The sequence below is a fragment of the Streptomyces sp. NPDC048659 genome (genome assembly GCF_040650575.1).
Taxonomy (GTDB): domain Bacteria; phylum Actinomycetota; class Actinomycetes; order Streptomycetales; family Streptomycetaceae; genus Streptomyces.
In genome coordinates, this window is record NZ_JBEZHM010000022.1 from 55,287 (window position 1) to 112,957 (window position 57,671).

The 57,671-nt window shown below is 73.0% G+C and carries 43 protein-coding genes and 1 other RNA gene (2 of these 44 cut by a window edge); 11 read left to right on the forward strand and 33 right to left on the reverse strand.

Annotated features, from left to right (window positions below; translation table 11 throughout):
- The 9 genes from AB0C99_RS18840 to AB0C99_RS18880 form a co-directional block, all read right to left on the reverse strand.
- Positions 1 to 1,161, reverse strand: the 5' portion of a protein-coding gene (locus AB0C99_RS18840) for a molybdopterin cofactor-binding domain-containing protein (protein WP_362476197.1). 1,131 nt of this gene lie to the left of the window's left edge; only the first 1,161 of its 2,292 coding nucleotides appear in the window; it begins with the start codon at positions 1,159 to 1,161; the stop codon falls past the left edge of the window.
- Positions 1,158 to 2,333, reverse strand: coding sequence for a (2Fe-2S)-binding protein (locus AB0C99_RS18845; RefSeq protein ID WP_362476199.1), 1,176 nt, complete (start codon positions 2,331 to 2,333; stop codon positions 1,158 to 1,160). The genes AB0C99_RS18840 and AB0C99_RS18845 overlap by 4 nt, the downstream gene beginning before the upstream one ends.
- Positions 2,330 to 3,217 (reverse strand): FAD binding domain-containing protein, encoded by an 888-nt coding sequence (locus tag AB0C99_RS18850; RefSeq protein WP_362476201.1) that lies wholly within the window; start codon positions 3,215 to 3,217, stop codon positions 2,330 to 2,332. Before AB0C99_RS18850 ends, AB0C99_RS18845 begins: the two co-directional genes overlap by 4 nt.
- Positions 3,218 to 3,450: 233 nt before the next feature.
- A complete protein-coding gene (locus AB0C99_RS18855) occupies positions 3,451 to 5,139 on the reverse strand; it encodes a beta-N-acetylhexosaminidase (protein ID WP_362476203.1) in 1,689 nt (562 codons plus the stop codon).
- A 3-nt stretch (positions 5,140 to 5,142) separates the two neighbouring features.
- Positions 5,143 to 5,988 (reverse strand): carbohydrate ABC transporter permease, encoded by an 846-nt coding sequence (locus AB0C99_RS18860; protein ID WP_362476205.1) that lies wholly within the window; start codon positions 5,986 to 5,988, stop codon positions 5,143 to 5,145.
- The gene (locus AB0C99_RS18865; RefSeq protein ID WP_362476207.1) at positions 5,985 to 6,992 is read right to left on the reverse strand and encodes a sugar ABC transporter permease; all 1,008 of its coding nucleotides are present in this window, start codon (positions 6,990 to 6,992) and stop codon (positions 5,985 to 5,987) included. Before AB0C99_RS18865 ends, AB0C99_RS18860 begins: the two co-directional genes overlap by 4 nt.
- A gap of 17 nt (positions 6,993 to 7,009) precedes the next feature.
- Positions 7,010 to 8,323 carry an extracellular solute-binding protein gene (locus AB0C99_RS18870; RefSeq protein ID WP_362476209.1) on the reverse strand — a complete coding sequence of 438 codons (1,314 nt, stop codon included), beginning with the start codon at positions 8,321 to 8,323 and terminating at the stop codon, positions 7,010 to 7,012.
- 209 nt (positions 8,324 to 8,532) lie between these two features.
- Positions 8,533 to 8,817 (reverse strand): DUF3039 domain-containing protein, encoded by a 285-nt coding sequence (locus AB0C99_RS18875; protein ID WP_362476211.1) that lies wholly within the window; start codon positions 8,815 to 8,817, stop codon positions 8,533 to 8,535.
- A 54-nt stretch (positions 8,818 to 8,871) separates the two neighbouring features.
- A complete protein-coding gene (locus AB0C99_RS18880) occupies positions 8,872 to 9,432 on the reverse strand; it encodes a YqgE/AlgH family protein (protein ID WP_362476213.1) in 561 nt (186 codons plus the stop codon).
- 286 nt (positions 9,433 to 9,718) lie between these two features.
- Here AB0C99_RS18880 and murA point away from each other — a divergent pair, with 286 nt between their 5' ends.
- Positions 9,719 to 11,065: a UDP-N-acetylglucosamine 1-carboxyvinyltransferase gene (murA, locus tag AB0C99_RS18885; protein WP_046911450.1), complete on the forward strand. Its 1,347-nt coding sequence runs from the start codon at positions 9,719 to 9,721 to the stop codon at positions 11,063 to 11,065.
- Positions 11,066 to 11,190: 125 nt separating this feature from the next.
- On the opposite strand, the gene AB0C99_RS18890 is transcribed toward murA, so the two are convergent.
- The 3 genes from AB0C99_RS18890 to AB0C99_RS18900 all read right to left on the reverse strand — a co-directional run bounded on the left by AB0C99_RS18890 (position 11,191) and on the right by AB0C99_RS18900 (position 15,933).
- Positions 11,191 to 11,472, reverse strand: coding sequence for an HU family DNA-binding protein (locus tag AB0C99_RS18890; protein WP_017237029.1), 282 nt, complete (start codon positions 11,470 to 11,472; stop codon positions 11,191 to 11,193).
- Positions 11,473 to 11,785: 313 nt separating this feature from the next.
- Positions 11,786 to 13,201, reverse strand: coding sequence for an NAD-dependent malic enzyme (locus tag AB0C99_RS18895; protein ID WP_362476215.1), 1,416 nt, complete (start codon positions 13,199 to 13,201; stop codon positions 11,786 to 11,788).
- Between the two features lie 377 nt (positions 13,202 to 13,578).
- Positions 13,579 to 15,933, reverse strand: coding sequence for a UvrD-helicase domain-containing protein (locus tag AB0C99_RS18900; RefSeq protein WP_362476217.1), 2,355 nt, complete (start codon positions 15,931 to 15,933; stop codon positions 13,579 to 13,581).
- A gap of 283 nt (positions 15,934 to 16,216) precedes the next feature.
- Here AB0C99_RS18900 and AB0C99_RS18905 point away from each other — a divergent pair, with 283 nt between their 5' ends.
- Positions 16,217 to 17,053, forward strand: coding sequence for a helix-turn-helix domain-containing protein (locus tag AB0C99_RS18905; RefSeq protein ID WP_362476219.1), 837 nt, complete (start codon positions 16,217 to 16,219; stop codon positions 17,051 to 17,053).
- 155 nt (positions 17,054 to 17,208) lie between these two features.
- On the opposite strand, the gene AB0C99_RS18910 is transcribed toward AB0C99_RS18905, so the two are convergent.
- The 6 genes from AB0C99_RS18910 to ftsE all read right to left on the reverse strand — a co-directional run bounded on the left by AB0C99_RS18910 (position 17,209) and on the right by ftsE (position 22,547).
- Positions 17,209 to 18,399 carry a uroporphyrinogen-III synthase gene (locus AB0C99_RS18910; RefSeq protein WP_362476221.1) on the reverse strand — a complete coding sequence of 397 codons (1,191 nt, stop codon included), beginning with the start codon at positions 18,397 to 18,399 and terminating at the stop codon, positions 17,209 to 17,211.
- Positions 18,400 to 18,618: 219 nt separating this feature from the next.
- Positions 18,619 to 19,011: a transfer-messenger RNA gene (ssrA, locus tag AB0C99_RS18915) on the reverse strand.
- 95 nt (positions 19,012 to 19,106) lie between these two features.
- Positions 19,107 to 19,646, reverse strand: coding sequence for an SsrA-binding protein SmpB (gene smpB / locus AB0C99_RS18920; protein WP_362476223.1), 540 nt, complete (start codon positions 19,644 to 19,646; stop codon positions 19,107 to 19,109).
- A gap of 18 nt (positions 19,647 to 19,664) precedes the next feature.
- Complete coding sequence (locus AB0C99_RS18925; RefSeq protein WP_362476225.1) at positions 19,665 to 20,840, reverse strand: S41 family peptidase; 1,176 nt, start codon at positions 20,838 to 20,840, stop codon at positions 19,665 to 19,667.
- Positions 20,841 to 20,918: 78 nt separating this feature from the next.
- Complete coding sequence (gene ftsX / locus AB0C99_RS18930; RefSeq protein WP_362476227.1) at positions 20,919 to 21,836, reverse strand: permease-like cell division protein FtsX; 918 nt, start codon at positions 21,834 to 21,836, stop codon at positions 20,919 to 20,921.
- A gap of 21 nt (positions 21,837 to 21,857) precedes the next feature.
- Positions 21,858 to 22,547, reverse strand: coding sequence for a cell division ATP-binding protein FtsE (ftsE, locus tag AB0C99_RS18935; protein WP_046910798.1), 690 nt, complete (start codon positions 22,545 to 22,547; stop codon positions 21,858 to 21,860).
- 241 nt (positions 22,548 to 22,788) lie between these two features.
- Here ftsE and AB0C99_RS18940 point away from each other — a divergent pair, with 241 nt between their 5' ends.
- Positions 22,789 to 22,974: a hypothetical protein gene (locus AB0C99_RS18940; RefSeq protein ID WP_362476229.1), complete on the forward strand. Its 186-nt coding sequence runs from the start codon at positions 22,789 to 22,791 to the stop codon at positions 22,972 to 22,974.
- Positions 22,975 to 23,075: 101 nt separating this feature from the next.
- Here AB0C99_RS18940 and AB0C99_RS18945 read toward each other — a convergent pair whose 3' ends face one another.
- The 4 genes from AB0C99_RS18945 to AB0C99_RS18960 form a co-directional block, all read right to left on the reverse strand.
- Positions 23,076 to 24,008, reverse strand: a complete 933-nt coding sequence (locus AB0C99_RS18945) for a hypothetical protein (RefSeq protein ID WP_362476231.1) — start codon at positions 24,006 to 24,008, stop codon at positions 23,076 to 23,078.
- Between the two features lie 422 nt (positions 24,009 to 24,430).
- The gene (gene prfB, locus AB0C99_RS18950) at positions 24,431 to 25,540 is read right to left on the reverse strand and encodes a peptide chain release factor 2 (protein ID WP_362476233.1); all 1,110 of its coding nucleotides are present in this window, start codon (positions 25,538 to 25,540) and stop codon (positions 24,431 to 24,433) included.
- Between the two features lie 70 nt (positions 25,541 to 25,610).
- The gene (locus AB0C99_RS18955) at positions 25,611 to 26,849 is read right to left on the reverse strand and encodes a serine/threonine-protein kinase (RefSeq protein WP_362476235.1); all 1,239 of its coding nucleotides are present in this window, start codon (positions 26,847 to 26,849) and stop codon (positions 25,611 to 25,613) included.
- Positions 26,850 to 26,995: 146 nt separating this feature from the next.
- Positions 26,996 to 28,798 (reverse strand): serine/threonine-protein kinase, encoded by a 1,803-nt coding sequence (locus AB0C99_RS18960; protein ID WP_362476237.1) that lies wholly within the window; start codon positions 28,796 to 28,798, stop codon positions 26,996 to 26,998.
- 498 nt (positions 28,799 to 29,296) lie between these two features.
- On the opposite strand from AB0C99_RS18960, the gene AB0C99_RS18965 reads away from it, so the two are divergent.
- Positions 29,297 to 33,250 carry an FtsK/SpoIIIE domain-containing protein gene (locus AB0C99_RS18965; protein WP_362476281.1) on the forward strand — a complete coding sequence of 1,318 codons (3,954 nt, stop codon included), beginning with the start codon at positions 29,297 to 29,299 and terminating at the stop codon, positions 33,248 to 33,250.
- A gap of 140 nt (positions 33,251 to 33,390) precedes the next feature.
- Here AB0C99_RS18965 and AB0C99_RS18970 read toward each other — a convergent pair whose 3' ends face one another.
- Positions 33,391 to 33,996: a TetR/AcrR family transcriptional regulator gene (locus AB0C99_RS18970; protein WP_362476239.1), complete on the reverse strand. Its 606-nt coding sequence runs from the start codon at positions 33,994 to 33,996 to the stop codon at positions 33,391 to 33,393.
- Between the two features lie 159 nt (positions 33,997 to 34,155).
- On the opposite strand from AB0C99_RS18970, the gene AB0C99_RS18975 reads away from it, so the two are divergent.
- From AB0C99_RS18975 to AB0C99_RS18985, 3 genes are read left to right on the forward strand one after another with little or no spacing between them, the layout of a single operon-like run.
- Entirely contained in the window at positions 34,156 to 35,139 is a 984-nt protein-coding gene (locus tag AB0C99_RS18975; RefSeq protein ID WP_362476241.1) for an ABC transporter permease, read from the forward strand.
- A complete protein-coding gene (locus tag AB0C99_RS18980; RefSeq protein ID WP_362476243.1) occupies positions 35,126 to 35,953 on the forward strand; it encodes an ABC transporter ATP-binding protein in 828 nt (275 codons plus the stop codon). Before AB0C99_RS18975 ends, AB0C99_RS18980 begins: the two co-directional genes overlap by 14 nt.
- A 26-nt stretch (positions 35,954 to 35,979) precedes the next feature.
- Positions 35,980 to 37,284, forward strand: a complete 1,305-nt coding sequence (locus AB0C99_RS18985; RefSeq protein ID WP_362476245.1) for a glycosyltransferase 87 family protein — start codon at positions 35,980 to 35,982, stop codon at positions 37,282 to 37,284.
- A gap of 86 nt (positions 37,285 to 37,370) precedes the next feature.
- Here AB0C99_RS18985 and AB0C99_RS18990 read toward each other — a convergent pair whose 3' ends face one another.
- Positions 37,371 to 42,329 carry an NAD-glutamate dehydrogenase gene (locus AB0C99_RS18990; RefSeq protein ID WP_362476247.1) on the reverse strand — a complete coding sequence of 1,653 codons (4,959 nt, stop codon included), beginning with the start codon at positions 42,327 to 42,329 and terminating at the stop codon, positions 37,371 to 37,373.
- A 395-nt stretch (positions 42,330 to 42,724) separates the two neighbouring features.
- Between AB0C99_RS18990 and AB0C99_RS18995 the strand changes: the two genes are divergently transcribed.
- Complete coding sequence (locus AB0C99_RS18995; RefSeq protein WP_362476249.1) at positions 42,725 to 43,282, forward strand: DJ-1/PfpI family protein; 558 nt, start codon at positions 42,725 to 42,727, stop codon at positions 43,280 to 43,282.
- Between the two features lie 73 nt (positions 43,283 to 43,355).
- On the opposite strand, the gene AB0C99_RS19000 is transcribed toward AB0C99_RS18995, so the two are convergent.
- Together AB0C99_RS19000 and AB0C99_RS19005 are read right to left on the reverse strand one after the other, a co-directional pair.
- On the reverse strand, positions 43,356 to 44,024 hold the full coding sequence (locus AB0C99_RS19000) for an HAD hydrolase-like protein (protein ID WP_362476251.1): 669 nt from the start codon (positions 44,022 to 44,024) through the stop codon (positions 43,356 to 43,358).
- Positions 44,025 to 44,045: 21 nt separating this feature from the next.
- Positions 44,046 to 44,552, reverse strand: a complete 507-nt coding sequence (locus AB0C99_RS19005; protein WP_362476253.1) for a hypothetical protein — start codon at positions 44,550 to 44,552, stop codon at positions 44,046 to 44,048.
- Between the two features lie 281 nt (positions 44,553 to 44,833).
- Here AB0C99_RS19005 and AB0C99_RS19010 point away from each other — a divergent pair, with 281 nt between their 5' ends.
- Positions 44,834 to 45,367 (forward strand): Rv3235 family protein, encoded by a 534-nt coding sequence (locus AB0C99_RS19010; protein ID WP_362476255.1) that lies wholly within the window; start codon positions 44,834 to 44,836, stop codon positions 45,365 to 45,367.
- Between the two features lie 42 nt (positions 45,368 to 45,409).
- On the opposite strand, the gene secA is transcribed toward AB0C99_RS19010, so the two are convergent.
- Positions 45,410 to 48,211, reverse strand: a complete 2,802-nt coding sequence (gene secA / locus AB0C99_RS19015; protein ID WP_362476257.1) for a preprotein translocase subunit SecA — start codon at positions 48,209 to 48,211, stop codon at positions 45,410 to 45,412.
- A gap of 251 nt (positions 48,212 to 48,462) precedes the next feature.
- On the opposite strand from secA, the gene AB0C99_RS19020 reads away from it, so the two are divergent.
- Together AB0C99_RS19020 and AB0C99_RS19025 are read left to right on the forward strand one after the other, a co-directional pair.
- Positions 48,463 to 49,035, forward strand: coding sequence for a GNAT family protein (locus AB0C99_RS19020; RefSeq protein WP_362476258.1), 573 nt, complete (start codon positions 48,463 to 48,465; stop codon positions 49,033 to 49,035).
- A gap of 88 nt (positions 49,036 to 49,123) precedes the next feature.
- A complete protein-coding gene (locus tag AB0C99_RS19025) occupies positions 49,124 to 50,290 on the forward strand; it encodes a crosslink repair DNA glycosylase YcaQ family protein (protein ID WP_362476260.1) in 1,167 nt (388 codons plus the stop codon).
- Positions 50,291 to 50,303: 13 nt separating this feature from the next.
- Here the strand turns inward: AB0C99_RS19025 and AB0C99_RS19030 are convergent, their stop codons facing one another.
- From AB0C99_RS19030 to mtrA, 6 genes are all read right to left on the reverse strand, one after another.
- Positions 50,304 to 51,059: a response regulator transcription factor gene (locus AB0C99_RS19030; protein ID WP_362476262.1), complete on the reverse strand. Its 756-nt coding sequence runs from the start codon at positions 51,057 to 51,059 to the stop codon at positions 50,304 to 50,306.
- Positions 51,060 to 51,334: 275 nt separating this feature from the next.
- On the reverse strand, positions 51,335 to 52,075 hold the full coding sequence (raiA, locus tag AB0C99_RS19035; RefSeq protein WP_362476264.1) for a ribosome-associated translation inhibitor RaiA: 741 nt from the start codon (positions 52,073 to 52,075) through the stop codon (positions 51,335 to 51,337).
- A 277-nt stretch (positions 52,076 to 52,352) separates the two neighbouring features.
- On the reverse strand, positions 52,353 to 53,138 hold the full coding sequence (locus tag AB0C99_RS19040; RefSeq protein ID WP_362476266.1) for a ComF family protein: 786 nt from the start codon (positions 53,136 to 53,138) through the stop codon (positions 52,353 to 52,355).
- A 190-nt stretch (positions 53,139 to 53,328) separates the two neighbouring features.
- Positions 53,329 to 55,095 carry an LpqB family beta-propeller domain-containing protein gene (locus AB0C99_RS19045; protein ID WP_362476283.1) on the reverse strand — a complete coding sequence of 589 codons (1,767 nt, stop codon included), beginning with the start codon at positions 55,093 to 55,095 and terminating at the stop codon, positions 53,329 to 53,331.
- A gap of 97 nt (positions 55,096 to 55,192) precedes the next feature.
- A complete protein-coding gene (mtrB, locus tag AB0C99_RS19050; protein WP_362476267.1) occupies positions 55,193 to 57,196 on the reverse strand; it encodes an MtrAB system histidine kinase MtrB in 2,004 nt (667 codons plus the stop codon).
- Between the two features lies 1 nt (position 57,197).
- Positions 57,198 to 57,671, reverse strand: partial view of a two-component system response regulator MtrA gene (gene mtrA, locus AB0C99_RS19055; RefSeq protein ID WP_009333493.1) — the 3' portion only. It continues 204 nt past the right edge of the window; only the last 474 of its 678 coding nucleotides appear in the window; its start codon lies off the right edge, out of view; the stop codon is at positions 57,198 to 57,200.

The following is a 57,671-nucleotide window of genomic DNA, read 5'->3' on the forward strand; positions in this document are numbered from 1 at the left end:
GATCTCCGCGCCGTCCACGCCGACCCGCGCCGCCAGCTTGTCCATCTGCGCCTCGTACGCCGCGCACACCTGCATCGCGCCCTCGCCCCGCACATGGCCGGACGGGGGGTTGTTCGTGCGGACGGCCCAGCCCTCGACGAAGGCGTGCGGCACGACGTACGGGCCGCAGGCGAACGACACGGCCGCCGCCAGCGACTCCGACGAGGAGTCCGCGTACGCCCCCGCGTCCAGCAGGATCTGCGCCTCCACCTTCACCAGCCGGCCCTCCGCGTCCGCGTGGTGGCGGTACCGCAGCAGGGTCGGGTGGCGGTGGGCGTGGCCGAGGAACGACTCCTCGCGGGTGGCCGTCAGCTTGACCGGGCAGCCCGTGCGCAGCGCCAGCAGGCCCAGCGGGATCTGGAAGCCGGGGTCCTCGCGGTCGCCCGTCGCGCCCGGGACGCCCGTCACCACGAGTTTCACCTGCTCCGGCGGCAGCCCGAAGCACGCCGCCGCCAGGTCCCGGTCGGTGTGCGGGTCCGTCGACGCGGTGTACAGCTCCACGCCCCCGTCCGGGCGCGGCACCGCCAGCGCGGCCTCCGCCCCGATGGGCGCGGTGTCCTGACGCCCGATCCGGTACAGCCCCTCGACGACGATCTCGCCCGTCGCCCCCTGGTCGCCGAAGCTCAGCGGGATGTGCCGGATCAGGTTGCCGTCCGGGTGCAGCGGCGGCGCCTCGAACGCCTTCTCCGGGTCCGTGACCGGCTCCAGCACCTCGTACTCGACGGCGATCGCCGCCGCCGCGAGCCGCGCCGTGTCCGGGTGGTCGGCGGCCACCGCGGCGATCGCCTCGCCGTGGTGGCGCACCAGGTCGGCGGCGAACACCGGCCGGTCCGCGACGCGGCGCCCGTACGTGAGCGCGCCCGGCACGTCGGTGTGGGTCACCACGGCCCGTACCCCGGGCATCTCGGCCGCCGCCGTCGTGTCGATCGACACGATCCGCGCGTGCGGGTGCGGCGAGCGCAGGATCGCCGCCCACAGCAGGCCCTCGGCCCACAGATCGGAGGCGTACGGGAAGGTGCCCTCGGTCTTCGCCCGCGCGTCGGCCTGCGGGAGCGAGACGCCGATGCCGATCCCGGGCCCGGGGCCGGCCGGCTCCGTGGTCGCTTCGCTGCTCACGCTCACGCCGTGCCTCCGTCGAACGGATGGGGGATCTGGTGCGGGATGCGGGCCGCCCCCTCGCCCGCCTCCGCCTCGGCCTCGGCGGCCGCCTCGCGGCCGCTGACGACCTCCCGTACGGCGTCGAGCACGCCTCGGTAGCCCGAGCAGCGGCACAGGTTGCCGCAGAGCGCCTGCCGGGTCTCCAGCTCGTTCGGGGCGTGGTTGCCCTCAAGCAGGTCGTGCACGGTCATGGCCATGCCCGGGATGCAGAAGCCGCACTGGACCCCGCACTTCGCGAGCGCCCGCTGCACGTCGGACGGCTCGCCGTCGACGGCCAGGCCCTCGACCGTGCGCACCTCGCTGCCCGCCGCCGTCGCCGCGGGCACCAGGCAGGACGCGACCAGCCGGCCGTCCACCTGGACGTTGCACGCGCCGCACTCGCCCTGCGAGCAGCCGTCCTTCGCCCCGGCGAGGCCGAGGCGCTCGCGCAGCACGTACAGCAGCGACTCGCCGATCCACGAGTCCGTGACCGGGCGGTCGGCGCCGTTCACGCGGAGCGTGTACGAGGTGTGGGGGTGTTCGTCGCTGTCCGTGGACATGTCCGTGGGCGGCTCGGCCGGCACCGCCACCACGGGGGCCTCGGGGGCCTCGGCCGGGGTCGCCTCGGGGGTCGCGGGGGCCTCAAGGACCTCGGCTGGCTCAGGGACCCCAGCGGCCTCGACCTGCCCATGGACCTCAGGGATCTCAAGGACCTCAGCGACCTCGGCAAGCACAGCCGCCTCAGCCACCCCAGCAGCCTCAGCCACCGCAGGCGCCTCGGCCACCCCCGCCGCCTCCACCGCCCAAGGCGCCGCCGCGCCCCCCGGCAGCGTCGCCGGGGCGCCGTTCGCGTACGGGGCGAGGGTCGACGTCGTGTACTCCCCCGAGTCGTCCAGGACGTCCGAGCCGTCCTCGATGGTCGGGATCGTCCAGGAGACCGTCGGCTCCTGGGGGTAGTCCTCGGGCGGCGCGGGCGGCGCCGGGGGCAGCGGGGCGATGACCGGCGGCACGTAGCCGTGGCCGGGGGCCTCCAGCGGGACGCCCTCCAGCATGAAGTCCGGCGGGAGCTGGACGAACGCCGTGGCGTCGCCGTCGTAGCCCTCGCTCTGCGGGATCGGCTGCCAGCCGCTCCCGCGCTCCTCGTGTGCGTCGCTCACGACAGCGCCCTCCCCAGTGCCCGTCGGGCCAGCGCGGCGACGGTGCGCCGCAGGTGCAGTACGGCGGGGGGCAGCGGCTCGCCGCCCTGCGGGTCCGGGATGCACGCGGCGGCCACGTAGTCGCCGAACGCCGCCAGGGCCTCCGGCGCCAGCCCCCGGTCCCCGTCCCAGTCCACCAGCGAGGCGATCCACTGCTCCGCCTCCAGCGGGCGCAGCGGCATCGGGGCGACGGCGCCGACCGCGCAGCGCACGCCGCGGCGCGCCGGGTCGAGGACGACGGCGACGGAGGCGGTGGCGCGGGCCGGGCCGGTGCGGCCGGTGGCCTTCAGGAAGACCTGCGGGGCGTGCAGCAGCGGTACGCGCACGAAGGCGACCAGCTCGCCGGGGGCCAGCAGGTCCCGGCCGGCCAGCAGATGGCTGACGGGCAGTTCGCGGGTGCCCAGCGGGCCCACGACGACGAGTTCGGCCTCCAGGGCGGCCAGCACGGGCAGCGAGTCGCCGGTGGGCGCCGCGGTCACGATGTTGCCGCCGAGGGTGCCGGCGTTGCGGATCTGGGGCGGCCCGGCCACGCGCGCGGCGGCGGCCAGGGCCGGGATGAGGGCCGCGAAGTCGGGGCGGCCCATCCGGGCGTGGGTGAGGCCGGCGCCGAGGAGGGCGTGGCCGTCCTGGTACTGCCAGCCGCGGATCTCGTTGATCCGGCTGAGGCCGACCAGGCCCGCGGGCCGCAGCCGGCCGCGGTTGACGGCGGCCATCAGGTCGGTGCCGCCGGCCACGGGGACGGCGGCCGGCATGGCCGTGAGCGCCGCCACGGCCTCGTCCAGCGAGACGGGCAGCGTCACGGACCGCGCCGCCCGCGATGCCGTCTGTGGTGCGTGCGTGGTCAACCCGCTGCCCCTTCCCGGTGTCCCGGTGATCCCCGACCGTCCCCGGCTGTCACGCCTGTGTGGCCGTACCGTACGTGCTCACAGCCTGGACGTGGCAACTCTGGCACATCTTCCGAGCCGTACGTCGCGAGGGTCCGCGAAGGGGGGTTCCGTCCAGGACGCACCGGGATAACCCAAGAGCGGCGCCGAGTTCCGTTTTGCCGCTCTTGGGTGACGTCATGGGGATAGGCGCCTCACACGATCGGGGGTGCCCCCTCGATCGGGCGGCCCTGGACGCCGGGGCGGCGCTGCCAGGGGAGGGGGCCGGCGGGCGGGCGGTAGTCCACGCCGAGGGCGTCGAGGCGGCGGTAATGGCCCTCCATGCGGCGCTCGAAGTCGGCGAGATCACGTGCCTCGGGGGCGGGCAGCCGGGACCAGGCGACCTCGGCGAAGGCGGCGAGCCGGGGCTGGGTCTGGTAGTCGACGCGGGCCCGGTTCTCCATCACCTCGGTCCACACGTTGGCCTGGGTTCCCAGGATGTGGGCGGCGGCCTCGGGGGCGAGGCCCGGCGGAACGGGCTCGAAGCGGTAGACGTCGGCCAGGGTGCGCACGTATCCGATGGGCATCGGCTCGTCCTCGCCGGACGCCTGACGGTGGTCCAGGTACACCTGCTGCTCGGGGCACATGACCACGTCGTGGCCGGCCTCGGCAGCGGTGATCCCGCCCGCGTAGCCGCGCCAGGAGGAGACGGCGGCGCCGGGGGCGAGGCCGCCCTCCAGGATCTCGTCCCAGCCGATGAGGCGGCGGCCCCGGTCGGCGAGCCAGCGGTCGAAGTGCCGGATGAACCAGGACTGGAGGCCGTCCTCGTCGCCGACGCCGAGCTCCTTGATGCGGGCCTGGGCGGTGGCCGAGGCCCGCCACTGGTCCTTGGGGCACTCGTCGCCGCCGATGTGCACGAAGGGCGTGAGCGTGGCGGGGAACAGCTCCAGGACCTCTTCGAGGACCTCCTCGTAGAAGCGGAGCACGCTGTCGGTGGGGGCGAGTACGTTCGGACTGACCCCCCAGGTGTCCCAGACGGAGAGGGCGGTGGTGTCGATGACGTCGGTGTTGCCCAGTTCGGGGTACGCGGCGATGGCGGCCTGCGAGTGGCCGGGGACGTCGATCTCGGGGACGACCGCGATATGCCGGGCGGCGGCGTAGGCGACGATCTCCCGGATGTCGTCCTGGGTGTAGAAGCCGCCGTGCGGAGTCTCGTTCCACAGCGGCGAGGCCCGGTGGCCCCACTTGCTGCGCGCCCGCCAGGAGCCGGTCTCGGTGAGGCGCGGGTGCCGCCTGATCTCGACGCGCCAGCCCTGGTCGTCGGTGAGGTGCAGGTGGAGGACGTTCAGCTTGTGGGCGGCCATCAGGTCGAGCTGCCGCAGCACGTCGTCCTTGGGCATGAAGTGGCGGGCGACGTCGAGCATGAGGCCGCGCCAGCGGAAGCGGGGGGCGTCGGTGACGGTGAGCGCGGGCAGGGCCCAGGTGTGCCCGGCGGGCGCCACGGGGGCACGGCGGTGCGCCTCGGGGCCGAGGAGCTGCCGAAGGGTCTGCGCGCCCCAGAAGAGCCCGGCGGGACCGCCGCCCTCCAGGACGACGGCAGAGCCCTCGGTGGAGCCGTCGCCGAAGCCGCCGGTGGACAGCCGGTAGCCCTCGGCGCCGAGTTCGCGCTCGACGTCCGCGCTGATCCGCAGCCGGATCGCGTGCGGTCCGGTGCCGTCGGCGAGGGGCAGCCCGGTGGCGGCGCCGAGCGTCGCGCGCAGCCAGCGCGCGGTGTCGTGGGTGCCGGGCCCCGCGTCGAGGGTGGTGCGCTCGTCGAGGGCGGCGTACGCGGGCGCCTCGGCGCGGCTCTCGGCGCTCAGGGGCGCGGGGATCAGGTCCGTCTCGAAGGAGGTTTCGTGGGGCATCTGTCAGTCCTTCACCGCCCCGCCCAGTCCGGAGACCAGACGGCGCTGTACGAGTACGAAGAAGACGAGCACCGGGATCGTCATCACGGTCGACCCGGCCATGATCCCTCCCCAGTCGTTCTCGTCGGGCTTGAAGAAGACGAGCAGCGCCATCGGGAGGGTCGACTGCGAGGTGTCGCTGATCAGGAAGGACTTGGCGAAGAGGAAGTCGTTCCAGGTCGAGATGAAGGAGAAGACGCTGGTGGCGACGAGCCCGGGGAAGACCAGCGGGAAGAGGATCTGCCACAGGAAGCGGGTGCGGCTCGCGCCGTCGATCATCGCCTGCTCCTCCAGCGCCTCGGGGACCGCCTTGACGAAGCCGCGCAGCATCCAGATCGCGAAGGGCAGCGAGAAGGCGATGTGCGGCAGGATCAGCGAGCCGAGGGTGTTGAGCTGCCCGAAGTCCCGCATGAGGAAGAAGAGCGGGATGGTCAGGGCCTCGATGGGGACCATCTGCGCGACCAGGAACATGATCAGCAGCGTGGTCCGGAAGCGGAAGCGGAAGCGGGTGACGGCGGTCGCGGCGAGGAAGGCGATGACGGCGGAGGCCAGCACGACGGCGGTCGCGACGATCAGCGAGTTGAGGAAGTAGCGCCCGAACTCCTGCTGCTCGAAGACGCGCCGGAAGGAGTCGAGGGACGGGGCGAGCGTCCAGGGGCGGGGGCTGGTGGACTGGATCTCGCCGGCCGGCTTGAAGGCGGAGAGGACCATCCAGTACAGCGGGAAGGCGACGGCGACGGCCACGAGCAGCGCCGTGGCCTCGGCGGCGAGCCGCCCGGGGCGGCGGACGCGGAGGCCGGTGGAGCTCACAGTTCCTCTCCCTGTCGTCGGATCAGCCGCAGGTAGACCAGGGTCACCGTGAGCAGGATCAGCAGCATGACCACGCCGATGGCCGAGCCCAGGCTGTACTGGGAGGAGGCGAATGCCTTCTGGTAGGCGTAGACGTTGAGGACGAGGTTCTGTCCGGCGATGCCGCCGCCGCCCGTCATCACGTAGATCTGGGTGAAGACCTTGAAGTCCCAGATGATCGACTGGATCGTGACGACGACCAGGATCGGGCGCAGCATGGGCGCGGTGACGGAGCGCCAGATGCGCCACTGGGAGGCGCCGTCGAGGGCGGCGGCCTCCAGGACCTCGGACGGGATGGCCTTGATGCCGGCGTAGACGGTGACCATCACGAAGGGGAACGAGCACCACACGACCTCGAAGAGGACGAGCGCGAAGGCGCTGTAGCGCCCGTAGGTCCAGGAGAAGTCGCCGAGGCCGAGGAGCCGGTTGACCGGCCCGTAGTCGGGGTCGAAGAGGAAGACCCAGACGGTGGAGCCGGTGACGGCGGGGGTGGCCCAGGCGCCGAGCGCGGCCAGCATCAGGGCGAGCCGGGGCAGGGCGCGGATCCGGGTGAGCAGGACGGCGAGGGCGCAGCCGACGGCGAGGGTGGCGACGACGCAGGCGGCGGCGAACAGGACGGTGGCGAGCAGGACCTGCCAGAACTGGGGGTCGGCGAAGAGCGTCCGGTAGTTGCCGAGCCCCTGGAAGGTGGTGGGTTCGCCGCCGCTGACCTGGGCCTGGGTGTATTCCAGGAAGGAGATCAGGCCGAGCTGGTAGATGGGGTAGACGAGCAGGCCGCCGAGGACGACGAGGGCGGGGAGCAGGTAGAGCCAGGGGGTCCAGGCGGAGCCGGTGCGGCGGCTGCCGGTCCCCTTGCGGGGCGGGCGCGGGGCGCGCGGGCCGGGGAGCCGCGCGCCGGCGCGGCCGGGCGCGGGGCCGGGCCCGGGTCCGGCCGCGGCGGCCTCGGTGCGAGGTGCGGTGGTCATGGTGCGGTTCCCGGCTCTCAGCCGGTGGCCGGGGTGCCGGCGGCGGTGAACGCCTCGTCCATCTTCCTGGCGGCGTCGCCGGAGGCGGTGGCGACGTCCTTGCGGCCGCTGACGACCTCCTGGAAGAGGGTGGGGAGGACGAGCCCGGCGTCGATCTGGCCCCAGCCGGCGGAGGCGGGGACGAACTTGGCCCCGGCGCCGAGGGAGTCGATGAAGGGCTTCACGAAGGGTTCCCTGCCGGCCGCCTGCTGGCGTACGTCGGTGTACGTGGGGAGGAAGCCCATGGCGTCGAAGAGGCGGCCCTGGGTCTCCTTGCCGGTGAGCGACTTCATGAGGTCGACGGCGAGGGTGCGGTGGGAGGTGCTCTTGAGGACGCCGATGTTGTTGCCGCCGGCGAAGGCGGGCGCTATGGAGCCGGGGGTCGTGCCGGGGAGCGGCACGACGGCGTACTTGCCCTTGACGGTGCCGGCCTCGACGGCGGCGTGGCTGAAGTCGCCGCCGATGGCCATGGCGGCCTTGCCGGAGGCGAAGGCGGTGACGGTGGCGTTGCCGCCCATCTGGGCGCACTTGGCGGCGGGGCAGTTGTCGTCGCCGAAGAGCGAGGTGTACGAGGCGATGCCCTTGCGGGCGGCCTCGCTGCCGATGGCGGACTTGTACGGGTCGGCGGCGGTGCCGGTGCCGGTGGCGAGTTCGCCGCCGTTGGCCCAGATGAAGGGCATGGCGCCGTAGGTGTAGGCGCCGCCGACGGCGATGCCGTAGAGCTCGGGGCGGGCCTTGCGGATCTTCTTGGCGGTGCTGATGAGCTCGTCCTGGGTCTTCGGGGCGCTCAGGCCGAGCGAGGTGAAGACGTCGGTGCGGTAGTAGAGCGCGCGGACGCCGACGAAGAGCGGGGCGCCGTAGACCTTGCCGCCGACGGTGACGGAGGACTTGGCGGTGGGGTCGGTGTCCTTGGCCTCGTCCCAGGCGCCGAACTCGGCGGTGATGTCGGCGAGTCCGCCGTCCTTGACGTAGCCGGCGGTGTCGGTGTTGCCGTACTCGATGAGGTCGGGCGCGGACTTGGGGTCGTTGAAGGCGGCCTTGACGCGCTGGGCGCGGGTCTCGACGGGGATGTACTCGACCTCGACCTTGGCGCCCTTGTTCCGCTTCTCGAAGGCGGCGACGGCCTGCTGGACGACTTGTTCCTTGGGCTTGTTGGCGACCTCCTGGAAGAGCCAGACGCGCAGGGTGCCGCTCTTGTCGTCGGTGCCGGAGGCGCCGCCCGAGGTCTGGGGGGCGCATGCGGCCAGGGTCAGAACAGCGATGGGTACGGCGATCCGGGCAGGAAGCTTCATGGCGGTCCCCTCCACACAGCCGTTGCAGCATACGCAACGGACGTTTCGCACTGCACAACAGCCGTGAGGTTAGGGGCGGACCAACAGCGGGACAAGAGGTCTCCACCACTCTGTGACCGGCGGAAGCACCCCGTGCAACGCGAACGGCCCCCGGCGGGCGCACCGAAGTGCGCTCGCCGGGGGCCGTCCCGACCGCTCGCGGACCGGACCTACTTGTCCTTGCCGCCCTTGTCCTTGTCCCCGCCGGCGCCCATGGAGTCGTAGATCTCCTTGCACATCGGGCAGACCGGGTACTTCTTGGGGTCGCGGCCCGGTACCCAGACCTTGCCGCACAGCGCGACCACGGGAGTGCCGTCGAGGGCACTCGCCATGATCTTGTCCTTCTGGACATAGTGGGCGTAGCGCTCGTGGTCGCCGTCACCGTTGGACACCTGCGGCGTCGGCTCGACGAGGGTCCCCGTACCTGCCCCGCGCTCGGGCTCGAGAGTGCTCATGGCACCCAAGGGTACTGAAAGAAGCCGCCCGCTCCGAGCGCCCTCCGGGCGACCTCAGTTCAGGGACGGATCGTCCGGATATGTCGCGATCATCGCGAGCTCGCCGCGCTGCCGCCGCAGCACCTGGCGCCAGAGCGTCTCGGGGCGCGGGGACGACACGTCGCCGGGCTCGGACTCCACCACGTACCAGGCGCCGTCGCCGAGCTCCGACTCCAGCTGCCCGGGGCCCCAGCCCGCGTACCCCGCGAAGATCCGCAGGGCGCCGATGGCGGGGCCGAGCAGCTCGGGCGGGGTCTCCAGGTCGACCAGGCCGATCGCCCCGTACACCCGCCGCCAGCCGAGCGGGCCCTCGTCGCCGGGGATCACCGCGATGCCGAGGGCCGCGTCGAGGGAGACCGGGCCGCCCTGGAAGACCACCCCCGGCTCGCCGGCCAGACCGGCCCAGGGCGCGAGGATGTCGCCGACCGTCACGGGGGTCGGCCGGTTGAGGACCACGCCGAGGGAGCCCTCGTCGTCGTGGTCGAGCAGCAGGACGACCGCGCGGTCGAAGTTCGGGTCCGCCAGCGCGGGGGTGGCCACGAGCAGCCGTCCTGTGAGCGAGGACACCTCGGTCATGCGACACATGATCCCGCATCTTCGGCGTTCCGGGGGGTTGTCCGGGGCGATCCGGGGCAGGTGTGCCGCCGCGCAGGTCAGCGAGGCCCCGTCGACAGCGGCGACGGCCCGGCCGGCCCGCCGCCGGACCAAGCGGACGGTGACGCTCCGCAAGATCACGTGGACGGAGGGTGCTGTACCCGATTCATTACATTCGCGGGACCCCCTCAGCCACACAACCGGGGTCCCATGGCCCCTTACCCTTTTCTCTGGCCACCCGTCCCCGACGACCCGGAACGCGAGATTCATGACCGGCACTGACAGCCACGATGTCCTGCTTGTCCACGGCGGAACCCCGCTGGAGGGCGAGATCCGCGTCCGTGGCGCGAAGAACCTCGTGCCCAAGGCGATGGTCGCCGCCCTGCTCGGCAGCGAGCCGAGCCGACTGCGCAACGTGCCCGACATCCGCGACGTCCGCGTGGTCCGCGGCCTGCTCCAGCTGCACGGCGTGACGGTCCGCCCCGGCGAGGAGCCGGGCGAGCTGATCATGGACCCGACCCACGTCGAGTCCGCCAACGTGGCCGACATCGACGCGCACGCCGGCTCCTCGCGCATCCCGATCCTCTTCTGCGGCCCGCTGCTGCACCGCCTCGGCCACGCCTTCATCCCGGGCCTGGGCGGCTGCGACATCGGCGGCCGGCCGATCGACTTCCACTTCGACGTGCTGCGCAAGTTCGGCGCCACCATCGAGAAGCGGGCCGACGGGCAGTACCTGGAGGCCCCGCAGCGGCTGCGCGGCACCAAGATCGCGCTGCCCTACCCCTCGGTCGGCGCGACCGAGCAGGTGCTGCTCACCGCGGTCCTCGCGGAGGGCGTCACCGAGCTGTCCAACGCGGCCGTGGAGCCGGAGATCGAGGACCTCATCTGCGTGCTGCAGAAGATGGGCGCGATCATCGCCATGGACACCGACCGGACCATCCGGATCACCGGTGTCGACAAGCTCGGCGGCTACAACCACCACGCCCTCTCGGACCGCCTGGAGGCGGCCTCCTGGGCGTCGGCGGCGCTGGCCACCGAGGGCGACATCTACGTGCGCGGCGCCCAGCAGCGCTCGATGATGACCTTCCTCAACACGTACCGGAAGGTCGGCGGCGCCTTCGAGATCGACGACGAGGGCATCCGCTTCTGGCACCCGGGCGGCTCGCTCAACGCCATCGCCCTGGAGACCGACGTCCACCCCGGCTTCCAGACCGACTGGCAGCAGCCGCTGGTCGTGGCCCTGACCCAGGCGTCGGGCCTGTCCATCGTCCACGAGACGGTGTACGAGTCGCGGCTCGGCTTCACCTCGGCGCTGAACCAGATGGGTGCTCACATCCAGCTGTACCGCGAGTGCCTGGGCGGCTCGGACTGCCGCTTCGGCCAGCGCAACTTCCTCCACTCGGCGGTCGTCAGCGGCCCGACCAAGCTCCAGGGCGCGGACCTGGTCATCCCGGACCTGCGCGGCGGCTTCTCGTACCTGATCGCGGCGCTGGCCGCCCAGGGCACCAGCCGGGTGCACGGCATCGAGCTGATCAACCGCGGCTACGAGAACTTCATGGAGAAGCTGGTCGAGCTCGGCGCCAAGGTCGAGCTCCCGGGCAGCGCACTCGTGTAAGCGCCTGCAACGCCTTCTGAAGGGCAAACGAGAGGGCGGCCACCCCCTGACAGGGTGGCCGCCCTTTTCGCTGCCACAGGCCGCCTCAGCGGCCCTGGGAGCAAGCTGCCCGGAGGGCCGCCTGCTTACTTGCCCTTGGCGGCTTCCTTGAGCTTCGAGCCCGCGGAGACCTTCACGCTGTAGCCGGCCGGGATGTTGATCGGGTCGCCGGTCTGCGGGTTACGAGCGGTGCGAGCGGCACGGTGGGTGCGCTCGAAGGTCAGGAAGCCGGGGATGGTGACCTTCTCGTCGCCCTTGGCGACGACCTCGCCGACGGTCTCGGCGAGCGCGGCCAGAACGGCGTCGGCGTCCTTGCGGGTCACCTCGGCACGGTCGGCCAGGGCGGCCACCAGCTCACTGCGGTTCATGTTGTTACTCCCGTGTCTTTCTTGCCTGTGAGGCGTGAGATCGAAGCCGATGCTGCCAGGGCCCTCGGACAGTCCCCGGACCCGGGTCTGCTGACAGACCCTCGCGCCCAAACACGCATCCTGCCCCCACCAGCGGCGGGAACGCCAATCCGGCACCCCTCCGGCACCCTCATGGGTCACACGAAGAACACCGGAGCTCCCTGGTGGTGACAGAGCGTCGACTCCGCGCGGACGGTGCGGAGCCGGACTACCACCCTAAAGGCGGGTTTGGGGTGCGGCGACCGCGACACGCAGCCACCGCCTCCCCGGCCGCTCAGGCGCCCGCGCCGGCCGCCTTCGCCGCGTTGCGCACGGCCCCGGCCACCGCGCCGGCGACCTTGTCGTTGAAGACCGACGGGATGATGTAGTTCGGGTTCAGCTCGTCCTCGGTGACGACGTCCGCGAGGGCGCTGGCGGCGGCCAGCATCATCTCGGTGTTGACCGTCCGGGACTGCGCGTCCAGGAGGCCGCGGAAGACGCCGGGGAAGACCAGCACGTTGTTGATCTGGTTGGGGAAGTCCGAGCGGCCGGTGGCCACGACGGCGGCCGTCTGGCGGGCGATCGCCGGGTCCACCTCGGGGTCCGGGTTCGCGAGCGCGAAGACGATCGCGCCCTCGGCCATGGCGGCCACGTCCTCGGCGCCCAGCACGTTCGGGGCCGAGACGCCGATGAAGACGTCCGCGCCGACCACGGCCTCCTTGAGGGTGCCGGTGACGCCCTCCGGGTTGGTGTTGTCGGCGATCCAGCGCAGCGGCGAGTCGGGCGCGGCGTCCACCAGGTCCGCGCGGTCCGCGTGCACCACGCCGTGGATGTCGGCGACGACCGCGTGCTTGACGCCGGCGGCCAGGAGCAGCTTCAGGATGGCCGTACCGGCCGCGCCCGCGCCGGACATGACGACCCGTACGTCGCCGATGCCCTTGCCGACCACGCGCAGCGCGTTGGTGAGCGAGGCGAGCACGACGATGGCGGTGCCGTGCTGGTCGTCGTGGAAGACCGGGATGTCCAGGGCCTCGCGCAGCCGGGCCTCGATCTCGAAGCAGCGGGGCGCCGAGATGTCCTCCAGGTTGATGCCCGCGAAGCCGGGGGCGATGGCCTTGACGATCTCCACGATGGCGTCGGTGTCCTGGGTGTCCAGGCAGAGCGGCCACGCGTCGATGCCGGCGAAGCGCTTGAACAGGGCGGCCTTGCCCTCCATGACCGGCAGGGCGGCCTTGGGGCCGATGTTGCCGAGGCCGAGGACGGCCGAGCCGTCCGTCACGACTGCGACGGAGTTGCGCTTGATGGTGAGGCGGCGGGCGTCCTCGGGGTTCTCGGCGATCGCCATGCACACCCGGGCGACACCCGGGGTGTAGATCATCGAGAGGTCGTCACGGTTGCGGATGGGGTGCTTGGACGCCATCTCGATCTTGCCGCCGAGGTGCATCAGGAACGTACGGTCGGAGACCTTGCCGAGGGTGACGCCCTCGATGCCGCGCAGCGTCTGCACGATCTCGTCGGCGTGCGCCGTGGAGGTGGCGGCGATGGTGACGTCGATCCGCAGCTTCTCGTGGCCGGAGGCGGTCACGTCGAGGCCCGTGACGGAGCCTCCGTGCGTCTCGACCGCCGTGGTGAGCTGGGAGACCGCGGTGCCGCTCGCGGGCACCTCGAGCCGGACCGTCATCGAGTACGAGACGCTGGGCGCCGTTGCCATGTCCGAGTTCCTCTGCTTTCCCTGACTTCGTTGCTACGCCACCCCGGCTGGTTCGCCCGGCGACGCCCTCCGATCGTCGCACCTACCTGCGGGTAGCAGGTAATACGGTCGTTTCGTTTTCGGAAAGTAGTTTCCACCATACGAGAGACGCGGCCGAAACAGAAGAGGTCCCCGTCACCCGAAGGTGACGAGGACCTCTAGAAGTAAGCGGCACCGACCCGCCATGCTCGCCTCGCGGCAAGTGGTCCCTCAAAGGGACGAAGGTTGGGCCCGGGGGCTTGGATCGAGCCGGTGCCACGACAAGGCTAACAAACCACCCTGGCAAGTGATTCCCGCGGCACGAGTTGACCGGATCCGATCCCTCGATCGGTCGTCGCTCAGTCCCTCAGCAGGTCCGGCACCCCGTCCGCGTCCGGCAGGTCCCGCTCGCCCGAGACCACCGTGAGCGCCTGCGTGGAGCGGGTCAGCGCCACGTAGAGCACCCGCAGGCCGGCCGGGGACTCGTCGGCGATCTCGGCGGGCGAGACCACCACCGTGGCGTCGTACTCCAGGCCCTTCGCCTCCAGCGAGCCGAGCGCGACCACCCGGTCGCCGAGCCCGGCGAGCCAGCGGGCGGCCTCCGCGCGCCGGTTCATGGCGACGACGACGCCGACCGTCCCGTCCACCTGTGCGAGCAGCCGCTCGGCCTCCGACCGTACGGTTTCGGCCATCGCGGACCGCTCCGGGATCGGGACGAAGCGGGGCTCAAGGCCCGTGGAGCGCACCGCGCGCGGCGACTCCTTGCCCGGCATGGCGAGCGCCAGCACCTTGGCGGCGAGCTCGGCGATCTCGGCCGGGTTGCGGTAGTTCACCGTGAGCTCGAAGCGGCGCCTGGGACGGCTGCCGAGGGCCTCGTCGCGGGCCGCCGCCGCCTCGTCCGGGTCGGACCAGGAGGACTGGGCGGGGTCGCCGACGACGGTCCAGGTGGCGTGCCGGCCGCGGCGGCCGACCATCCGCCACTGCATGGGCGTGAGGTCCTGGGCCTCGTCGACGATGACGTGGGCGTACTCGGTCCGCTCGGCGGCCAGCCGCTCGGCCCGCTCCCGCTGGGTCTCCTCGCGCACCGGCATCAGCTCCTCCAGGCCGGTGAGCTGGTCCAGCGGGTCGTACTCCCGCTTCCGGCGCGGCCGGGCCGGGGCGCCGAGGAGCGTGGACAGCTCGTCGAGCAGGGCCACGTCGTGCACCGAGAGGCCCGGACGGCGCAGCGAGCGGGCGAGCCGCCGCACCTCGCCCGGGTTGAGGATCCGGCGGGCCCAGCGGCCGAGCCGCCGCTCGTCGCCCATGGTGTCGAGCACCCCGCGCGGGGTGAGCTCGGGCCACCAGGCGTCCAGGAAGGCGAGGAAGGAGTCCTCGGTCGAGACGTCCTCGTCGAAGGAGGAGCGCAGCTCGGCGGCGAGCTCGGGGTCGCTGTGCCGGCCGGCGGCGCCGGACCGGGCGTACAGCGCGTCGAGCAGCAGCCGGCGGGCGCGCGGGCGCAGCAGGTTGACGGGGGCGGTGCCGCCGAGGACGTTGTGGCGGATGCGCTTGAGGTCCTCGGGGCCGAGCTCCAGGCGCCGCCCGAAGGCGACGACCCGCAGCAGGGTGGGGGTGCCGGTCGCGGCGGCCCCACCGTCCTGGCCGTCCTCCGCCTCGTCGAGGGTGGGCCGGGTCCGGGGCGCGGGGGTCTCCAGGGCGCCCCTGGCGGCCTTGCGGAGCACGGCGAGCATCCGGGAGGAGCCCTTGACCCGGGCGACCGCGGGCTCGTCGTACGTGTCGGCCTCGGCGCCGTCGACGAGGCCGCCCAGGGCGCGGATGGCGACCTGGCCCTCCTCGCCCAGCGAGGGCAGCACGCCCTCGGTGTACGAGACGAGCAGCGGGGTCGGCGAGACGATGAGGATGCCGCCGGAGTAGCGGCGCCGGTCCTGGTAGAGCAGGTAGGCGGCGCGGTGCAGGGCGACGGCGGTCTTGCCGGTGCCGGGGCCGCCCTCGACGTACGTCACGGAGGCGGCGGGGGCGCGGATGACCAGGTCCTGTTCGGCCTGGATGGAGGCGACGATGTCCCGCATGGTGTGGCTGCGGGCCTGGCCGAGGGCGGCCATCAGCGCGCCGTCGCCGATGACCGGGAGCTCTTGGCCGTCGAGGCTGGCGGTGAGCTCGGGGCGCATGAGGTCGTCCTCGACGCCGAGGACCCGGCGGCCCTTGGAGCGGATGACCCGGCGGCGCACCACGCGGCCCGGGTCCACCGGGGTCGAGCGGTAGAAGGGCGCCGCGGCCGGGGCCCTCCAGTCGATGACGAGCGGGGCGTAGTCGGAGTCGAGGACGCCGATGCGGCCGATGTGGAGGGTCTCGCCGATGTCGGCGACCTGCCTGCCGTCCTCGGTGCGGATGGCGTCCTCGGCGGGCTCGACGGAGGTGTAGGCCCCGTCGGGCCCCTTCTTCCCGTCCTTGCCGAAGAGGAGGTCGATCCGGCCGAAGAGGAAGTCCTCGAACTCGTTGTTGAGCCGGTTGAGGTGGATGCCGGCCCGGAAGACCTGGGCGTCGCGCTCGGCGAGGGCGCCGGGCGTGCCGACCTGGCCCCGCTGGGCGGCGTCGTTCATCAGGAACTCGGCCTCGTGGATCTTCTCCTCCAGTCGGCGGTAGACCTGGTCCAGATGTTCCTGTTCGACACCGATCTCACGGTCCCTGACCGTGTCGACGGCTTCCTGCGCGGCCACCGGGGCCCCCTTCTGACGTGCACTGGGCAGCCGTCGAGCGTACGCCACCCAGGGCCGTGTGTCAGTCCTGACGCCGCGGAACGGAAGGGGGCCGGCCCGGGCGTACGGGGGAGCCGCCCGGGCCGGCCGGGGCCGGAGGGGCGCGGGGGAAGCGCCGTCCGGCCGTCCGGAGGCGTCCTCGCAGGTCAGCAGGTCGGCGTGGACGCTCCCACAGCATCAACGTTCAACTGTTTATTATCTACGGATTGTTTTTCCTAGGAATTGACGAAGAAGGGGGGCGCGCGTGAACAGGACCGCGCTGCGGGCCCTCCTGCGCGAGCGCCGGGCGCTGATCGCGCCCGAGGCGCACGGCCTGTCGCGGCCGACCGGGCGCGGGCGGCGGGCCCGGGGCCTGTCGCAACAGCAGGTGGACGAGCTGACCTGCCGGGCGGTCGACACGTACAACCGGCTGGAGACCGGCCGCTATCCGCACCCGTCGGCGGACTACCTCCGTCAGATCGCCCGGCTCTTCGGCCTGAACGAGCAGGAGTGGGTCTCGCTGTGCCGGTACGCGGGCATCGGCGACCCGCCCGCCCCGCTGCACCCCTCCTCGGGCCTGGAGGTGCCCGGGGTGTGGCAGGAGGCCGTGGACGGCATCGCGCACATGGCGTACCTCACCGACGCCTCCTGGAACCTGCTGGCCCACAACCGGCACTTCGCCGAGATGTACCCGGGCGGCGCGGTCCCCGCCAACACCATGCGCTGGATGCTCCTGGACCCCTCGGCCCGCGAGACGACCCTGCTGGACTGGCGGACCGTGTGGGCGCCGCTGATCCTGCCCCAGCTGCGGGCCGCGCTGGCCGCCCGCCCGGAGGACGGGACGCTGCGCGGGATCGAGGCGGAGGTCCGCGCCGACCCGGACCTGGGGCCGCTGTGGGAGGCGGGCGGGGCGCACATCCACCCGGACGGCGACGAACGCCCGCTGCGCCACGCGCTGCTGGGCCCCGGCCACGTGACGATCTGCGCGGCCCAGCCCCTCACGGCCCCGGGCGCCCGCCTGATCATCATGCTGTTCCGCCCCGGCCGCCAGAAGGCCCACGAACGCACCCCGATGCTGCGGGCGAGCTTGCCGCCGGAGTGACGCGCGGGGGCGAAGGGGCGTCCCCGCGCGGAGGCGGCCCGTTCGCGGCGCCCGCCCACGCGGAGACGTCCCACGCGAAGCGCCCGCACGCACGCACGGGGCGCAGGGCGCAAAAGCGGTCCCGCGCGGAGCGCCCGCCCGGCCCCCTACCCCTCCTACCCCTCGCCCCCCGTCTCGCCGGATCCCCCCGGGTCCAGCGCCAGCCGGTAGCCGCGCTTGACCACCGTCTGGATCAGCTTCGGGGCACCCAGGGCGGTCCGCAGCCGGGCCATCGCGGTCTCCACCGCGTGTTCGTCGCGCCCCGCGCCCGGCAGCGCCCGCAGCAGTTCGGGGCGCCCGACGACCCAGCCGGGGCGGCGGGCGAGCAGGCCGAGCAGGGCCATCCCGGCGGGCGGGACCGGCCGTGGCGTGCCGTCGACGAGGACCGCGCGGCCCCGGATCTCGACCCGGCGCCCGGCCACCGGCAGCACCCGCGCGCGGGCGGGCAGCTCCCGGCGTACGAGCTCCACCAGCGGGCCGAGCCGGGGGCGTTCGGGCTGGTACGTGCCGATGCCGAGCGCCTGGAGCGGCGCCGCCGTCACCGGACCCACGCACATCGCGGGCACCTCCTGCCGCAGCGCCGCGACGACCTCGCCGAGCAGCCCCCGCTCCCCCGCCCGGCGCAGCAGCGAGGCGGCGGCGGGCGCGCTGGTGAGGACGACCGCGTCCAGGCCGCGCGCGGCCACCGCGTCCAGGAGCCGGTCGAGGGGGCCGGTGTCCTCCGGCGGCGCCCAGCGGCGGACGAGCGCGACGACGACCTCGGCCCCGGCCGCCCGCAGCGCCTCCACGAGGCCGGGCGGCGGCTCCCCGTGCAGTTGGAGCGCGACCCGGCGGCCCGCGACGCCCTCGCCGAGCAGCCGGTCGAGGAGTTCGGCCGGCGCGTCGGAGGACGGCGCCCAGGACGCGGTGAGCCCGGCCGCGCGGACCGCGGCCCGCACCTCGGGGCCGCGGGCCAGCAGTTCGGCGCCGCGCAGCCGGTCCAGGAGCGGCTCGCGGAGGCCCCGGCCGCCGGCCGCCCCGATCCAGTCGCGGAATCCGGTCACGGTGGTGGCGACGACGAGGTCCGGGGGGCGGCCGATGAGGTCCTCGGTGACGGCCAGGAGCTCGGGGTCGTCGGCGGGCGCCACGATCCGCAGCGCGGGCCCGTGGACGACGCCGGCGCCGCGGCGGCGCAGCAGCGCGATGAGCTCGTCCGCCCGCCGGACCGCGGTGACCCCGACGGTGAACCCGGCGAGCGCGTCCTGGAGGCCCGCGGCATCGGTGGCGTCTGTGGCGTCCCTGACGTCGGTGTCCTCCATGGCGTCCATGCCGCAAGAGACTGCCGGGACCGCGTGACGGGCTCGGTTCCCGTGCGTTTCCTGCCCGTTACGGCCGTACGGGAGCCCCCGGCGACGCCCGCCGAAGGTATACGCCCGGAAGCCGCAGAAGCCGCTGAGTCCCCAGAGTCCAGGAGTCCCAGGAGTCCCCGGCATGACGAAGGCCCGGCAGTCGTCGTGACGACCACCGGGCCTGCGCCCACATGGGATGAGTGGAGATGGCGGGAATCGAACCCGCGTCCAACGGTGCGGAAACAGGGCTTCTCCGTGTGCAGTCTGGTGCGATTTTCTCAGCCCTCCGGATCACCCAGACAAGTCCGGAACGGGCTCAGTCACTGTTTGATTTCCCTCAGGCCCCCGTGACCGGGGCTAGAGGTTTAGATCCCTAAATGACGCCAGGATCCGGGTCGGGACCACCCCCGGGCTGACGCTCCTCACAGAGGCTTCTACTCGTTACCTAAAATTAGGCAGCGAGGGCGAAGCGGGAGTTATCGCTCTTGGAGTTGGCGATTATTGGTTGCGACATATGGTTTACGAGATCATTGCCGCTTCCTCGACACGCTTCCCCTGCTTCGACATCCGCTGTCGAAACCGATCATCCCCATGTTTATTTTTCAAAGCACGCACCCTCTCCAGAGGTGCAGGCCCCATCGTACGTGACCATGGGCCACGGTTGCCAGCGTATTAACCCCGGGCGGCTACACCTGGCTCGCCCGCTGACGCCGCTTCGCCGCCGCGATGGCGCGGCTGGTCTCGCGGGTGTCCTGCTTCTCCCGCAGCGTCTGCCGCTTGTCGTACTCCTTCTTGCCCTTGGCGAGCGCGATCTCGCACTTGACCCGGCTGCCGAGGAAGTACAGCGCGAGGGGCACGATCGTGTGACCCGTCTCGGACGCCTTCTGCTCCAGCTTGTCGATCTCCTCCCGGTGCAGCAGCAGCTTCCGCTTCCGCTTCGCCGAGTGGTTGGTCCAGCTGCCCTGCATGTACTCGGGCACGTGGATGTTGTACAGCCACGCCTCATGACGCTCGATCTGGACGAAGCCGTCGACGAGCGACGCCCGGCCCATCCGGAGCGACTTCACCTCGGTGCCCATGAGCACCACACCGCACTCGTACGTGTCGAGGATGTGGTAGTCGTGCCGCGCCTTCTTGTTCTGCGCGATGAGCTTGCGCTCCGGCCCCTTGTCCTGGTCCTTCTTCTTCGCAGGCTTGCCCTGCACGTTGACGAGTCCCTTTGCCATAGTGCGCTCATCTTCGCACTAGGGGGCCCCTCCGAGGCCACTCAATACCGTACGGGCCCGCTCCTCGGCCCCCGCCCCGCCGACCACCACGTCCGGCGTGATCCCCCGGCCGTCCACGGTGTGCCCGGCGGGCGTGCGGTAGTGCCCGACGGTCAGCTCCGCGACCGAGCCGTCCGGCAGCGTGCTCGGCATCTGCACCGAGCCCTTGCCGAAGGTGCGCGAGCCCACCGTGACCGCCCGGCCGCGGTCCTGGAGCGCCCCGGTCAGCAGCTCGGCCGCGCTCATCGTGCCGCCGTCGACCAGCGCCACCAGCGGGCGCCCGGTGTCGCCGCCGCCGTCCGCGTACACCGCCCGCTGCTCGCCCTCCACGTCGTACGTGGCGACCAGCCCGCCGTCGAGGAAGGCGGAGGCGGCGACCGCGGCCTCCGCGAGCAGGCCGCCCGCGTTGCCGCGCAGGTCCAGCAGGACGCCCGCGCGGGGCGGGGCGGCCCGCACGGCGGCCCGGACCCGCTCCCCCGTGCCCTTGGTGAAGGCGGCCACCCGGATCAGGACCGTGCCGTCGTCGAGCCGGCGGACGGTCACCGGGTCGGTGGCGAGGCGCGCCCGGCGCAGCGTCTGCGTCCAGGCGGCCCGGCCGCGCTCGATCCCCAGGGCGACCGGGGTGTCCGGGACGCCCCCGCCGCGCAGCAGCGAGACCACCTCGGACACCGACAGGTCCCCGACCGGGCGCCCGTCGACCGAGACGAGCCGGTCTCCGGGGCGCAGCCCGGCCCGCTCGGCGGGCCCGCCCGGCTGCACCCGGCTGACCTCGACCCGGTCCCGGCCGGCCCGGCGGGCGGACAGGCCGACGCCCGTGTAGGCGCCGTCCAGGGCCTGCTCGAACTCGGCGTACTCCTGCTTGTCGTACACCGCGCCCCAGCGGTCGCCGCTGCGGCTGACGAACTCCTCGGCGGCCTTCTTGCCGGACTTGCCGTCGGCGATGGCCTCGGCGGCGGCGCGCGCGAGCGCGGCCCGGTCGACCGTCGGCCGGGTCGCCGAGGGGGCGGTCGGCAGTGCTCGGACGGGCTCGCGGCGCGGCAGAGAGCCGGTGGCCGCGGCCGTGCCGAGGACCCCGGCGAAGACCAACGTCAAAGCGGCCCCACGGAGGATTCCGCGGGGCCGTCGACAGAACTCGGGGCCGGCACCGGCACGCATGTCGCCCACTCTAGGACAAGCGAATGGCGCCGCACGGCTGTTGGCCGTACGACGCCATGGCTCACCCCGAGTGGACTGTCACACCTTCAGGTACTTGCGCAGCGCGATGAACGCGGCGAGCGCGGGCATCAGCAGACCCACCGCGATGACCAGCGGCAGCTTGGAGAGCACCGCGTCCCAGCCGATGAACTCGACCAGTTGCATCTTGTCGGCGAGCGCGAGGCCGTGGTCGATCAGGAAGTAGCGCCCGACCAGGAGCATCACGGAGGCGACGGCGCCGCCGAGCAGACCGGCGAAGGCGGCCTCCATGATGAACGGCATCTGGATGTAGAAGTTGGTCGCGCCGACCAGCCGCATGATCCCGGTCTCGCGCCGCCGGCTGAACGCGGAGACCCGCACCGTGTTGACGATGAGGATCAGGGCGATGACCAGCATCAGCGCCATCACGTAGAGGGCGACGACGTTCATGCCGTTCATCAGGTCGAAGAGGTTCTGCAGGATGCCTCTCTGGTCCTGGACGGACTCGACGCCGTCCCGCCCCGCGAAGGCCGTGGCGACGACCTTGTACTTCTCCGGGTCCTTCAGCTTGACCCGGAAGGACTCCTGCATCTGGTCCGGGGTCACGACCGAGGCGATGGCCGTGTCGCCGTACTGCTCCTTGTAGTGCTTGTACGCCTCGTCGGCGGACTCGCGGTGGACCGTCTCGACGATGTCCATCTTCTTCAGATCGGCCTCGATCTGTTCCTTCTGCTGCGCGGTGACCGCGCCCTTGGCGCACTTGGGCGAGGTGGCCCCGTCGCTCTTGTTGCAGAGGAAGATGGAGACGTTGACCTTGTCGTACCAGTAGTCCTTCATCGTGCTGACCTGCTCACGCATGAGCAGCGCGCCGCCGAAGAGGGCGAGCGAGAGGGCCACGGAGACGACGACGGCGAAGGTCATCGTCAGATTGCGCCGGAGACCGACCATGATCTCCGACAGCACGAACTGAGCGCGCATGTGTCTGTATCCCCTACCGGCTCAGTGCTGATATCCGTAGACGCCGCGCGCCTGGTCGCGCACGAGACGGCCCTTCTCAAGCTCGATCACGCGCTTGCGCATCTGGTCGACGATGTTCTGGTCGTGGGTCGCCATGACGACGGTGGTCCCTGTCCTGTTGATCCGGTCGAGCAGCTTCATGATGCCGACGGAGGTCTGCGGGTCGAGGTTGCCGGTGGGCTCGTCCGCGATCAGCAGCATCGGCCGGTTGACGAAGGCCCGCGCGATCGCGACGCGCTGCTGCTCACCGCCGGACAGCTCGCCCGGCATGCGGTCCTCCTTGCCGCCGAGCCCGACCAGGTCGAGCACCTGGGGAACGGCCTTGCGGATCTCGCCGCGCGGCTTGCCGATGACCTCCTGGGCGAAGGCCACGTTCTCGGCGACGGTCTTGTTCGGCAGCAGCCGGAAGTCCTGGAAGACCGTCCCCAGCTGGCGCCGCATGTGCGGCACCTTCCAGTTGGACAGCCGGGCGAGGTCCTTGCCCAGGACGTGGACCTGGCCTTGGCTGGTGCGCTCCTCGCGCAGGATCAGCCGCAGAAAGGTCGACTTTCCGGAGCCGGAGGAACCGACGAGGAAGACGAACTCCCCCTTCTCGATCTCCAGGGATACATCCCGGAGCGCGGGGCGGTTCTGCTTCGGATAGGACTTGGAGACGTTGTCGAATCGAATCACGGATGCACCACGGTCGGCCGGGAGTAGGTGTGCGTGACCATACGCGAACGGGGATGGCCCGCGCAGTCGCGGTCCGGACTTGTGTGCTTTATCCTTTTCGCCCGTTGGTACGCGATCCCCCGGGGCGCGCCGAAAACCGCCGGAGCTGGCACAGTGGTAGGGGAACGCCGGGGCGGTCCGGGCCGTTCTCCTTGTACCAGGCCCTGGACAAGTGATCCCCCGCGCGGGAGGAGGAGAGCGCATGACCTACGACCGACTGGTGTGCGCCAACTGCGCGGCCCCCGTCGCGGAGGGCCGCTGCCCCGTCTGCCGCGCGAACCGAGAGCGCCTGCCCCAGCCGGGCGGCCTGACCCCGGCGATGCTGCTGACCCTGGTGCTGGCCCTGGTGGCGACGGTGGCCCTGTTGGCGGCGCTGCGCGGGGCGTAGCGGGCCCGGGAGACACGAAGAGAGGGCCTGGGGTTCCCGTGGAACCCCAGGCCCTCTCTCACACCCTCACGCCCTCACGGGCGACCGCGGGGCACGCCCACTCAGACGGCGGCGCGCCCGCCGCCGACGAGACGCGGCAGCATACGGAAGCCGATGCCGCCGGCGATCATGGTCGCCGCGCCGATGATCAGGAACGAGGTCTCGGCGGCACCGGTCTCCGCCAGCTCCTCCTTGGCCTTGCCCTGCTCGACGGGCTGCGAGCCGGCGTTGTTGGTGTCGGTGTTGCTGCCGTCGACGCACTCGGCGCCGTCGAGGTCGACGGTGCAGGTGCCGGTGCCGCCGTCGGTGGAGGACCCACCGCTGGTGGAGGAACCGCCGGTGGAGCCGGAGCCGCCGGTGGAGCCGGAGGTGCCGCTGCCGCCGGTGGTCTGCGAGCCGCCGGAGGAGGAGCTGCCGCCCGTGGTCTGCGAACCACCGGTCTGGGAGCCGCCGGTCTGCGAACCACCGGTCTCGGAACCGCCGGTCTGGGACCCACCGGTCTGAGAGCCGCCGGTCTCGGACCCACCGGTCTCGGAGCCACCCGTCTGCGAACCACCGGTCTCGGAACCGCCGGTCTCCGACCCACCCGTCTGCGAACCACCGGTCTCAGAGCCGCCGGTCTCAGACCCACCGGTCTCCGACCCACCCGTCTGCGAACCACCGGTCTCGGACCCACCGGTCTGCGAACCGCCGGTCTCAGAGCCGCCGGTCTCGGAGCCACCCGTCTGCGAACCACCGGTCTCAGAACCGCCGGTCTCCGACCCACCCGTCTGCGAACCACCGGTCTCGGACCCACCGGTCTGACCACCGGTCTGGCCGCCGGTCTCGCAGAGCGTCGGGTCGATCTCGCAGGGGTCCTCGCTGGTGGTCTCCGCGGTGAAGCCGATGTTCACGCCCACGGCCTGGGCGGCCCCGGCGGCGGTGAGCGAGGCGCCGGCGGCGATGACCGCTCCCGCCGCGATCCGCGCGACCCGAACCCGCGTCTTCTTCGTCATCTGGCTGCTACCCCCAGTAGCTCAATCGTCTGTAGAGCCGCGTTCGGGGCCCGGACGCTGGGCACGGTCACAGTCGCTGGACCCGCCCCCGTTCACACGCGCCCCAGTTACACGCATGGCGTCTGACACCCTGGCGAGTTTCCGAGGGCCCGTCAAGGTCGTTGCGCGTGCGATGCCCGAAAGATCAGCTGTTGCCCCACATGCGACGATGCAACTGTGACGTAAACCCGGAACTCCCGCTGCCGCAGGGCTCGTTCCCATGTCGATAAAGCGTCAGGACCGCGCCTCCTGAGCTTGCTCTTGCGAACTCACCCGGGCGAGCAGGTCTTCCTTCCCGTCGGCCAAGAAGTAGGTGTCGTACGACGGCGGGCCCCCTCGGTCGTTCCGAGGGGGCCCGCCAATGGTGCCGGGAGAGGAGGTGGCTAGCTCGCCTGTTCCTGCTGCTTGCGCCAGCGGATGCCGGCCTCCAGGAAGCCGTCGATCTCGCCGTCCAGGACGGACTGCGGGTTGCCGACCTCGAACTCCGTGCGGAGGTCCTTCACCATCTGGTACGGGTGGAGGACGTACGAGCGCATCTGGTTGCCCCAGGAGCTGCCGCTGTCCTTGAGGGCGTCCATCCGGGCGCGCTCCTCCTGGCGCTGGCGCTCCAGGAGCTTGGCCTGGAGGACGTTCATGGCGCTCGCCTTGTTCTGGATCTGGGAGCGCTCGTTCTGGCAGGAGACCACGATGCCGGTCGGGATGTGCGTGATGCGCACGGCCGAGTCGGTCGTGTTGACGCCCTGGCCGCCGGGGCCGGAGGCGCGGTAGACGTCGACGCGGAGGTCGGAGTCCTCGATCTCCACGTGGTCGGAGGACTCCACGACCGGGAGGATCTCGACGCCGGCGAAGGAGGTCTGGCGGCGGCCCTGGTTGTCGAAGGGCGAGATGCGCACCAGGCGGTGGGTGCCCTGCTCGACGGAGAGGGTGCCGTAGGCGTACGGGGCCTTGACGACGAAGGTGGTCGACTTGATGCCGGCCTCCTCCGCGTACGAGGTCTCGTAGATCTCCGTGGAGTAGCCGTGGCGCTCGGCCCAGCGCAGGTACATGCGCTGCAGGCGCTCCGCGAAGTCGGAGGCGTCGACGCCGCCGGCCTCGGCGCGGATGTTGACCAGCGCCTCGCGCTCGTCGTACTCGCCGGAGAGGAGGGTGCGGACCTCCATCTCGTCGAGCGCCTTGCGGACCGCCGTCAGCTCGGCCTCGGCCTCGGCCCGGGTGTCCGGGTCGTCCATCTCCTCGGCGAGCTCGAAGAGCACCCCGAGGTCGTCGATGCGGCCACGCAGCGCCTCGGCCTTGCGCACCTCCGCCTGGAGGTGCGACAGCTTGCTGGTGATCTTCTGCGCCGCCTCCGGGTCGTCCCACAGGGACGGGGCCGCGGCCTGCTCTTCGAGCACGGCGATGTCTGCCCTCAACTTGTCGAGGTCCAGGACGGCCTCGATCGACCCCATGGTCGAGGAGAGGGACTTCAGCTCTTCGGATACATCGACGACTGCCACGCGTCCAGCGTAACGGCTCCGCGCCCGGAGCCGGACCCGTGGCCGCCCCGAGATCCGCCGCGGCCCCGCCCTACGGCTGCGTCGACTGCTTCGAGTCCCGCGGCGGCGCGTCGCCGTCGCCGCCCGACACCGCCAGGTAGCCGCCCGCGCCCAGCGCGCCCGCGAGGACGACCGCCGCGACGGTCAGCGTGATCCGGCGCTTGCGGACCGTCTCCGCCTTGTGCCGCGCCGAGCCGGGCCGCCTGGCGCTCGCCGAGCGGGGCGCCCGCGCGGTGCCCAGCGGGCCGCCGGAGAGCTCGTCGGGGCCCGGGACCCGCATGGAGGTGTGGGTGTCCCGGTTGGAGTCGGTCGAGGCGCCGGGGACGAGGGGGACGGCGGCCCGGCGCGGCGCGGGCTCGCCCGTACCGGTCGGGAACGGGTCCTCCTCGTACGCCGGTTCCGCCGCCGGGTCCGCGTCCGGCTCGTCCACGTCCAGCGGCGGGATGCCCTTGAGCGTCGGCAGCACGTCCCGCAGCCGGGTGCCCAGCTCCGAGGCGCGCAGCCGGGAGGCGGGCGCCTTGGCCAGGCACTGGACGATGAGCTGCCACAGCTCCTCGGGGATGCCGGGCAGCGGCACGACGGTCTCGGTGACGTGCCGGCGCAGCACGGCCCCGGGGTGGCCGCCGCCGAACGGCGTGAAGCCCGCCAGCAGCTCGTACAGGACCGTCGCCAGCGCGTAGATGTCGACGGCCGCGCGCGGCGGCAGGCCCTCGACGATCTCGGGGGCGAGGTAGTCGGGGGTGCCGATGATCCGGGTGGCCTTGGTGCGGCCGGGGGTGTCGATGAGCTTGGCGACGCCGAAGTCGGTGAGGAGCGCGGGGTGGGCGCCGCCGGGGCCGAGCGGGCCCTCCATGTCGAGCAGGATGTTCTCGGGCTTGACGTCCCGGTGCACGACCCCGGCCTTGTGCGCGGCGGCGAGGCCGTCGGCGACGTCGGCGATGATCGCGACGGCCGCCTCGGGGGCCAGCCTGCGCTCCCGGTCCAGGCGGGTGCGCAGGTCGGTGCCCCGGACGAGGTCCATGACGAGGGCGAGGTCGTTGCCGTCGACGACGAGGTCGCGGACCGCGACCACGTGCGGGTGGTCGAGCCCGAGCAGGGCGGTCCGCTCCTGGACGAAGCGGCCGACGAGCTCCTGGTCGGAGGCGAGGTCCTCGCGCAGCAGCTTGATGGCGACGGGGCCCTCAGGGCCCTCGCCGAGCCACACCGTGCCGGCGCTGCCCCGCCCGAGGATCTGGTGGGCCGTGTAGCGGCTGCCGATATTCCGTGCCAAGACTGCTCCCTCAGCGGCTGCGGTTCGCGTCAAAGTTACGCGTCCGAGGGCGCTCACCGGCACTTCCGAGGGGAAATCACCCCTCGGAAGTCGACAAAACGACAGCATCGGCGATTCCGGGCCGCTCCGCGCGGTCCCGGGAGGGGCTACTGCCCCGTGCCGCCGGCCGTCCCGCCGCCGGTGGAGTCGCCGATCGACGACACCCAGTCGGAGATCGACGTGATCGCGTCGCCGATCGCCTGCCAGTAGCCCTTGCCCTGGGCGACCCAGTCCTGGAGCGGGGTGAGCTCCCAGACCAGCCAGCCCGCGACCACGAACAGCACGATCGTGAACAGGCAGCCCTTGAGGCAGCCGAGGCCGGGGATCCGCATCGGGTTGGCGCTGCGCTGCCTCGGCGGGCGCGGCTCGCGCGGGGCCGGGGCGGGCGGCGCGGCCTGCGGGGGCGGCTGCGGCGGCTGATATTGCTGCTGCGGCGGCTGCGGCGCGTACTGCTGCCGCTGGGGCGGCTGGGGCGCGTACGGCTGCGGGGGCTGCTGCTGGTACTGCGGCGGCTGCGGCGGGCGCTGCTGCTGGTACTGCGGGGGCTGCGGGGGTCCCTGCTGGTACTGCTGCGGCCGGCCCGGCCCCTGCTGCCCCGGGTACGGCTGCTGCTGCGGGGGCTGCGGCTGGCGCTGCGGGCGGCGGCGCAGCGGGTCCTCGCTCGGGTCGAGGTACTGCATCTGCGTCTGCTCGTTGCGGTCGCGGACCGCGCGGAGCTGGCTCTCCCACGGGTGCGGCCCCTCGTTCTGCGGGGGCTGCGGGGCCCCCGGCGGCTGCGCGGGCACGGGGGGCAGCAGGGCGGTCGGGTCGGCCCCGCCGGTGGCCGGGAGGACGGCCGTCGGGTCCGCCGCGCCGGCCGGGCCGCCGAGGGGGCCGCCGGTGGGCAGCACGCTGGTCGGCGCCGCCGCGTCGTACGCTCCGGGGCCGACGCCGCCGCTGGGCAGCACCTGGGTCGCGCCGGCCGGGTCCACGCCGGGGGTGTCCGGGACGGGCGCGGGGGCCGGGTCGGGGGCGAGCAGGGCGCCCACGCCGTCCGCGGCCTCGATCTGGGCGGGGGTGGCGTGCACGCCGATGCCGGCGGCGACCGTGCGCAGGCCGCGGGCCAGGTTCTCGGCGCTGGGGCGCCGGTCGGGGTCCTTGCTGAGGCAGCGCTCGATCACGGTCCACAGCGGTCCGGGCACGGTCGAGGGGCGGCGTGGCTCCTCGCTCAGGTGCCGGTGCAGGACTTCGAGCGCGGTGCCGCCGGCGAACGGCGGACGGCCGGTGACCAGCTCGTACAGCAGGATGCCGGCGCCGTAGATGTCGACGGCGGAGGTCTGCGGGCGGCCCTCGGCGGACTCGGGGGCGACGTAGGCCGGGGTGCCGACGAACTCGTGGGTGCGGGTCAGGCCCGGGGAGTCGGCGAGCCGCGCGATGCCGAAGTCGGTGAGCATCGGGAACATCGCGCCGTCCCGCTCGGCGAGCAGCACGTTGGCGGGCTTGAGGTCGCGGTGGACGACCCCGGCGGCGTGGCTCGCGGCGAGCGAGTCGGCGATCTGCGCGGTCAGCAGCGAGGCGGCGACCGGGGTGAGCGGGCCGTTCTCGCGGATGTAGCGGTGCAGGTCGGGACCGTCGACGAGGTCCATGACCAGCGCGAGCAGGTCGCCCTCCACGACGAGGTCGCGGGTGCGCACGATGTTGGGGTGGGTCAGCCGGAGCAGGACGGAACGCTCGCGCAGGAAGCGCATCACGATGTCCGGGTCGTTGGCGAGCTCCTCTTTGAGGACCTTGATCGCCACGGCCTCGCCCGGCTGGCCGGGAACGGCCGCCTCGGCGCCGGCCGCCTCCGTCTGGCGGGCTCGCCAGACGGTGCCCGTGGCGCCGCGGCCGAGCGGCTCCTCGAGCAGGTACTTGCTGCCGATAGGCCGCACGTCACGCGCTCCCTGCTGATCGTGGTCCTGGGGGGCCTTGGGTGTTCTGAGGAGGGTCCCCGGGGTTCCTGTGTGTTCTGTGACCCGTCCGGGTGTCCGACCCACTTTAGTGCCGCCGAACGGGTCATCGACTGTGACCCGAAGGGCGTAATCCTGCGCCGTACGGGGGACCCCGGGGGCTCCCGGCCGGCTCCCGCCCCGCTCCGGCCTGTCCGGAATGGAGACGCCCGGTACGCGCCGGAGGTTGCCGGAAGCGACGCGAGACATACGCAACCAGGCGATTTCTCGCCCGCCGACGACCGAACAAGATCACTTCTGGTCGTCCCGTGGGCGGGTTGTCAGTTGCAGGTGCGAGGATGCCTACAGCACGTCGTGTCGAGGGTCGGGAGCCCTCGCTCCGTGCCGACCTGAACCGGACCACGCGTCCGTGCCGGGTGGGGGGAGTCAGTGGGCGGTTCCCCCGCCGGGCGCGCCGCGCAGAAGGGACCGCTGACCGCGATGCAGATCCGGCTGACCGTCCTCGCGCCGCACGCCGGCCATGGCGCCGGGCGCGCCTGCGACGTGCTCGTCACCGCGCCCGCGGGGACGGAGCTGGCCGCCGTTGCCTCCTCCCTCGCCGCGGCCGTCTCGGGCCCCGACACGTCGTCCTCCGGCACGACCGTGCTCTACGCGGGCGGCGAGCGCCTGGACACCCGCCGCTGCCTGCTCGGCGAGCCGCCGCTGGTCGACGGCGCCGTGCTCTCCCTCCAGGTCCCCGGCCCGGACGACGGGATAGGCGAGGGCGCCCCGGCCCGGCTGCACGTGGTGGCCGGTCCGGACGCGGGCGGGGTGCATCTGCTGCACGGCGGAGCGATCAGAATCGGCCGTTCCGTCGACGCGGACGTGCCGCTCGACGACCCGGACGTCTCGCGGGCCCACTGCACGGTGACGGTCGGCCCCGACGGCCGCGTCACGGTCACCGACCAGGGCTCCACGAACGGGACGAGCCTCGACGGCGCCCCCGTCGGCCCCCGGCCCGTCCGCTTCCCGCCGGGCGCGGTGCTGCGCGTCGGCGAGTCCGCGCTGCGGCTGACGGGCGGGACGGCACCGACCGGACCGGCCGGGTCGGCGCGGTCCGCCGGATCCTCGCCGTCGTCGCCGTCCTCGGCGTCCTCTCCGTCTTCGGCGGACGACACCCTGCCCACCACGCCGGACGGCGAAGGACATCTGCGCGTACGCCGTGAGGGCCCGTCCGGCCTCTCCGGCGACACCCCCGCGGCCGGCACCCCGCGCGCCATGCCGTACGCGGCGGCCCCGCACGGCGTGGGTACGGGCAGGGGTGCGGGTACGGGCTCCGAGGACGCCACCGCCACGTACGGCGGCGCGCGGGGCGCAGGCGGCGACGGCTCCGGCGAGGGCCACGCGCGCGCGGGAGAGCTCCCGGAGCCCGAGGGCGAGGCCGAGATCGAGGCGCACAGCCGGACCCGGCAGCTCCGCAAGCGCGGGCTCGGGGCGTGGGCCCGGCGGCTCGCGGGCGGCAAGGAGGACCCGCGCGCCGGGGAGTACGGGGTGGCCCCCGTCCCCGCGTTCGCCGAGTCCCGGCCCGGCAGCCTGCCCGGGACGGCCGCGGCGGGCCCCGCGCCCTGCCCCGACAACTGGCCCGATCCCGCCGCCGTCCTGCTCACCGCGCTCGGCCCTGGCCGGCGCCTGTGGGAGCGGGACCTCGACCATCCCGAGGCGCTGGTGGTGCGGCTCGGCACGACGGACCGCGCCGAGCTGTCCGGGGTGCCGGTGACGGTCGGCCTGCGGGAGGCGGGCGCGCTGGGACTCGCCGGTCCGGGGCCGCGGCTGGCCGGTCTGGCCCGCTCGGTCGTGGCACAGCTGGCGGCCCTGCACGCGCCGGGCGACCTGGAGATCGTGCTGGTCAGCGCCGACCGGAACCGCCCGCTGGAGGAGCGGCGGCGGGCCTGGGGCTGGCTCGGCTGGCTGCCGCACACGCGGCCGGCGCACGGCCAGGACTGCCGGCTGCTCCTCGCGTACGACCGGGAGCAGGCGCAGGCGCGGCTGACGGAGCTCACCCGGCGGCTGGACGACGGCCCGCTCGGCGCGGGCTGGCCGAGCGCGGACCGCGCGGCGGTCGCCGAGGCCGCCGCGCGGCACGAGGGACCGGCGACGGTCGTGATCGTGGACGGCGACCCCGGTTCGGCGGCGCTGCGCGAGACGGCGGCGCGGCTGGCCGGGGCGGGGGCCGCGGCGGGCATCCATCTGATCTGTCTGGCCGAGGCCCCTTCGGCCTCGCCCGCGTCGCCGGTGGCGGCGACGTACGAGGAGGCGTGCGCGGCCTCGTTCGCCTTCCGCGAGTGCGGGGCGGCGGCGCTGCTCAGCGGCGACGTGGCGACGGCGCTGCGGCTGGTGCGGACGTCGGGCGGCCGGGTCGCGGGGCACGGCACGGTCGGGGTCGTGGACGCGGTGTCGGTGGCGTGGGCGGAGCGGTTCGGGCGGGCGCTGGCCCCGATGCGCACGGAGACGGCGGCGGGCCCGGGGCAGGGGCGGTCCGCCGCGCTGCCGCCCTCGGCACGGCTCCTGGACGAGCTGGGCCTGGCCCGGGCCACCCCGGCGTCGCTGATGGCCCGCTGGGCCTCGGCGGCGGACGGCACGGCGGTGCTGGGCGCGGGCCCGCGCGGGCCGGTGGCCGTGGACCTCACGGCGGAGGGCCCGCACCTGCTGATCGAGGGGCCCGCGGGCAGCGGGCGCACGGAGCTGCTGCGGGCCATCGCCGCGTCCCTGGCGGCGGGCGGGCGGCCGGACCGGCTGGGCCTGCTCCTGGTCGACGGCGCGGGCGGCGAGCGCGGCGAGGGCCTGGCGGCCTGCACGGAGCTGCCGCACGTGACGGAGCACCTGGTCGCCTCGGACCCGGTGCGGATGCGGGAGTTCGCGCAGGCGCTGGGCGGCGAGCTGAAGCGCCGGGCGGAGATCCTGGGCGACACGCACTTCGCGGACCGCCGCTCGGGCCGCCTGATCGGCCAGCGCACGGCGAGCCCTGCGGAGTCGGCCGCCCCGGCCCCCCGCGCGACCTCCCGCGTCCCGGACGCGCGCACGGCGGACCCCGGCGAGCGGACACCCGCCCGCGGGCCCTACGCGGGCGGCGCGCGGGACACCGGCGGGCGGACCCCGTACCCGGGAGACCTCACGGACGGCCCGACCGGGCGCACGGCGTACGCGGGCGCGGTGGACTCCGGCGACCGCTCCACCGGGCGCACGCCGTACGGCGCGAGCGCGGCGGACCTGACCGACACCCCGAGCGGGCGCCTGCCCCGCCCGGGGAGCGGCGACCGCGCGAGCTCGCGCACGCCGTACCCGGGCGGCGCGTCCGACTTGGGCGACCGGGCCTCCGCCCGCACCCCGTACGCGGGCGCGGGAGACCCCGGCGACCGCCCCACCAACCGCACGCCCTACCCGAGTACGGGCACGGGCGCGACGGACCTGACCGACACCCCGAGCGGACGCCTGCCCCGGCCGGGAAACGGCGGCCGGACCCCGTACCCCGGCACGTCCGACCCCGGTGACCGTCCGACCGGCCGCACGCCCTACCCGCACACCCCGCCGCCCGGCTCCGACCTCCTCGGGGACCGTCCGAGCAGCCGCACCCTGCGGGCGCACGAGGGCGAGCTCGGCGACACGCCGAGCGGCCGGCTGTCCCGTCCCGGTGCGGGCGACCTCGGGGACCGCCCCAGCAGCCGCACCCTGCGGACCCACGGCGGCGAGCTCGGCGACACGCCCAGTGCCCGTCTCCCCCGCCCCGGGGCCGGTGACCCGGCCGACCGGCCCAGCACCCGCACCCTGCGGCTGGGGGCCGACGACCTCACGTATCTGCCCAGCGGGCGCACCGAGCCCGGTCCCGGCGGCGCGGTGCCCCAGCCGCCCGCCGAGGGCGCCGGGTCGCTGCCGCGGCTCGTCGTGCTGGTCGACGACTTCGACGCCCTGGTCGCGCCCGCGCTCGGCGCGCCCGGCCGCCCGGCCGCCGGGTCGGTCGTACGGGCCCTGGAAGCCGTCGCGCGGAACGGCGCCCGGCTCGGCGTGCACCTCATCGCGGCCTCGGCGCGCCCGGACCGGACCGTCGATACGGAGCTGGCGCACGGCGCGCGGCTGCGGATCGTGCTCGACCCGCCGCCCGCCTCCTCGGGGCCCGACGAGCCGCAGCCCGGCCGCGGGCGACTCGGCCACCCGGACGGCCGGGTGACGCCGTTCCAGACGGGCCGGGTCACCGGGCGCATCCCGCGCACGGCGACCCTGCGGCCGACCGTGGTCCCGCTGGAGTGGGAGCGGATGGGCGACCCGCCGACCCGCCGCCCGGTCCGCGAGCTGGGCAACGGCCCGACGGACCTGGCGCTGCTCGCCAGCGCCCTCGACCGGGCCGCCCGCTCGGTGGACGCCTCCCCGGTCCCGCCCCTCACCTCGCCCACGCACGCCTGACGGACGGCCGGGCCGGCGGGCAACCGGGCTGGCGGGCGACCGGGCGGCCAGACCTGCTGACTGACTGACCGGCCTCAGCGGCCCCGCCCCGGCCCCGTCCGGGCCCAGGCCCCGGCCCCGCCCCCCGACCGGGGTTCCGCCTACCCCCGCAACCCCGCCACCGCCGCCCGCGCGAGCTCGTCCAGGTACCCCTTCGGCGTCTCCGTGCGGACCACGGCGAGCCGCCAGTACAGCGGGCCGACGATCAGGTCGAGCGCGCGGTCCGGGTCGGTGTCCTCGGGGAGTTCGCCCCGGGCGACCGCCTCGCGGACGACCTGGGCGACGACGCCCTGCCGCCCGTCGAAGAGCGCCGCCTTGATCGCCTCGGCGATCTCCGGGTTCCGCACCGCCTCCACCAGCAGGTCCGGGATGACCTGTGAGGCCACCGGGTGGCGCAGGGCGCGCGAGGCGACCTCCAGGAGGGCCCGCACGTCCCCGTACAGCGTGCCCGTCGCCGGTGCCGGCAGCCCCTGGACGGCGAGCGCGCCGACGAGGTCGAGGACCAGCGACAGCTTGGACTTCCAGCGCCGGTAGACGGCGGTCTTGCCGACCCCGGCCCGGCGCGCGATGCCCTCGATCGACATCCGGGCGAAGCCGACGGTCGCCAGCTCCTCGAAGACGGCGGCGCGAATGGCCTCGGTGACGTCCTCCCGGAGCACGGCGGCTCCGGCGGGGGCGCGGCGCGGGGTTCCGGAGGGTGTCGTCATGACCCGGATTTTAGCCAGCGATCACCAGGACGTAAACGTCACGACGATACGGTTGCGTTCCGACGCATCCGCGCCCTAACCTCCCCGTAGCGACGATACGGACCCGTTCCATCGTTCAAATCGTCCATCGTGTCGCGAACCAGAGCGAAGGCGATCCCCGTGACGACCGACACCCTCGACCTCACCGCCGACCCCGGCCCCACCACCACCCCACCAGCCGCACAGGCCGCACAGGCCGCATCAGCCCCGCAGCCCCCTCCACCCCCGCCCACCTCCGCGGAGCTCCGCGCCCTCGCCGAGCGACACGGCCTCACCGTGAGCGGCGCCCGCCCCACGCTCCCCGCCTACGCGCGGCAGCTCTGGGCCCGCCGCCACTTCATCACCGCGTTCGCGACGGCCAAGCTCACCGCCCAGTACAGCCAGGCCCGGCTCGGCCAGGTCTGGCAGGTGATGACCCCGCTGCTCAACGCGGCCGTCTACTACGCGATCTTCGGCGTCCTGATGGACGTCAAGCACGGCATCCCCGACTACGTCCCGTTCCTCATCACGGGCGTCTTCGTCTGGACCTTCACCTCGCAGACGATCATGACCGGCACCCGCGCCATCAGCGGCAACATCGGCCTCGTCCGCGCCCTGCACTTCCCGCGCGCCAGCCTCCCCGTCGCCCTCGCGCTCCAGCAGCTCCAGCAGCTCGTCTTCTCGCTGGGCGCGCTGGTCGTGATCCTGGTCTGCTTCGGCGAGTTCCCCCGCCCGAGCTGGCTGCTGGCCGTCCCCGCCCTGGTGCTCCAGACGCTCTTCAGCACCGGCCTCGCCCTCGCGATGGCCCGGCTCGCCTCCCGCACCCCGGACATCGCGCAGCTGATGCCCTTCGTGCTGCGCACCTGGATGTACGCCTCGGGCGTCATGTGGTCGATCCAGCACCTCGCGGGCGGCGGGCGCTTCCCGCACCTCGTGCTGCTGGCCCTGCAGTGCAATCCGGCGGCCGTGTACATCGACCTGATGCGCTTCGCGCTGGTCGAGAGCTTCACCGCCGCCCAGCTCCCGCCGCACGTCTGGGCGGTGGCGACCGGCTGGGCGCTGCTCGCCTTCGTCGGCGGGTTCATCTACTTCTGGAAGGCGGAGGAGACCTATGGCCGTGGCTGAGCAACAGACGCAAGAGACAGGGCGGACGACCCGGGACGCCCGCCGCACGGCGGACGAGGACCGGGGAGCCTCATCCGCCCCCGCTCCCACCCCCACCCCCACCGTCATCGCCGACGGCGTCCACGTCACGTACACCGAGCGCGGCGGCGCGGGCCGCACCCCGTGCACCGTGCACGCGGTCAAGGGCGTCGGCTTCACCGCGTACCGGGGCGAGGCGATCGGCCTGATCGGTTCGAACGGCTCGGGCAAATCGACGCTTCTCAAGGCCATCGCCGGACTGCTGCCGACCAGCGCGGGCCGGATCTACACCCTCGGCCACCCCGCCCTGCTCGGCGTCAACGCGGCCCTGATGAGCGACCTGACCGGCGAGCGGAACGTCATCCTCGGCGGGCTCGCGATGGGCATGAGCCGCAAGGAGATCGGCGAGCGGTGCGCCGACATCGTCGCGTTCTCCGGGATCGACGACAACGGCGACTTCGCGTCGATGCCGATGCGCACGTACTCCTCCGGCATGGGCGCCCGGCTCCGCTTCTCCATCGCCGCCGCCCGCAGCCACGACGTGCTGCTCATCGACGAGGCCCTCGCCACCGGCGACGCGCGCTTCCGCCGCCGCAGCCGGCGCCGGATCGACGAGCTGCGCGCCGAGGCCGGCACCGTCTTCCTGGTCAGCCACTCGAACTCCACCATCACCGAGACCTGCGAGCGGGCCCTGTGGCTGGAGGCGGGCACGCTGCGGATGGACGGCCCGGCGGCCGAGGTCGTGGCGGCGTACGAGGAGTTCACCGAGACGGCCCTCACCACCGGGAGGAAGTAGGACAAACCTGGCTAGAGTGCGAAGGGATGACGACCGACCCGCCGCCTCAGCCAGGTGCGTCCGGCACCTCCCGGACCGAGTCCGCGCCGCCCGCCCTCACCCGCTCCCCGTTCGAGTCGGAGACCTTCACCTCCGCCACCTTCGTGACCGTCGGCCTCGGCCCCCGGCTCGCGCTCGCCGCCCTCTGGCTGCTCAGCCGCACCGGCATGCTGTGGCTGCTGCACCGCGACGACCTCGGCATCGGCGGCGTCGCCAGCGAGGTGCACGTCCTCTACCGCCACTGGTACGGGCTGTTCGCCCAGGGCACCTTCCCGCCCGACGACCCCACCTGGCAGTACCCGCCGGGCGCGGGCCTGGTCATCATGTCGCCCGGGATCCTGCCCTGGCTGAGCTACTTCCAGGGCTTCGTCCTGCTCACCCTGCTCGCCGACGCGGCCGTCACCGTGGCCCTGGCCCGCGCCGACAGCGCCCGCCTCACCCACGGCGCCTGGTTCTGGGTGCTCGGCCTCCCCCTGCTCCTGCACATCCCGCTCGCCCGCTACGACGTGCAGACCACCGCGCTGGCCGTCCTCGCCCTGCTCGCGCTCGGCGCCCGCTCCCCCGCCGCCCACCGGCTCGGCGGGGCGCTCGCCGGGCTCGGCGCCCTGGTCAAGGTCTGGCCCGCGCTCACCCTGATCGGCACCCCGCGCGGGCGCACCACCCGGGACGCCTGGACCGCCGCCGCCGTCACCGTCCTGACCCTGCTGGCCGCCCTGACGCTGCTCTTCGACGACGCGCTGGGCTTCCTGAGCCAGCAGGGCAACCGGGGCGTCCAGATCGAGTCCCTGGGCGGCACGGGCCTCGCGCTGGCCCGGGCGGCGGGACTCTGGCCGGGCTCGGTGCAGTTCCGCTACGGCGCCTACGAGTACGTCGGCCCCTACGTCTCCACCGTCGGCCACCTCGCGCTGCTGGCGACCGTCGTCGCCTTCGGCTGGCTGCTGCTGTGGCGGCTGCGGGCCCGCGTCTGGACCGGGGCGACCCCGCTCGACGCGGCCTTCGCCGCCGTGCTGCTGTTCACCGTGACCAGCCGGGTGATCAGCCCCCAGTACCTGGTCTGGCTGCTCGGGCTGGCCGCCGTCTGCCTGACCTCCCGGCAGACGGTCATGCGCCCGGTCGCCTTCCTGATGCTCCCGGCGGCGGCGCTGAGCTCGCTCGCGTACCCCGTGCTGTACGTCGACGTCGCCGCCGGCACCTGGCCCGGCATCGCCGTCATGCTGCTCCGCAACGGCCTGCTGCTCGCGGCGGCGGCGGCGGCCGCCCGCCGCCTGTGGACGGGCTCGGTGCCCTCCTAGCCGTACACCGCCGCGAAAAGGGGGCGCCCCCGCCGGCCGGAACCGACGGGGGCGCCCCCTTTGCTCAGCTGGTGCTCAGCTGGTGCTCAGCTGTGCGTCCGCAGCAGCGTGCGCATGGTCCGCATCGCGACCGAGAGGTTCGACAGGTCGAAGTCCTCCGAGCCCTGGATCTCCTCCAGGGTGGTGCGGGCGCGGCCCAGGATCGCCGCGTTCTCGTCCTCCCAGGCCCGGAACCGCTCTTCCGGCGTGGAGGTGCCGTTCCCGGACACCAGGACGTCGGCGGTGAGCCCGGCGTGCGCGGCGAACAGGTCCTCGCGGATGGAGGCGCGGGCCATCGACTGCCAGCGGTCGCTGCGCGGCAGCTCGATGATCCGGTCCATCAGGTCGGTGATCCGCAGCCGGTCGGCCAGGTCGTAGTAGACCTCGGCGACCGCCAGCGGGTCCTTGCCGGTGCGGTCCGCGATCGCGACGATGTCGAGCGTCGGGAAGGCGGACGAGAAGCCGGCCACCCGCAGCGCCAGCTCCTCCGGCACCCCGGCCTCGGTCAGCTCGGCGAGGATCGACTCGTACCACTCCAGGTCCGAGCCGCGCAGCAGCTGCGGCAGCTTCTCCCAGACCAGCGCGACCCGCTCCGAGAAGAACTCGATGGTCTCGCCGATCTGGAGCGGCTGCGGCCGGTTGTTGAGCAGCCAGCGGGTGCCGCGCTCGACCAGGCGGCGCGAGTGCAGGCGCATCCGGGTCTGGAACTCGGCGAGCACCTTGTTGTCGAGCGCCTCGACGGCGTCCCAGACCTCGCCCAGGCGGAAGATCGCGCGGGCCGCGGTCTGCGCGCGCACGATCTCCTCGATCGAGGCGCCGGACTCCTCGCGGAGGCGGTGCAGGAAGGTCGAGCCGCCGGTGTTGACGGTGTCGTTGACCAGGACGGTGGTGATGATCTCGCGGCGCAGCGCGTGGTTGTCGACCGCCTCGGTGAACTTCTCGCGCAGCAGCGTCGGGAAGTACGCGTGGAGCAGCCCGCGCAGGTACGGGTCGTCCGGGAGCTCGGTGCCGATCAGCTCGTCGGCCACCGTGATCTTGGTGTACGCGAGGAGGACGGCGAGCTCCGGCTGGGACAGGCCCTTGCCGCCGTTGAGCAGCTCGCGGATCTGCCGGTCGTTGGGCAGGAACTCCAGCGAGCGGTCCAGGGCCCCGTCGCGGCCGAGGCGGCGCATGAAGCGCTGGGCGGCGTGGAGCAGGGACGGGGACTGGGCGACCGCGTTGGCCAGGGCGGTGTTCTGCGCGTAGTTGTTGCGCAGGACGAGCGCGCCGACCTCGTCGGTCATCTCGGCGAGGATCTTGTTGCGCTGCTTGACGGTCATGTCGCCCTCGGCGACGAGCCCGTTGAGCAGGATCTTGATGTTGACCTCGTGGTCGGAGGTGTCGACGCCGGCGCTGTTGTCGATGGCGTCGGTGTTGACCTTGCCGCCCTCGCCGGCGGGGCCGCCGGTGCGGGCGAACTCGATGCGGCCGAGCTGGGTCGCGCCGAGGTTGCCGCCCTCGCCGATGACCTTGGCGCGGACGTCCTGGCCGTCGACGCGGATGGCGTCGTTGGCCTTGTCGCCGACCTCGGCGTCGGTCTCGGCCGAGGACTTCACGTACGTGCCGATGCCGCCGTTCCACAGCAGGTCGACGGGCGCGTGCAGGACGGCCTTCATCAGCTCGGCCGGGGTCATCTTGGTGACCCCGTCCTCGATGCCGAGGGCGGCCCGGACGTGCGCGTTGACCGGGATCGACTTCGCGGTACGGGGGTGGATGCCGCCGCCCGCGGAGAGCAGCGAGCTGTCGTAGTCGGCCCAGGACGAGCGGGGCAGCTCGAAGAGGCGGCGGCGCTCGGCGTACGAGGTGGCCGCGTCCGGGGTCGGGTCGATGAAGATGTGCCGGTGGTCGAAGGCGGCCACCAGGCGGATGTGCTCGGAGAGCAGCATCCCGTTGCCGAAGACGTCGCCGGACATGTCGCCGACGCCGACGACGGTGAAGTCCTCGGTCTGGGTGTCGTGGCCCAGCTCGCGGAAGTGGCGCTTGACCGACTCCCAGGCGCCGCGGGCGGTGATGCCCATGCCCTTGTGGTCGTAGCCGGCCGAGCCGCCGGAGGCGAAGGCGTCGCCCAGCCAGAAGCCGTAGGACTCGGCGACCCCGTTGGCGATGTCGGAGAAGGTCGCGGTGCCCTTGTCGGCGGCGACGACGAGGTAGGTGTCGTCCTCGTCGTGGCGGACCACGTCGACCGGGGGCACGACCTCGCCGGCGACCAGGTTGTCGGTGATGTCGAGGAGGGCCGAGATGAAGGTCTTGTACGACTCGATGCCCTCGGCGAGCCAGGCGTCGCGGTCCACGGACGGGTCCGGGAGCTGCTTGGCGACGAAGCCGCCCTTGGCGCCGACCGGCACGATGACCGTGTTCTTCACCATCTGCGCCTTGACCAGGCCGAGGACCTCGGTGCGGAAGTCCTCGCGCCGGTCGGACCAGCGCAGGCCGCCTCGGGCGACCTTGCCGAAGCGCAGGTGGACACCCTCGACGCGCGGCGAGTACACCCAGATCTCGAAGGCCGGGCGGGGCGCGGGGAGGTCGGGGATGGCCTGCGGGTCGAACTTCATCGACACGTAGGGGTGCTGACGCCCCTCCGCGTCCTTCTGGAAGAAGTTCGTCCGCAGGGTGGCCTTGATGACGGTGAGGAAGGAGCGCAGGATGCGGTCCTCGTCGAGGGAGGCGACCTGGTCCAGGGCCCCGTCCAGCTCCTCCAGGAGCCCGTCGATCAGCTCGGTGCCGGCGCGCTGGCGCTCCGGGGCCATCCGGGCCTCGAAGAGGTTGATCAGCAGCCGGGTGGTGTGGACGTTGTTGCGGAGGGTGTCCTCCATGTAGTCCTGGCTGAAGGTCGAACCGGCCTGGCGCAGGTACTTGGCGTAGGCGCGCAGCACCATCGCCTCGCGCCAGGTGAGCCCGGCGGACAGGACGAGCGAGTTGAAGTTGTCGTTCTCGGCCTCGCCGGTCCAGGTGGCCGCGAACGCCTCCTGGAAGCGCTCGCGGGCGTCCTCGCCGATGTAGTCGCCGCCGTTGCCGGTGGGCGCGGGCATCCGCAGGCCGAAGTCGTAGATCCAGGCGCGGGAGCGGCCGGCGCAGCGCAGCTCGTACGGGCGCTCGTCGGTGACCTCGACGCCGAGCCGGTTGAGGACCGGCAGGACGGCGGAGAGGGAGATCGGGTCGCCGGTCTTGTAGATCTTGAAGCGGCGCTCGCCGGGACCGGCGGCGACGGGCTCGTACAGCGACAGCGCGAAGTCCTTGTCGCTGCCCGCCAGGGCCTCCATGTGGCAGAGGTCGGCGACGGCGGCGCGCGGCGAGTGGTCGGCCTTGTAGCCCTCGGGGAAGGCGCTGCCGTAGCTGCGGAGCAGTTCGGCGGCGCGCTCCTCGCCCAGCTCGGCGTTGAGCGCCTCGCCGAAGCCGTCGGCCCAGGAGCGGGTCGCGTCGGAGAGCCGGGTCTCGATGCGGTCGACGTCGGTCTCGGTGAGCTTGGCCAGCTCGGTGCCGGGCTCGACGCGGATGACGAAGTGCAGGCGGGACAGGATCGACTCGGTGTTCCAGGCGGTGAAGTCGACGCTGGCGCCCTGCAGCTCCTCCTTCAGGATGTCGATGATCCGCAGCCGGACGCGGGTGGTGTAGCGGTCGCGCGGCAGGTAGACGAGGGCCGAGTAGTAGCGGCCGTACTCGTCCTGGCGCAGGTAGAGCCGCAGCCGGCGGCGCTCCTGGAGGTACAGGACGCTGGTGACGATGGAGCGCAGCTCGTCGGCCGGGGTCTGGAAGAGCTCGTCGCGCGGGTAGGTCTCCAGGATCTGGAGCAGGTCGCGCCCGTCGTGGCTGCTCGGCGAGAAGCCGGCGCCCTCCAGGACCTCCTGGACCTTGCGCTTGACGACGGGGACGCGGCGCACGGACTCGGTGTACGCGGCGGAGGAGAACAGGCCGAGGAAGCGGCGCTCGCCGACCACGTTGCCGTCCGCGTCGAACTTCTTCACGCCGACGTAGTCGAGGTACGAGGGGCGGTGCACGGTCGCGCGGCTGTTGGCCTTCGTCAGGATCAGCAGCTTGTGCTCGCGCGCCTTGGCGCGGGCGTCGGCGGGCAGCCGGCTGAAGGACGGCGAGACGGGGTGGGCGTGCGGGTCCTCGCCGGTGTGGTGCGGGTCGGCGCGCAGGATGCCGAGCCCGGTGCCCGGGACGGCGGACAGCGCGTCGCCGTCGACCAGCTCGTACTCCCGGTAGCCCAGGAAGGTGAAGTGGTCGTCGGCGAGCCAGCGCAGCAGCTCGCGGGCCTCCTCGACCTCGGTGGGCCGCAGGTCGCCGGGGGTGGACTCGCCGGGCAGGGTGTCCGCGATGCGCAGCGCGGCGTCGCGCATCTTGTCCCAGTCCTCGACGGTCTCGCGGACGTCGGACAGGACGCGCAGCAGGTCGGAGGTGATCTGCTTGAGGTCGGCCTTGTCGGTCTCGCGGTCGATCTCGACGTGGATCCAGGACTCGACGAGCGCGTCGTGCGGCAGGGCGCCCTTCGGCTGCTCGGTGAGCACCTCGATGAGCTTGCCGGCCACGTCGCGGCGGACGAGGACCTGGGGGTGGATCACGACGTGGATGCCGCGGCCCTGGCGGGACAGCTCGTTGGTCACGGAGTCCACGAGGAACGGCATGTCGTCGGTGACCACCTCGACGACGGAGTGGCTGCACGTCCAGCCGTTCTCCTCCACCGTCGGCGTGTGGACGCGGACGCTCGCGGTGCCCTGGGGGCGGTTCTCCGCGAGGCGGTAGTGCGAGAGAGCGGCGCCGAAGACGTCGACCGGGTCGCGGTCGGCCAGGTCTTCCGGCGCGGTGTGCAGGTAGTAGCGCTGGAGGTAGTCGAGCAGGGTGTCCCGGTCCGGACGCTCCCCGCCCTCCGGCCCCGTCGGAAGTCGCCCCCCGACCGGGCTGTTCTCAGCTACCCGGGCGGCCCGATCGAGCAGCTCGGCCTTGGCTTCGTCCAGCTTGGTCTGCATGTCCTCTGACTCCTGTCGCGCGCCGTTGCGTGACGTCGGTGGAAGAAAGGACACAACGCCACGACGCGGTGGTACCGGTCGGAGTCGACGTTATGCCGCGATGAGAGATGTCCGGGCACATATCGGCCACGGCGGCCTTCGTGCCCTGACGGAACGGATCCGCGAACGAGCCATCGGCCCGGTCGCCGAGGCGGTCCGGGCGGAAGCCGGGGGCTGCGTTGCCCCCTCGGCGTATCGCGCTGATCACGGGAAAAGCCTATCGCTGTTGCCCCCCGCGCCGTCATGGTCCTTATGTGTACAAAACCTGGGGGGGAAGTTTGACACTGTGGACAGCGACGAATGGTTACCCGGGGCATATCGACCGATCGACCGATGAGCACTCTTGGGGAGACGCAGTGGCGAAGATCCTGATCGTGACCGGGGACGCGGCGGAGTCGCTGGAGGTGATGTATCCGTACCAGCGCCTCCTCGAGGAGGGGTACGAGGTGGACATCGCGGCTCCCGCCCGCAAGCAGCTCCGGTTCGTGGTCCACGACTTCGAGCCCGGCTACGACACGTACACCGAGAAGCCGGGCTACACCTGGCCCGCCGACCTGGCCTTCTCCGAGGTGGACCCGAGCGCGTACGTGGCCGTCGTCATCCCGGGCGGGCGGGCGCCGGAGTACCTGCGCAACGACCCCGAGCTCCGCAAGATCCTGAAGTCCTTCTTCGACGCGGACAAGCCGGTGGCCCAGATCTGCCACGGCCCGCTGCTGACGGCCGCCACGGGCAGCCTGGAGGGCCGCGAGGTCACGGCGTACCCGGCGCTGGAGCTGGACATGCAGGCGGCGGGCGCCACCTTCCAGGACGCGGCGGCGGTGGTCGACGGCACCCTGGTCTCCTCGCGCGCCTGGCCGGACCACCCGAGCTGGATGCGGGAGTTTTTGAAGGTGCTGCGGGACGCGAAGGTGTAGGCGCGGCTGAGACGTGAGGGCGGGGCCGGGCCGGCAGGCCCGGCCCCGCCCTCATGCCGCCGTCGGGCAGGCCCTAGTCCAGCTCCTCCGCCACGGCGACCGCCTCCGCGAGCGAGTCGACGACGGGCACACCCACGGCCTCCAGGCTGCGCCGGCTGTGCGACCCGCCGGTGTAGAGCACGGCCCGCGCCCCCACGTGCAGCGCGGCCACCGCGTCGTCCGCCGCGTCGCCGATGACGACGACCCGCTCCGCCGGCACCCCGTCGAGCGCCGCGAGGTGCCGCACCATGGTGGCGGACTTGCCGTCCGTGGACCGGTCCACCCGCCCGTCGACGCGCAGGAACCGCTCCGCGATCCCGTGCCGCCGCACCAGCGGTATCAGCTCCTCGTGCGGCGCGAGCGACAGCAGCGACTGGGTGAACCCGGACGCCTGGCGCGCCGCCAGCAGCTCGGCGGCGCCCGCCGTGAGCCCGCAGTCCTCGGCCCGCCGCCAGTAGTGCCGGTGGAAGGCGCCGTCCATGACGAGCCACTCGTCGTCCGTGGGCAGGCGCCCCATCAGCCGCTCGTAGAACTTCGGCACCGGGACCGTGTACAGCTCGCGGTACTGCTCCAGCGTGATCTGCGCGAGCCCCAGCTCGGCGAAGGCCGCGTTGGTCGCGCCGATCACCGCCCCGGTGTCGTCGAGCAGGGTGCCGTTCCAGTCCCAGACCAGGTGTTTTCCGTGCTTCTCGTGCTTCCCCATGGAGGCACGGTACCGGTCGGCTCAGCCCAGCAGGCCGGGGATTTCCTGCACACCGAACCAGAGCAGCTCGTGGTCCTCGGCGCCGTCCACGACGAACTGGGCGTCGTCGTCGCCCTGGTCCGCCGCCCCGAGCGCGTCCGCGGCGGCGGAGACGTCCGCGTGGGCGTCGTCGGCGTCCGCGTGCACGGCCGCGGCCTTGGCCAGCCGCACGGGTCCGGCGATCCGGACCTCGCCGAGCGCGCTCGCGTCGAGCCCCCGGTCGGGGTCGACGGCGGCGTCCTTGTCGGCCACGTCCACCGCGACGACGATCCGGCGCCGCGCGGCCTCCGGGTCGCCGGCGAGCAGCCGCAGCGAGGCGGCGGCGGCGCGGTTGAGGGCCGCGTACTCCAGCTCCTCGATGTCGTCGGAGACGTACCACTCGCGCAGCGCGGGGGTGACGGCGTAGGCGGTGAGGGGCCCGGGGCCGAGCTCGCCCGCCTTGTGCGCCTGTGCGAGCCCGGGGAGGGTCAGGGGGACGTAGACGCGCATGGCTGGCCGCTTTCGTAGTCGGAGACGCCCTCAGGATACGTGCGGAGTCCCCCTTCGGGGTCCCGGGCCCGGGACCGCCCTCCGTCACCGCCGGGAGCCGCGCCCCGGGGCGCGCGGGGGCCCGGGGGTGCGCCGCTCACCCGGATAGGTGAACCGGAGCGCGCCCGCGCGCCGGGCCGCGCACCTCTTGCCGGGCCCGACGCCGCGCCCGTACAAGATCCCCAAGAAAGTTACCGACTGGTACGAGACGGTGACACACCGCGACGGGAACGGGGACCGCCATGAGGACCGCGACGAAGGCCACCGCGAAGACCGCCACCACCACACAGGCCCACCAGCGCACCCGCCCCGCGGGCCCCGGAGGCGCCACCCGCCCCTCGGGCCCCGCGGGCACCGGCCCCCGGGGACGCGCGGGCACCGGGCCGCTCCGGACGCCTCCCCCGCACGTCCTCTTCGCCGAGCGGCTCCTCGCGGTGCTCAGCGGCGAACGCCCGGTGCACTGGATGCTCGGCCACACCGTCGGCGAGGGGTACGAGCAGCTCGTCCGGCTCGCTCCGGGCACCCCGCTGCGCTCGCACGGCCCGCGCCCGGTGCTGCGCCACTGCTCGGCCCGGCCGCCGGGCCCGGACGCCGTCGAGGCGTGCGCGACGATCGCGACCGGGCCCCGGGTGCGGGCCCTGGCCTTCCGCCTGGAGCGCGGCCGGGACCGCCGCTGGCGCTGCGCGGCGGTGGAGGTGGACGGCCTGCCGGGCCAGGAGCGGGGCCAGGGCCCCGGCCCCGGGCACGCCGGAGGGGCCGGCCACCGCATCCGGTGACCGGCCCCTCCCCGCCGCGCCTCGCGGCGACGGCCTGCTTACCTACTTCTTGCGGCGACGCCCGCCCGCGTTCTTCTGCGCCTTGCGGCGCTCCGCGCGGGTCATGCCGTCGCCCGTGGCCTCGCTGCCGTCGGAGGCGAAGTCGCCCTCGACGACCGAGCCGTCACCGTCGACCTTGGGGGCGGAGAAGTGCAGCCGGTCGGGGCGCTGCGGGGCCTCCAGGCCCTTGGCGCGGATCTCCGGGCGACCGGCCGGGACGGCGTCCTTCTTGTCGAGGGACGGCGAGTCCTGCACCGGGACCTCCTCGACCTGCTGCTCGACCTGGACCTCCAGGTTGAACAGGTAGCCGACGGACTCCTCCTTGATGCCCTCCATCATGGCGGTGAACATGTCGAAGCCCTCGCGCTGGTACTCGACCAGCGGGTCCTTCTGGGCCATGGCGCGCAGGCCGATGCCCTCCTGGAGGTAGTCCATCTCGTAGAGGTGCTCGCGCCACTTGCGGTCGAGCACCGAGAGGACCACGCGCCGCTCCAGCTCACGCATGATCTCGGAGCCGAGCTGGGTCTCCCGCGCGTTGTACTGCTCGTGGATGTCGTCCTTGACGGACTCGGCGATGAACTCGGCGGTGATGCCCGCCCGGTCCCCGGCCGCGTCCTCCAGCTCGTCGACCGTGACCTTCGCCGGGTAGAGCTGCTTGAAGGCGTTCCACAGGCGGTCCAGGTCCCACTCCTCGGCGAAGCCGTCGGCGGTCTCCTGGCGGATGTAGTCGTCGATCGTGTCGTCCATGAAGTGGCCGACCTGCTCCTGCAGGTCCTCGCCCTCCAGGACGCGGCGGCGCTCGCCGTAGATGACCTCGCGCTGCCGGTTGAGGACCTCGTCGTACTTCAGGACGTTCTTACGGGTCTCGAAGTTCTGGCTCTCGACCTGGCCCTGCGCGGAGGCGATCGCGCGGGTGACCATCTTGTTCTCGATCGGGACGTCGTCCGGCACGTTCGCCATCGCCATCACGCGCTCGACCATGGCGGCCTTGAACAGGCGCATCAGGTCGTCGCCGAGCGACAGGTAGAAGCGGGACTCGCCCGGGTCGCCCTGACGGCCGGAACGGCCGCGGAGCTGGTTGTCGATACGGCGGGACTCGTGGCGCTCGGTGCCCAGGACGTACAGGCCGCCGAGCTCCTTGACCTCCTCGAACTCCGCCTTCACGGCCTTCTCGGCCCGCTCCATGGCGCCGGGCAGGGCCGCGGCCCACTCCTCGACGTGCTCGACCGGGTCCAGGCCGGACTGGCGCAGCTCGGCCTCGGCGAGGTCGTCGGGGTTGCCGCCGAGCTTGATGTCCGTACCGCGGCCGGCCATGTTGGTGGCGACGGTGACGGCGCCCCGGCGGCCCGCCTGGGCGACGATCGCGGCCTCGCGCTCGTGGTGCTTGGCGTTCAGCACCTCGTGCGGCACGCCGCGCTTGCTGAGCTGCTGCGACAGGTACTCGGACTTCTCGACCGAGGTGGTGCCGACGAGGACCGGCTGGCCCTTCTCGTGCTTCTCCGCGATGTCGTCGACGACGGCGGCGAACTTGGCGACCTCGGTCCGGTAGATCAGGTCCGGCTGGTCCTTGCGCTGCATGGGCCGGTTCGTCGGGATCGGCACGACGCCCAGCTTGTAGATCTGGTGGAACTCGGCCGCCTCGGTCATGGCCGTACCGGTCATGCCGGAGAGCTTGTCGTAGAGGCGGAAGAAGTTCTGGAGGGTGATCGTGGCGAGGGTCTGGTTCTCGTCCTTGATCTGCACCCCCTCCTTGGCCTCGATCGCCTGGTGCATGCCCTCGTTGTAGCGGCGGCCGGCGAGGATACGGCCGGTGTGCTCGTCGACGATCATGACCTCGCCGTCGATGACGACGTAGTCCTTGTCCTTCTTGAACAGTTCCTTCGCCTTGATGGCGTTGTTCAGGTACCCGACCAGCGGGGTGTTCACCGACTCGTAGAGGTTGTCGATGCCCAGCCAGTCCTCGACCTTGGCGACGCCGGCCTCGTGGATGCCGACGGTGCGCTTCTTCTCGTCGACCTCGTAGTCGCCGGTCTCCTCGATGCCCTTCATCGGGTTGCCGGGCTCGCCCTTGACCAGGCGGGTGACCAGCTTCGCGAAGTCGCCGTACCACTTGGTGGCCTGGTCGGCCGGGCCGGAGATGATCAGCGGCGTACGGGCCTCGTCGACGAGGATCGAGTCGACCTCGTCGACACAGGCGTAGTTGTGGCCGCGCTGGACGAGCTCGTCCTGGGACCACGCCATGTTGTCGCGCAGGTAGTCGAAGCCGAACTCGTTGTTCGTGCCGTACGTGATGTCGCAGGCGTACTGCTCACGGCGCTGGGCCGGAGTCATGTTCGCCAGGATGCAGCCGACCTCCAGGCCGAGGAACTTGTGCACCCGGCCCATCATCTCGGAGTCGCGCTCGGCCAGGTAGTCGTTCACCGTGATCAGGTGGACGCCCTTGCCGGACAGCGCGTTCAGATACGCCGGGAGCGTGCCGACGAGGGTCTTGCCCTCACCGGTCTTCATCTCGGCCACGTAGCCGAGGTGGAGCGCGGCGCCGCCCATGATCTGGACGTCGTAGTGGCGCTGGCCGAGGACGCGCTTGGCGCCCTCGCGGACGGTGGCGAACGCCTCGGGGAGCAGGTCGTCCAGGCTCTCACCGTCGATGTAGCGCTGCTTGTACTCATCGGTGAGTGCCCGCAACTCGGCGTCGGAGAGTTTGACGAAGTCCTCTTCGATGGAGTTGACCTGGTCCGCGATGCGGTGCAGTTTGCGCAGGATCTTGCCTTCGCCTGCACGCATGAGCTTGTTGAAGACGGACACTGAGGCTGGTCTCCTTGCCGGTCGGGCCTGGCACTGGGTCTTGTCATGACTCGGGCGCGGGCACGGCAGGTGGTCCCCACCGCAACGGCCATCGTAAGCGAGACCGCCCTCGCGGAGGGAGGCCCGCTGTGCCGAAGCCCCGCTCACGCCCGAGAGACCTCCCGCAGGAAAGAACGCCCGAGCCCGCCGGAAGGTGCCGCCCGCACCGAAAAGTGTTCGCATGGACCCGGGCGGGTCACCAGAATTCCGTCATGGAGCCGATCACCCTCACCACCGAACGCCTGCGTCTTCGCCCCTACGCGCCGGAGGACGTCGACCGGGTCTTCGAAGCCTGTCAGGACCCCGACATCCAGCGCTGGACCGTCGTCCCCTCGCCGTACAGCCGGCAGGACGCCGAGTTCTTCGTCCTGCGGCTGGCCCCGGAGGGCTGGAGCAGCGGCCGGGAGTACGCCTTCGCCGTCGAGCCCGTCCAGGGCGGGCCGCTGTTCGCCGCGATCGGGGTGTCGGCCCGCGCGGAGGGCGTGTACGAGGTCGGCTTCTGGCAGGCGAAGGAGCGGCGCGGCCAGGGGTTCATGGCGGAGGCGGTCGGCGCCGTCGCCCACTGGGCCTTCACCGGGCTGGGCTGTCACCGCCTGGTGTGGCGCGCCGAGGTCGGCAATGCGCCGTCCCGCGCGGTGGCCGAGCGGGCCGGTTTCACGGTGGAGGGCGTCGAGCGGGCGGGCCTGGTGAACAAGGGCACGGTCCGCGACTCCTGGTCGGCCTCCCTCCTCCCCTCGGACCTGGGCCTCCCGGCCCCCCTGCCGTACCTGCCGGCGCGGGTCTGACGGGGCGGCCCGGGACTCCCCGGCCGGACCCCGCCCGACCCCGCCGGACCCGGCCCGGCTGTCGGTGCGGCCCGCTAGATTGCGGATCATGACGACCGCCGCCCCGCACCCCGCAGCCGAACTGTCCGCCGACGAAGCCCGCCGGATCGTCCTGCGGGCCCAGGGCTTCCTCGGCGCCCCCGACCGCCGGGGCGGGGTCCGGGGCGTGCTGCGGCACCTCGGGCAGGTCCAGCTCGACACGATCTCGGTGCTGGCCCGCTCGCACGAGCTCATCCCGTACGCGCGCCTGGGCGCGGTCGGCCGCACCGCGGTCGAGGAGGCGTACTGGACGGAGGGCCACGCCTTCGAGTACTGGTCGCACGCCGCCTGCGTCCTGCCGATCGAGGAGTGGCCGCTCTTCGCCTTCCGCAGGCGCTCCTACCGCGACCGCCCGCACTGGGGCCACGAGCTGTCCCCGGGGGCGTACGAGGCGGTGATCGCGCAGTTGCGCGCGGAGGGCCCGCTGACGGCGACCGAGCTGGGCGGCGCGAAGAACAAGGGCGAGTGGTGGGACTGGTCCGACTCGAAGATCGCCGTCGAGCGGGCGCTGATGTACGGCGAGGTCGTGGTCACCGAGCGGCGCGGCTGGAAGCGGGTCTACGACCTGGCCGAGCGGGCCGTCCCCGGGGAGCTGCTCCACGACGACCTGGATGACACCGAGTGCCTGCGACGGCTGGTGCGGCAGGCGGGCGAGGCGCTGGGCGTCGGCACCCGCGCGGACCTCGCCGACTACCACCGGATCAAGGGCGAGGCGTTCGACGCGGTGGTGGCGGACTCGGGCCTCGCCCCGGTGACCGTGGCCGGCTGGGGCAAGCCCGCGTGGGCGGACCCAGCGGCGCTGGCGGCCGAGCCGCGCGGGCGGCACCGGACGACGCTGCTGTCGCCGTTCGACTCGCTGATCTGGGAGCGGGCCCGCACGGAGCGGATCTTCGGCTTCACGCACCGCCTGGAGGCGTACGTGCCGAAGCAGAAGCGGGTCCACGGGTACTTCGCGATGCCGGTGCTGTCCGGCGGGCGTCTGGTCGGCCGGGTGGACCCGGCGCGGGAGGGGCGCACGCTGGTCGCCCGCCAGGTGTCGCTCGACGGCCCGAAGGCGGTCCCGGCGGTGGCCCGGGCGCTGCGCGAGGCCGCCGAGTGGGTGGGCTGCGACGCGGTGGCGGTGGAGCGCGTGGATGCGGCGGAACTCACCGCAGAGCTCGTCAAGTCGCTGGGCTGAGCGGCGGGATCCGTCAGCGGATCTCCAGGATCTTCTCCCGCATCGCGTAGACCACGGCCTCCATCCGGGAGTGCAGCTGGAGCTTCTCCAGGATGTTGCGCACGTGGTTCTTCACGGTGTTCTCGGAGATGAACAGCTCCTTGGCGATGTCCCGGTTGTTCATCCCGGTCGCGACGAGCTTGAGGACCTCCAGCTCGCGGTCGGTCAGGCGCGGTGCGGGCACCAGCCGGCGCTCGTCGGTGCGCTGGATCATCGACTTGAACTCGGTGAGCAGCTTGGAGGCCATCGAGGGGCTGATCTGCGACTGTCCGTCGGCGACCGCGCGGATGGCGGTGGAGACCTCGTCGGTGGAGATCTCCTTGAGGAGGTAGCCGGTCGCGCCCGCCTTGATGGCGTCGTAGAGGTCGGCCTCCTCGTCGCTGATCGTCAGCATGATGATCTTCGCGCTGGGGGCGACCTCCTTGATCGAGGTGCATGCCTCGATCCCGCCGCGCTTGGGCATCCGCACGTCCATCAGCACGATGTCCGGCAGCAGGTCGGCGGCCTTGTCGACGGCCTCGGCCCCGTCCCCGGCCTCGCCGACGACCTGGATGTCCTCCTCCTGGGCGAGGACGATCTCCAGTCCGCGCCGGAAGAGCGCGTGATCGTCCACGACGAGAACCCGGATCGGCTCGGCACGTGACGTGCCGCTGGCCGAATCCGACCCCTCCGGATTCACCGTGCCGAGGGACTCCCGCCCGCCGTGCACCGGCCCGAAGCCGTCCGCCATCGTTCCTCCCCCAGAAGGCCGTGGCCTGAAGTCGTGTAAGGAAGCACTCTCGGTCCTCCAACCGCTGCTCAGGGAGCACCGGTTGGCGTGCACGTCATGATTTCATGCCTCGGCGGCCTCGCGGTGTACGCGTGGTCGCACCCGGTCGCATTCCGTCGCTTCCGGTCGCACAAGGGTGCCCCTGGGAGCACGGGGAGCGCTCCAGGGGCACCGAATCGAAACCGCGGCCGACCGCGGCCGGTCAGGGGCCGGCCGGGGGCCGTCGGCCGGCTACCTCAGCCGCCGAGCGCGCCGCCCGCGCCGCCGAGGTCCTCACCCGCGAGCGGGTCGCTCTCCAGGTGGATGACGCCGTAGTCGTAGGCGTGCCGCCGGTAGACGACACTGGGCTGCTTCGTGTCGGAGTCCACGAAGAGGTAGAAGTCGTGCCCGACCAGCTCCATCTCGTAGAGCGCCTGGTCGAGCGTCATGGGAGCGGCCCTGTGGGTCTTCTCGCGGACCACCAGCGGTCCTTCGCCCTGGACCTCGATCGAACCCATCATCGTGGTGGGCACGGTGCCGCCGGTCTCCTCCGGCACCACCTCGCCCGCGCCGTTCAGCGACGCGACACCCGGCACCACGTCGGCGACCTCCGCCGCCGAGAGCCTGCCGTTGCCGCGGCGGGTGTACCTCTTGTCGTGCTGCTTGCGCAGCTGCGTCTCCAGCTTGTCGCTGGCGAGGTCGAGCGCTGCGTACGCATCACCGGCCGCCGCCTCCGCCCGGATCACCGGGCCTCGGGAGTGGAGGGTGATCTCCACGCGGTCGGACCGGTCGGCCTGCCGCGGGTTGTGCTCCTTGGACACCTCGACGTCGAGGCTGATCACCTTGCCGTCGAGCTTCTGGATCTTCTCCAGCTTCAGCTTCTCGGCCACGTGCTTCCGGAACCGCTCGGGCACCTCGGTCTTGCGGCCCTTGACGACGATGTCCACGCAGAACTCCGTTCCCGGATCACTCACTGCGGCTCCTTGGCCGCGGAGCATCTCCCTTTGCACCAGACTCCGGCGATTGCCGGGGTCTCGGACTTGGCGACTTCGCCCCTCTCCTCCCCAGTCGACAAGCTCCCCACCCCATTGACAAGAGGTTAATTCGCCTTGAACTCCCGTCCTGTAGGCGCACCCGTGCTTTAGGTGAGGTGTAGCTGTTCGCCATTCCTCACAACCGAACATAGCTCGTTCGGACGGGTGTCGTCACCCGCTGCCGGGAGTTACCTCCATTCGGGTGTTCCCACCTCTCACCACCTGCAACGATGTAAGTTGTTCAGGAGTTCCGGTTTATTTCGAACGAACCCGGAGAGGATGCGACTACCGCTGCCGTCGACTGTTCGAAAAGAGCTTCCGCCACCCGCCCCTTCGGGCTGTCCGGTAATCCGGGAATGAACGGGGGGTGTACACCGGAGCGGGCGGCACTCAGTGCCCTCGCCGCCTCCGCCAGCGAGGCCCCCGTGGTCATCAGATCGTCGACGAGAACCACTCTCCCGGCCGCCTCCGAGAGAAGCCGCGCACCGCCCGGGGCGAGTTCCAGCGCCCCCGCCAGATTGGCGAGCCGCGCCCGCGCCCCGAGCCCCGCCTGGTCGGCCACCGCCCGGCCCTGCCGCAGCACGGGCAGCACCCGCGCCGCCCGCCCGGACCGCCGCAGCAGCGCCGCCGCGTGCCGCGCGATCCGCCGCGCCGGATCGTGGCCACGAGCCCGCACGGAGCGCCGCGAGGACGGCACCGGTACGAGGAGCAGCGGCGGGCCCCCGAGGCCCTCACAGGGCCCCGCGGCGGCCTCCACGGCCCCCGCCAGCGCGGCCCCCAGCGGCCCGGCGAGCGGCAGCGCCCCGCGCTCCTTGTGCGCGAGCAGCACGGCCCGCACGGCCCCCTCGTACGCCGCCGCCGCGTACACGGTCGGCAGGCCCGCCGGCACGGGCGAGGGCCACACCCGCCGCGCCCCCACGAGAAGCCGCCGCCCGCACTCCCCGCAGAGCCCCGACCGCCCCCTGCCGCACGCCACGCAGACGGCAGGCAGCACCAGCCCGGCCGCCTCGGCCCACCAGCCCCGCATGCCCCCACTGTCCACCGCCCCGACGGGGCGCACCAGCCCTGTGGACAAGGCCCTGTGGACAACCGCGCGGAAGCGACGGCTCGCCAGAGGACAGGCGGAAGCGAAGGCGAAAAAGCCGAACCCGAGACGGAATCGGAATCGGAGACGGAAACGGAGATGGAGACGGAGACGGAAACGGCGGCGCCCGGCCTCAGCCCGGGTAGACCGGCGAGTCCCCCTCCTTGGCGATCGGCTGCCAGTTCGCGCCCGGCACGAGCCGCACGATGCCGTCGTTGCCGGAGTCCGCGACGACCGGGGACACCTCGCCGTGCGGCGCGGCGACGGCGGTGACGCCGTTGAGGCCCGGCAGGACCGACGTGGTCGACGTGGAGCCGTCCGTCTGGACGTACCGCACCTGCTGCACCCCGCCCGCCTCCGTGCCGACCACGACGAGGCGGCTCGGGCCGGCCCAGGACACGGCGGTGACGGACTCCAGGCGCGGCGCGGCCCGCTGCGGGGACTCGACGGAGACGCTCTCGCGGCCCTCGCTGCGCGTCCGCTCGACCCGGCCGATCTGGAGGGTCGTGCGCTTGTCCTTGGTGACGAGCAGCGCGATCCGCACCCCGTCGGCGGAGACCCGCAGCGACTCGATCCGGGCCCCGTCCTTCAGCCACGGCGTGCTGACCTCGACCGGCTCGCCCTGGCCGCCGGGCACCAGCCACAGCCGCGGGTCGGCCGGGTTGCGGTCGGCGACCCACAGGTCGCCGTGGCCGTCCCAGCTCGGCGCCGACAGCCGGTCCTGCTGCCGCGGCCCGGTGCTGGTCACGACGGGCGGCGCGGGCTCCTCGTCGGCGGTGATCGACCCGACCCGCAGCGCCCGGCCGTCCTGCACGATCCCGGCGGCCCGGCTCTCCTCCCGGTCCACCGCCACGGACGTCAGCGGCAGCGCGCCCCGCCCGAACGGCCCGGGGACCTCCGTCGGCTTGTCGAGCTGCTTCGAGGCGACCGACAGCGTCATCAGCCGGCCGTGGTCGTCGACGAAGTACGGGTTCTCCCCGCGGCCCGGGTCGCGGACCGGCGAGTACTCCTCGGTGGCCTGCCCCTTGCCGAGCAGGCACAGCGACCTGCCGCCGCTGCCCTGGAGTTCGACCTGCTCCACGCGGGCCGAGGTCAGGTCGCCGAGGGTGAAGAGGAGCTGCGCCGCCATGCCCTTGCAGACGAGGGCGCTGACGTGGTCCGCCTTGGCGTTCAGCGGGACCTTCAGCGTCGACTGGTCGTCGGTCGAGAGCGTCGTGACGCCCTTCTTCAGCTCCGTACCGGACGGGAAGCGCGAGTCGACGGCCGGTCCGAGCCAGCCCGTCGGGCCCTCCAGGAGCGCCTTCACGGTCTGGGTGACGGGGTCCATGCGGGTGACGGGGTCCTGCCGCTGCCGGATGTAGACGGGGTCGGCGACGACCCAGTCCTCCCCCGACGCGAAGTAGTACTTGTTGACCGAGCGGTAGTTGCGCAGGAAGTCCGCCTCGCCGAGCACCAGCCCGGAGGGCAGGCTGTCGATGCGCCATTCCTTGCTCTTGCCGTCGGCCGAGGGCTGCTGGACCACGTGGATCGACTCGTTGAACTCCGCCGGGACCTCCGGCCGGTACGCGTGCCGGGCGTCGACCTTCGCGATCCGCCGCCCGGAGATCGGGTACGAGCGCCCCTGGTTCTCCGTGTCGGCCATCCGGTCCGCCTGGTCGCGGTCGGGCGCGTTGGTGAGCACCGTGATGCTCGCCTCCGGCCGCCACGTCCGCGCGGCCTGCGGGGTCAGGTACTTGCGGGCCGTCGCGAACCCGGGGTCGTCACTCGTCATGGCCTCCAGGAAGCCGTCGACGATCTCCTCCGGGTCGGCGTTGTCCCGGGGCGCGACCGCGTACACCCGGACCTGCGAGTCGCCGCCGTTGGACGCCTTCACCGCCCGTGCGTCGCCGCTGTCGGGCATGCTCGCGCAGCCGGCCGCCAGCACCGAGCCGCAGACCAGCAGCACGATCCCGCGCACCGGCCGTCCCCGCCCCGGGGTCCACCGCTTTCCTCGATGGTCAGCGCCCACCGGTCCCGCCCTCCCGCTCGGCGCGCGTCGACGCCATGGCCTCGCCCCCGACACCGTCACCGTCCGGATCCTCCCCGGCCTCCGCGCCCGCCGCGCCGCGCGGCACGACCCGCGCGCCGCTGCCCGGCAGCGCCGTCGGATCCACCGTCGCCCGCGGTACGGACGCCAGCCTCGGCGGCACCGACAGCGCCGCCGGGTGCTCCCCGGCGGGCTGCGCGGGCACGGCCGTCAGGCGGGCCCCGGCCGCGGCCTGCTCGCGGTTGCGCCGCGAGTCCTCCGGCTCCAGCGGGATCGGCGAACCGCGCAGCGGCTCGTCCGCGGTCCGCGGCAGGGTGAGCCGGAACTGCGAGCCGCCGCCGGGCTCGCCCCACGCCTGCAGCCAGCCGCCGTGCAGCCGCGCGTCCTCGACGGCGATCGACAGGCCGAGGCCCGTACCGCCGGTGGTGCGCGCGCGGGACGGGTCGGCCCGCCAGAAGCGGTTGAAGACGCGGGTCGCCTCGCCGGGCTTGAGCCCGATGCCGTAGTCGCGTACGGCGACGGCGACGGCCCCGCCGGCGGCGGCCAGCTTCACGGTCACGTCCCGGCCCTCGCCGTGCTCCACGGCGTTGACGACCAGGTTGCGCAGCACCCGCTCGACCCGGCGGGCGTCCACCTCGGCGACCACGGGCTGCTCGTCGCCCAGCACGAGGATCCGGGTGCCCTTGCGCTCGGCCAGCGGCTCGGCGCCGCCGATGACCCGCCGGACGACCTGGCGCAGGTCGATCGGCTCGGCCTCCAGGGCCGCGGCGCCCGCGTCGAAGCGGCTGATCTCCAGCAGGTCCGACAGCAGCGACTCGAACCGGTCGAGCTGGTCGCCGAGGAGCTCGGCGGAGCGCGCGGTGACGGGGTCGAAGTCGACCCGGGCCTCGTGGATGACGTCCGCCGCCATCCGCACGGTCGTCAGCGGCGTCCGCAGCTCGTGCGAGACGTCGGAGACGAACCGGCGCTGCATCCGCGACAGCTCCTCCAGCTGCTGGATCTTCAGCTGGATGGTCTGCGCCATCTTGTTGAACGCCTCGCCGAGGCGCGCGATGTCGTCCTCGCCGGTGACCTTCATCCGCTCCTGCAGCCCGCTGGCCGACAGCCGCTCGGCGACCGCGGCGGCCATCCGCACGGGGGTGACGACCTGGCGCACGACGAGCCAGGCGATCGCGCCGAGCAGCACGACGACGAACAGCCCGGCGGTCGCGAGGGTCGTCTTCACGAGCGCGAGGGAGTCCTCCTCCTGCGTCAGCGGGAAGAGGTAGTACAGCTCGTACGGGGTGCCGTCGGCGTCGTTGAGCCGCTTGCCGATCACCAGGCCGGGCTCGGACGCCTTGCCGCTGGTGTAGTGGATGCGGGCGGGCTGCTGGTAGGTGCTGGTGCCCTGGGCGACGTTGTGCCGCAGCTCGGCGGGGATGCTGGTGGTCGGATCGACCTCGCCGGAGGCGCGGGCGCCGCGGCTGGCGGTGTTCCCGGTCTCCAGGGACAGCGCGACCACGTTGAAGGCGCTCTGGCCGCCGCTGGCGAGCTGCTCGACCAGCGTCGAGCGCCAGTTCACGGACGCGCCGGCCCGGCCGCCGTCCTGCCCGCCGGGCGCGGGCGGCGTGGTGGCCGCCTTGTCCTGCGCGGCGGAGAAACCACCGGCCGCCTGGCTCTGCGCGGCCCGCTCCTTGGCGTCGAGCAGGCCGTTGCGCACCTGCCCGATCACCACGAGGCCGAGCAGCAGCACGACGCCGAGGGACATGAGCAGGGTGCCCGCGACCACGCGCACCTGAAGATTGCGCCGCCACAGGCGTACGGCGGGCAGCAGCGGGCGGCGCAGCCAGCGCGCGACCAGCCGGAAGGCGGGCCCGCCCGGTGTGCCGTCCTGGAGCAGGCGGCCGACCCGCGAGCCCCCCCGCCCCGGTCCGGCAGCCCGCCCCGTACGGACTCCCGGATCCCCGGGCTTCGGAGCAGTACTGCCCGCGCTCATGTCAGCTCGGCCCTGCCTTGTAGCCGACACCGCGGACGGTCACGACGATCTCGGGGCGCTCCGGGTCCTTCTCGACCTTGGAACGCAGCCGCTGCACGTGGACGTTCACGAGCCGGGTGTCGGCCGCGTGGCGGTAGCCCCAGACCTGTTCAAGCAGCACCTCGCGGGTGAACACCTGCCACGGCTTGCGCGCCAGCGCGACCAGCAGGTCGAACTCGAGCGGCGTCAGCGCTATCGACTGCCCGTCCCGCTTCACGGAGTGCCCGGCCACGTCGATGACCAGGTCCCCGATCGCCAGCTGCTCCGGCGCGGGCTCCTCCGACCTCCGCAGCCGCGCCCGGATCCGGGCGACGAGCTCCTTCGGCTTGAACGGCTTGACGATGTAGTCGTCGGCGCCGGACTCCAGGCCCACGACGACGTCGACCGTGTCGCTCTTGGCCGTGAGCATGACGATGGGCACCCCGGACTCGGCCCG

Bases quoted from the DNA above. Each gene is read 5' to 3' on its own strand.
- AB0C99_RS18855 (WP_362476203.1), bottom strand. From the start codon at position 5,139: ATGCCCCACGAAACCTCCTTCGAGACGGACCTGATCCCCGCGCCCCTG.
- AB0C99_RS18865 (WP_362476207.1), bottom strand. From the start codon at position 6,992: ATGACCACCGCACCTCGCACCGAGGCCGCCGCGGCCGGACCCGGGCCC.
- AB0C99_RS18870 (WP_362476209.1), bottom strand. From the start codon at position 8,323: ATGAAGCTTCCTGCCCGGATCGCCGTACCCATCGCTGTTCTGACCCTG.
- AB0C99_RS18875 (WP_362476211.1), bottom strand. From the start codon at position 8,817: ATGAGCACTCTCGAGCCCGAGCGCGGGGCAGGTACGGGGACCCTCGTC.
- AB0C99_RS18880 (WP_362476213.1), bottom strand. From the start codon at position 9,432: ATGACCGAGGTGTCCTCGCTCACAGGACGGCTGCTCGTGGCCACCCCC.
- murA (WP_046911450.1), top strand. From the start codon at position 9,719: ATGACCGGCACTGACAGCCACGATGTCCTGCTTGTCCACGGCGGAACC.
- AB0C99_RS18890 (WP_017237029.1), bottom strand. From the start codon at position 11,472: ATGAACCGCAGTGAGCTGGTGGCCGCCCTGGCCGACCGTGCCGAGGTG.
- AB0C99_RS18895 (WP_362476215.1), bottom strand. From the start codon at position 13,201: ATGGCAACGGCGCCCAGCGTCTCGTACTCGATGACGGTCCGGCTCGAG.
- AB0C99_RS18910 (WP_362476221.1), bottom strand. From the start codon at position 18,399: ATGGACGCCATGGAGGACACCGACGTCAGGGACGCCACAGACGCCACC.
- smpB (WP_362476223.1), bottom strand. From the start codon at position 19,646: ATGGCAAAGGGACTCGTCAACGTGCAGGGCAAGCCTGCGAAGAAGAAG.
- AB0C99_RS18925 (WP_362476225.1), bottom strand. From the start codon at position 20,840: ATGCGTGCCGGTGCCGGCCCCGAGTTCTGTCGACGGCCCCGCGGAATC.
- ftsX (WP_362476227.1), bottom strand. From the start codon at position 21,836: ATGCGCGCTCAGTTCGTGCTGTCGGAGATCATGGTCGGTCTCCGGCGC.
- AB0C99_RS18940 (WP_362476229.1), top strand. From the start codon at position 22,789: ATGACCTACGACCGACTGGTGTGCGCCAACTGCGCGGCCCCCGTCGCG.
- AB0C99_RS18945 (WP_362476231.1), bottom strand. From the start codon at position 24,008: ATGACGAAGAAGACGCGGGTTCGGGTCGCGCGGATCGCGGCGGGAGCG.
- AB0C99_RS18965 (WP_362476281.1), top strand. From the start codon at position 29,297: ATGCAGATCCGGCTGACCGTCCTCGCGCCGCACGCCGGCCATGGCGCC.
- AB0C99_RS18970 (WP_362476239.1), bottom strand. From the start codon at position 33,996: ATGACGACACCCTCCGGAACCCCGCGCCGCGCCCCCGCCGGAGCCGCC.
- AB0C99_RS18980 (WP_362476243.1), top strand. From the start codon at position 35,126: ATGGCCGTGGCTGAGCAACAGACGCAAGAGACAGGGCGGACGACCCGG.
- AB0C99_RS18985 (WP_362476245.1), top strand. From the start codon at position 35,980: ATGACGACCGACCCGCCGCCTCAGCCAGGTGCGTCCGGCACCTCCCGG.
- AB0C99_RS18990 (WP_362476247.1), bottom strand. From the start codon at position 42,329: ATGCAGACCAAGCTGGACGAAGCCAAGGCCGAGCTGCTCGATCGGGCC.
- AB0C99_RS19000 (WP_362476251.1), bottom strand. From the start codon at position 44,024: ATGGGGAAGCACGAGAAGCACGGAAAACACCTGGTCTGGGACTGGAAC.
- AB0C99_RS19005 (WP_362476253.1), bottom strand. From the start codon at position 44,552: ATGCGCGTCTACGTCCCCCTGACCCTCCCCGGGCTCGCACAGGCGCAC.
- AB0C99_RS19010 (WP_362476255.1), top strand. From the start codon at position 44,834: ATGAGGACCGCGACGAAGGCCACCGCGAAGACCGCCACCACCACACAG.
- AB0C99_RS19020 (WP_362476258.1), top strand. From the start codon at position 48,463: ATGGAGCCGATCACCCTCACCACCGAACGCCTGCGTCTTCGCCCCTAC.
- AB0C99_RS19025 (WP_362476260.1), top strand. From the start codon at position 49,124: ATGACGACCGCCGCCCCGCACCCCGCAGCCGAACTGTCCGCCGACGAA.
- AB0C99_RS19030 (WP_362476262.1), bottom strand. From the start codon at position 51,059: ATGGCGGACGGCTTCGGGCCGGTGCACGGCGGGCGGGAGTCCCTCGGC.
- raiA (WP_362476264.1), bottom strand. From the start codon at position 52,075: ATGCTCCGCGGCCAAGGAGCCGCAGTGAGTGATCCGGGAACGGAGTTC.
- AB0C99_RS19040 (WP_362476266.1), bottom strand. From the start codon at position 53,138: ATGCGGGGCTGGTGGGCCGAGGCGGCCGGGCTGGTGCTGCCTGCCGTC.
- AB0C99_RS19045 (WP_362476283.1), bottom strand. From the start codon at position 55,095: ATGCCCGACAGCGGCGACGCACGGGCGGTGAAGGCGTCCAACGGCGGC.
- mtrB (WP_362476267.1), bottom strand. From the start codon at position 57,196: ATGAGCGCGGGCAGTACTGCTCCGAAGCCCGGGGATCCGGGAGTCCGT.